Genomic DNA, 52,333 nt, shown 5'->3' with positions numbered 1-52,333 from the left:
ACAGGTTCGAATACCCTTTACCAAACAATGCTACGAACCAACGTAGCCCGTGGTTCTACCACGGGGGGCCCATGTAGCCCGTGGTTCTACCACGGGAAAAACAGGGTCACATCAAATAGAGTGGCATCTCTGTTACAATCAGCCGTTCATATTGGCTTTATCCCCTCAGGGATAGAGCAACCAGTTTTGCCTGGCGGCCATAGCGAAGTGGAACCACCTGATCCATTCCGAACTCAGTAGTGAAACGCTTCAGCGCCGATGGTAGTGTGGGGTCTCCCCATGTGAGAGTAGGACACCGCCAGGCTTCAAATAACGAAAGCCCCTGTCAGATGACAGGGGCTTTTTTTATGCCTTCCTTTTACCGTTCGATGGTATAGAAGATATCTCCGCCTTGGCCTTCACTACTGGTCGCTGACTCAATAAGCAGATGTTCAGTTAACTTGTAGCGAATAAAGAAGGTGTTGGTATCTTCAAACAGACCCACTCCGTATTTCACATAAAGCTTAGGCGACAGGTATTTGCCGATGTAAAACGAGGTTTCACGCGGGTTAGTCGTAGAATCCAGACCAAACTCATCAAGCCCGAAAGTTTCCTGTACCGAACCGCCAATAGCATCTGTGCCGCGCGAACTGAGCATAAGCAGCGCCTGCAATTGTAAATTGGGATCCGGAGCACCGGAACCTGAACCGCGGCCCAATACCAGATACGAAAGAATTTCAGATTCCGGAAGTGCGGGATTAGAAAACAATCTGAAGTCAGGTGCTAATAAGGTACCGCCAATCTGCGCACCTACAGTGACCTCATCTGCCGCGCCGACGCCGGACGACGTGCGGGCGACCCGCAGATCCAGACCGGGATTATCGAGCGTCCCACCGTTATAAATCAGCACCCCTCGCTGGATATCCAGGCTTTGCCCATAAATCGTATATTCGCCATCGATGACTTTAATACTACCGGTTACCGTCATGGCTTTTTGTGGCTGTTCCGATATCCGGACGCTGCCTGTGACATTCCCGGTAAAGCCATATGCCTCCACCAAAATATCGTCGCCCAGACTGATCCGAACTGAAGCGTGGACTGGATAGATGCCATCTTCAATAAGGGTCACCGGCTCTCCATTCCTGACTACCTGAACATCATTCGAGCGTTCTACTAGTTGATCACCAAGATCTGGTTGCTCAATTCGCGCGTATGGAATGTGAACTGAACCCTCAACATGAATCTGTTGTTCCCTTACTTTGATACGCAAGTCGGGGTTAACATCAACGCGTGCTGAAGGAAGTTGCACCGCCCTGAAGTCCTCACCTTTAACCTGTAGCTCGAGAACGCCGTTTAACGGTTCGACAAAGCCATCAATAGTTATCCAGCCATCGCCCGAACGCGCCTGGCCAGTTATTTCCAGCTGTTCTGCATTTTGGGCCCGATCGATGGCCGCAATTTTGACGTTAGTTAACAGCAGGCCGCTTTGCGCGAAACCGATCTCTTCCGCAGCAAGCTCCAGTGAACCCTGTATTTGTGGCTGCTTAAGCGTTCCGCTAACCGCAACAGAGCCAACCGCCGTAGCACCTTCGTAGCGTAAGTCAGGCAGAACCCATTGCAGCAACGTCAGATCATTAAGGGACATGTCCAGGGAGCCGCTGAGGCTCTGGTTAGTTGCTAAATCGCGGATACTGAAATCACCATAAGCCCGGCCTAAATCATCTTCCAGTTCAGCTAGAGCCGTAACCGTTACCAGGTCACTGTTGCCGTCCCATAATAATTCCCAGAAGGACAGGCGACTGCTGAGTTCTTCATCTAGGGCTACAAAGGTTGTATTTTCGCTGTACAGCCGCCCCGTGGTCGAATGAATTTGCATGGATTCAGGAACCAGCCGCGTGGTACTGCTTAGTTGTAATGTTCCGACTATACGTTCCGCTGCCGCCTCGGTCCGTAACCGGTTAAGTAGCCGTAGCGGCAGACGCTGACCCGCGACCTCTATCTCGAGTAACTGCTGCTGAGGTTTTGCATCGAGGCAGATCTGGGCAGGATTTTCCTGGCCCTGAAGAAGGCATAAGTTTCGAACAGTCAGTTGACCAAGCGGATTACGGGTATCCAGTTCGACCCGGGCGGGTTGTTGGTTGCTCCAGCGGCCAAATTCCTCGGTATCCAGGTCGAGCGTAGCGATCTCAATCGCCAGTTTTTCATTGTAGTTACCGCTAACCCGCGCTTTAAGAGTAGCGCTTGCCGCCACCAGCGGATTATCAACCCATTGCGATAACTCGGGGATTGTCAGTTCAATATCGAGCGTATCCTGATTGCTTATTACCCCGTTGGCAATAAGCCGGGTGTCGCCTGAAATGAGGCGCAGGCCATCGGCAGTCACTTTACCGTCGGCTATTGCTATCCGTCCTTCAGCAGAAATCGGATAACCACCGTCGGCCGCTGGAATAGCGGTGTTAGCTTCTTCGATATCTACCGTGATTGCCAGGGCGTTGCGCCAGTCAATCTCACTGCTCGCGGTCACATTGAAGTCATTATGGGTCGCCTTGAGTGTCGCCAGATCAAGGGAGGTGGTCGTTCCCTTGCCCGCCAGCTGCACAGCAATAGGTTTGTCGTCCAGTGCCAGTACGTCACTTCGTAGTTGTAACTGATAGTCATCAATATGGCCGCTTACGGACAGATTCAAATCGTTGATTGTCAGCGGTCGCTCGTTAATCTGGTAGGGTAATTGCAGATTTCCGGCATTTGCGGTTAATTCGAACTGTGCCTGCGCAGGGCTCTCTGCCAGCATCAGGTAATTGCAAATACGCCCGCTTAGTTCAACCACTCCTGCTGTTGGGCTTACCGGGTGCAGCCGGAACTGGTTGAGTTGCACCTGGTCTTGATCCAAATCCAAGGTTGCCGTTATCAGACTGTCGCCTAGCAGCTGCCGGATATCCTCTGGCTGATCGGCAAGTAACATCTCACTGAATAGTCTGGCTGGGAGGCCATTAATATTTAATTTTGCTTCCCAGGTCGGATCCGTCAGGAGATCATTTAACTGGGCACGCAAACTATTATCGCCGGAGCGCTCGTTAACCTGGAAGCTGCTCGTTAGAGTGAGCTGCTGCAAGTCGCCGCCAAGGTCAGCGGATCCAGTCAACTGCTGCACATCTACGGGCGCCTCAAAGTTGCTTAAGGTCCAGTCGGCATGCAAAGACAAGGCATAGTTCTCTGCCATATCGAGCTGACCGTCAGCCTGCAGTTGTAGCTGTCGGTGATCGAGTTCAAGGGATTGTATGGCGATTACGGTTTGCTGCCACCGCAGTTGAGCGTAAACCCGGTTGATCTGTTGGTGTTGATCGCCGCGGCGGTAATCAATACGGTTCATTTCAAGCTGGTTTACCGTAAGTAACCAGGGCAGTGATATAACCGGTAGCGCGGCGGGCTGTTCTGGCGCAGTTTCTGCAGTAGCCTGCTGAACAATCTCAATGCCACTGGCTTGTAGGCTGCGGACATTAATTTCTCGATCGAGCAGCGCTGTCGGAGTCCAGCGCAGAGTCACATCTTCAATAGTAACGTCCAGTTGCTCAGTGTTATAACGAACGCCACCGAGGGTCAGCTCGCCGAGCAGATTGCCTTCAAGACGCTCATAAGTGACTGGCACTGCGCCGTAAGAAATACCCTGATTGATTAAAAAACGGGAACCACTGGTGGTCGCCAGTAAAATACCGGCCAGGGTCGGTACGATAATAAAGAGCCCGATTACAATCCATGCTAACCACTTTATATACTTCATAGATCCGGCCCCAATGTCAGATGAATTCGCCAGGGATTGCCAGGCTCATCCACGGCTTGTGCTACATCTAAACGTACTGGTCCGATTGGTGATATCCACCGAACGCCAATGCCGTAGCTTTGTTTTATGGTTACCGGCCAGTCCATAAAGCTGTTACCAAAATCACTGAATACCGCTACTCGCCAGGAGTCCGCCACCTTATAATCAAATTCGACACTGCCTGTCACTAAGTAACGACCACCCGTTACGACCCCTTCTTCGTTTCGGGGACCCAGCTGTTCATATTCGTAACCGCGCACACTATAGTCGCCACCGGCAAAGAAGCGCAGTGAAGGCGATAACGAAGAAAAATTGCTTACCGCCATACCACCAGCTTCACCACGTAATAACATACGGAATTTTTCGGTATAGCTATGTACCCACTTTGCGGAAAGTCGTGCTGATACGAAACTGGTTTCCGATAGCAGCGAAGAACTGGCTCCCTGTAAGTTAGCGCTTACCCGATAACCATCTTCAACGAGATTTCGGTTATCAGCCACGCTGGTGCTTTCCACCAGGCTGACTTCGACCGAAGGTATCAGAAAGTTTGATGAACGCATGGGTTGGTCACCGAAGGCAAAATCTTCGCGTTGCCAACCGAGTTGGTAGGTTCGCTGCCAGTTATTAAAATGGCGGGTGTCGCGTGCGGTAAAGCGGTAAAGGGTGGAGCGCTGTTCCTGATAAGATCGGTCGGTAATTTCTCCGGTAAGACTATACTGGTCAGTGACAGGATCTGTGCCGGGTATGATGTAGCTGACAAAACCCGTATTTTGTACCTGAGATAACCGCAATATACTGTTCAGCTTATGACCGCGCGCGTTGACCCACCTACGATCGAAGCCCACAGTAGCCCGCGCCCCGGTATCGGTACCATAACCAAGACCAAACTGATAACGATCGCGCTTGTTGGCTTCTACATCAACAGTGATTGGTACGCTTCCGTCCTGCCGGTTTTCCCAGTCAGGGGCAACTTCAATAGAACTGAAATACTGACTGCCTGAAAGGGCAACCTGAAGATCCAATAACTCACGAGTCTGAAATGGGTCCCCGGCTTCATAATTCCGAAAGCGATGCAGGAAGTCATTATCAAGCTCGGTGCAGCAGAAGGTAGTTTCACCGAAAGCGTAGCGGACGGCGGTATCAAAGAATAAAGTGACGTCCGCCGAGAGGTCGGTCAGTTCCACCTTAACCTGCTGTTCTGTAAAGCGGGCATTATAATAGCCGCGTTCGGTGGCAAGATTACGAAGCTGACGTTTCAGGCTCTCATAAGCTTCATGATGCAACACATTGCCCGATACCAGGCGGTGTTGTTTTAACAGCTTTTGAAATTTGGGGTCTTCACGGCCATCACCAAGTATGCGGATATCAATCTCGTCTAACCGGACTGGCTCGCCCGGCGCGATTGAGTAATGCACCTGCCAGGTTGAACCGACCAGCTCAAGGGATGATTCAATGGTGGGTTGATAATAGCCAAACGGGGCCAGCGCCTGGCGGATCTGCTCTTCACCGCGACGTTGCAAAAATCGCAGGCGGAAGCGGGCGGGTGCCGCCTTGCCGTCAAGTTCCATAATACTCAGGTAGCCCTGGACATTGTCTTCCAGTTCGCCATCAACGCCTTCAATAGTGACGTTTACCGTCGCATCCGCGGGAGCCCTTTGCCGCTCTTCGGACTGTTGTGCGAAGCCTGCAGGACTATGAAAGATAAGTTGGCTTAACAACAACCAGCTACCAACCGTACCGAGTCGAACCATCAAGTCTCCCGACCAACCTATTGATTTATTACTGAGTATATCAGTTCGCCTTAAAAAAGCCGGTGAAAAAAACGGCAGTCAGGCGAACTAGCGGTAAAATCGCTTGCCTGGCAGGTATCTGCCAGTATAATTCGGAGTCTGTTTGCAGGGGTGTAGTTCCAATTGGTAGAACAGCGGTCTCCAAAACCGACGGTTGGGGGTTCGAATCCCTCCACCCCTGCCACTTTTCTGACAGCCGCCGATGCGCTAAGCTGGCATCTATGAAAGAATCTAGTACAACATCTCTTTTTTCACCAGCTCAGCAGCGCGCCATGGCAGCGTTGGGGCTACGTCTTTGGGTGCCCCGACTAGCCAATTCCACTGAACTGACTACTCATCCCAAGTACTACTACCGTCTGCATGACTGGCTGCTCATACTGCCTTCAGCTTTGCCGGTTACCGGCTTATCCTGGCTGGGCGATCTGTGCGTTGCACTAGCTCATGACGAGATATCAGTAAAGCCCGCTGAAGTTACCGCCGCAGTTCATCAGACGTGGGACCCCAACCGTATTATTGACTTAGGTGAGTGGCAGGGCGATCAGCTCAACGCGCTCCAGAAACGTAAAATATGGCAGCTGATCAGTCAGTAATCGGCCCGCTCGGGTGGTCCGCAGCGGTCTGTGAACTCGAGCAAAAGGCAAGCCCCCACCCCTGGTCCGAAGCGGCCTTATATTCTTGTTTTAATGATGATTATCAGAACTGGGCGCTGCGCACCTCAGACGGTGTGCTGGCCGGATATATCATCACACAGCAGGTTGCTGACGAACTGACCATTATGAATATTGCGGTGCATCCTGATTATCGTCGCCGTGGTTATGCCGGACAGCTGATAAACTGGGTGCAAGGGATGGCGGCTCGGGAGGGCTATACCTTATGGCTGGAAGTGCGCCGCTCAAATACGCCGGCGATTGCGCTTTATCAACGAACGGGATTCTCTGAAGTTGGTGTCAGGAAAGGCTATTACCCGACAGCGACCGGTGCCGAGGATGCTTTAGTCATGCGATGGTCGAGTAGTTCTGATAATCAGTGCAAAACTTGTCTTTGATCAACTCCAGAAATTTCCGGGTGTCAGGATCAGCGATAGAATAGTAAATCGTCTGGCCTTCTTTGCGAAAAATAAGCAGCCCTTGCTGACGGAGCACGGCAAGGTGCTGGGAGAATGCTGAAGCACTATGCGGGAAAAATTGATTGAGCTGGCTCACACTTTTCTCGCCGCTGGTTAAGTAACAGAGGATTTGTAAGCGGTGTTCACTAGCTAATGAACGTAAGAACCGGGCTGCATATCTGGCTTCATCTTGCGGCATGTGGCCAAGCGGCAATGTATCCATAATCATTCGTACTCATTTGTTTTAGTAATTCGAAGAGGTCGAACTGTGTAGTTTAAATTGTAGTTTAAAAAATATACAGCCAGATTAGCACTAACAGGTTGTCGGCTCCAGATGATCTTTGGCGTGTCTGCCGAAACTTGGTTTGAGATCTAGAAAAGAGTAAGCTGATAACCGACTAATAAAGTGAATCCACCTAATGACAAAAAAAACTGAAAATGACGTGCCTGCTCACCTTAAGCAGCAGGCTAAACTAGCCAGTACCCGGGCCTATGCACCCTTTAGTAACTTTCCGGTTGGCGCCGCGTTAGAACTAACCAACGGCGAGATAATCACTGGCTGTAACGTCGAAAATTCCTCGTACGGCTTGTCGAATTGCGCCGAACGGACCGCGATTTTCACGGCCATCGCGCAAGGGTATAAGGGCTCTGATATCCGCTCAGTGACTATTTATATCCCCGGATCCGAGGCCGTCGCGCCTTGCGGAGCCTGTCGTCAGGTTCTGGCGGAATTTCTGGCCAGCGACACACCAGTATTCTCGACCAGCGATGGGCAAGAGCGGCAATGGAGTATCGGCGAGCTGTTGCCGGATGCTTTTAGTTTTAACCTGGAAACCCACCGGAACTAAACGACTTATGGAACTCTATGACGTTGCCCGCCGCGCACTGCGGCTTATGGATCTGACCAGTCTCTCGACCACTGATTCCAGGCAAAGCATTACCGACCTATGTAGTCAGGCCAAAACCGAATTTGGTTCGCCAGCGGCGCTTTGTGTTTACCCTGAATGGGTGATCTGGACACGCCAGGAGCTCGACCGGTTGGCGTTGCCGCAGGTGCGTATTGCTACGGTAACTAACTTTCCCGACGGTGGTGACCAGGTCGGCCGGGCCCTGGCTGAAACGGAGCGGGCGGTGGGGGCCGGCGCCGATGAAGTTGATGTGGTATTCCCCTGGCGTGCCTTGCTGGCGGGCGATCGGCAAATCGGCGCTGAGTTGGTTCGGGTGTGTAAAAATGCTTGCGGTGAACGGGCTCAGTTGAAGGTGATTATTGAAAGTGGTGAACTGAAGCGCACCGATCACATCCGCGCCGCCAGCGAAATAGCAATTGGCTCCGGGGCTGATTTTATTAAAACATCCACTGGCAAAGTGCCGGTTAACGCGACGCCCGAAGCGGCAGCCGTTATGCTTGGGGCTATTAAAGAGTCGGGCCGTGACTGTGGCTTTAAAGCGGCAGGCGGAGTACGAACCGCTGCGGATGCCGCTATTTATTTGCAGTTGGCCAGTGACATTATGGGCAGCGACTGGCTTAGTCCGGAGCATTTTCGCTTCGGCGCAAGTGGCCTTCTGGATAATCTGACTGCTGTGCTGAGTGGAAACCAGGGCAATACACAACAAGGATATTAGATGTTTTTACCGCAGGAAATCATTCGCTGCAAACGAGATGGCGGCGAGCTGACTCGTGAGCAAATAGAGTTTTTTGTCGCGGGCCTTACCGCTGGCAGCATCTCCGAGAGCCAGATTTCAGCTCTGGCAATGGCGGTGTTCTTTCAGGGCATGAGTCCTGCTGAGCGTGTCGCATTGACCCTTGGTATGCGTGATTCAGGAACCGTTCTGAACTGGCAATCCTTAAACCTTGATGGTCCGGTACTGGACAAACACTCGACCGGCGGCGTTGGCGATGTGGTTAGTCTGATGCTGGGCCCTATTATCGCAGCGTGCGGCGGTTACGTTCCTATGATATCCGGGCGTGGTCTTGGGCATACTGGTGGCACGCTGGACAAGATGGAATCGATTCCCGGCTATCAGGCTAAGCCAGATCTGGAACGCTTTAAGAAAGTGGTAAAAGAGGTTGGGGTGGCGATTATCGGTCAGACGGGTGAGTTGGCCCCGGCTGATCAAAAGTTCTATGCGACCCGGGATATCACTGCGACGGTTGAGTCTATTCCGCTGATTACTGCATCAATCTTATCGAAAAAGCTGGCGGCTGGCCTTGACGGCCTCGTACTGGATGTTAAGACCGGTAATGGCGCGGTAATGAACCAGCATGAGCGGGCGTGTGAGCTTGCTCACAGTCTGGTTACCGTTGCCCGGGGAGCAGGTCTGAATACCAGTGCAATATTGACTGACATGAATCAGGTACTGGCAGCGTCAGCCGGTAATCGGATAGAAGTTCATGAAGCCATCCGCTATCTGCGTGGCGATTTCCGGGCCCCGCGTCTTCATGAGGTCACCCTGGAGCTGGCAGCAGAGATGCTGGTACTTGGCGGGCTTGCGGAAAGCCGTGATAAGGGGCGTGCAAAGGCGCAGGCTGCCCTTGATTCGGGCGCGGCGGCAGAATCCTTTGCAAAAATGATTACCGCCCTGGGTGGCCCGGCGGATTTACTGGATAACTACCGCCAGCATTTACCGCTGGCACCGGTCGGCAAGCCGGTATTTGCAACTGAAGCTGGCATCATTCAGCAGATAGATACACGCGCCGTGGGTTTGACTGTGGTAGCGCTGGGCGGTGGTCGTCAGCGTAGCAGCGATACCCTTGATTTTGATGTTGGCCTGGACCAGATTATGGAGATTGGCGAGTCAGCCGATAGTCAAACGCCGCTGGCGATGCTTTACGCCCGCGACGAAGCGCAATGGCAGCGCGCGGCCGGACAGCTGCAGCAGGCTTTTACCACAGGCAACACTGCGCCGGAATCGCAACCGGTCATTTATCAGCGTATTACCGGGTAGTCAGGGGGCATCACTATGGCCAGAGCGGTTATTGTTGTATTGGATTCGTTTGGTATTGGCGCAGCTGCTGATGCCGATCGCTTTGGCGATGAAGGGGCGGATACCTTTGGCCATATTGCCCAATACTGTGCTGCCGGAAAAGCAAACGAGCAGCGCTCGGGTCCGTTGTGTATCCCCAACCTGAGCGCACTTGGTCTCGCTGAAGCCAGTGAGGGAGCAACCGGACGCGCGCCGGCAGGTATTGCCAAACCCCAGGCGATACTTGGCTGTTACGGCTGGGCACAGGAGCTGTCATCCGGTAAGGATACGCCTTCAGGCCACTGGGAAATGGCGGGTGTGCCGGTTCTGTTCGAATGGGGGTACTTTACCCGCACTACGGATTCATTTCCTCAGGATCTGCTGGAAGCCATTGTTGAGCAGGGCGATTTGCCCGGTTATCTGGGAAACTGTCAGGCCTCGGGAACGGAGATCATTCAGCGCCTGGGGCAGGAGCATGCGCGCACCGGTAAGCCGATTTTCTATACCTCGGCGGACTCTGTTTTCCAGATCGCCGCTCATGAGCAGAGCTTTGGTCTTGAACGACTTTACCGGCTTTGTGAGCAGGTCCGCGAACTCCTTGAGCCCTATAATATCGGGCGCGTTATTGCCCGGCCTTTTGTGGGCTCTGGCCCTGCAGACTACAAACGTACCGGCAACCGCCGCGATTATGCGCTGCCGCCACCGGCACCAACGATTCTGGATAAACTGACAGCCAGCGGCGGGGAAGTAGTCAGTATTGGAAAAATTGCTGATATCTTTGCGCATCAGGGGATCACCTCAAAGTATAAGGCTACCGGTATTCCTGCGCTGGTTGAAACAACGCTGTCAGTAATGCGTGATGCGCCAGAGCAAAGTATCATTTTCACTAACCTGGTCGATTTTGATACGGATTATGGGCATCGCCGGGATGTCGCTGGCTACGCTCGTGCGCTTGAGCAGTTTGACCTGATGTTACCGCAGCTTATGAATGCACTGCGCCCTGATGACGTGCTTATTCTGACCGCCGATCATGGCTGCGATCCCACCTGGCCAGGTACCGATCACACCCGCGAATATGTACCGGTTCTGGTGTTTGGCCAGAAGGTTGCCCCCGGTTCGATGGGGCGTCGTGAAACGTTCGCGGATATTGGCCAAAGCATTGCCAGCTGGCTTGACCTCGAGCCGCTGGATTACGGCAAATCATTTCTGACCCGGGCATAAAAAAAGCCCGCTCAGCAGTTGCTCTGAGCGGGCTTCGTCAGTTCATATCGCCGGAGTTTATTTACTCATCAGCGGATGTAAACGGGTTACTGCCTTGGCAAGTTCTGCGCGGGTGAAATCTTCCGCTGGCGCAAAAGTTGCGGTTAGCTTCGGCTCCAGATCAAAAGGCCCTTGTACCACTTCGATGCGGGCATCCATTAGCCCCATGTGCAATGCCGCCTGCACATAACCACGAAGCTCTGGCGCGATGTCATCACTGTCACTGAGCGTGACAACCTGATCAAATACCACTACCTGAACATCCTGCTCCGGGTCAAAGTCACGCGCTACGGGTTCCAGACCCAGTGACTGTACCAGTGAGTAAGCCAGTTGCTGACGTGCCACCAGATCATCGCTGCCAAATATATCAGCGGAGTGAGCCGGGAGTACTGAAGCAAAGTCATACGCACGATCTTTCAGTGAGGCGCCTTGTTCACTGACAGCGTTCAGCATAGCGGCATTTTCTGATGTAGCATCCAGATACACCAGTTGGTTACCAGTCTGGGGCTGACGCACTGATCCGCTTAGCGTCAGCACATCGGCCAGGGTCTGCTTAATAACTGTCTGATCTGGATTGAAGCCACTGGATTCAGCGTCCATCAGGCGTTCACTGACCGCATACTCAATAAAACCACGACCAGGATGGTTAGCAGTATCGCTGATACCGTCGTAGCCGTTGGTTTCGAGCAAGCGAATGTTCACATCAACGGCACCTGGTAACCCGATCCCGTTCGTTAAACCAAGTGGGTCAACCGAAAGGCCGCTGACACTACCGATGCCACGTGCGTAGACTTTCCATGTACCCGCCATGCCTGGCGCTGAAGTTCCTACTGAGGAGCCAAGTACTGGCAGACCTATGCCTGAGCCGTAGGTGTTACCTGCCGGATCTTCAAGAACAAAGGCCGTGCCGGTTTCAATGTTGGCGCTTGCCATCACCAGCGATGTGGCTTCATTCACTTCAAAGGTTTCAAAGTCGCTTTCACCGGCAACCGTGTAGTTGACGGTACGGCTGAAGCTGGCGCCTTCGGTAACCTGTGCACTGGCGTTGAAATCACGGTTCAGTTTCACCGTGTCGCCGAAGCGATCATCCATTTCTACCGCGGCTTTTACTGCAGCGTGGGCATTCACATAACCGGCACCCACTTCCCAGGCTTCACGACCTGGCATCACGGTGGCGGTGTCCTGCAGAATTTGCTTCACCTGTTGCCATGTCAGATCAGGATTCGCTTCCAGCATCAAGGCGACAATGCCGGAGATATGCGGTGCTGACATTGAGGTGCCGCTTGAGGTGGTATAGAAAGCCAGGTGTTCAGGCGCGATAAGTTCGGAATCCTGGCTGGCGCTTAAACCGCCGAGACTTGATGTTGAGGCGCGGGCCGAAATGATATCGACACCCGGCGCTGTCACAGTCGGGCGATCTTCCCAGACATATTCCACTCCATCAACGGTGGCGGTACCGGACTTACCATCGACACCACGGGAACTAAAGTCCGCCAGGTTACCGTCTTTATCGCCGGCCGCCACGGTAACTACCCAGGGCGCTTTTTTAAAGTTACCGGTGATCGTTGATTCCCCTGAACCTGAGTTACCAGCTGAAAACACGGTAATAATACCGCGATCGGCCAGTGCTTTCGTTGCGACGTTGGTGGGATGATCGGGATTAAAGTCGGAACCCGTGTCAGCAGTGCTGCCGAAAGAATTCGAAATAACCCGGATGTTGTAATCAAACTGATGTGTCAGCGCATAATCAAAACCGCCCAGGGTATCAAGAATAAAGAGTCCGGCGCCTGAACCATAACCGATAATGTCAGCACCAGGCGCAACCCCGGCATGCAGGCCACTACTCATGGCACCATTACCACCAATGGTGCCGGCTACATGGGTACCATGACCACCGCCAATGTCGGTGTTGGCCACATTCTCCTGGTAAGTAATGGGTAGTAAATCACTGAAGCTGCGCAAATTAGTCTGCGCCAGTACGTTCTGCACCACGTGCTGCGGATACATCAGATCACTATGGGTACCATCAACACCAGAGTCATTGACGACGACGCCGATGCCGCGGCCCGAATAAGGAATACCGTTTTTTCGCAGGTTTTGGTCAGCGCGCAGTTGCTGTACGCCGGTGAGTTCTGTGGCACCGTTATTTTCATAGCTCAGGGTTTCGTTATTCCATACTGAGACGACGTCGTCGCGGGCGTAGATTGCCTCAATCTGCGAAGGCGTGGCCAGCGCACCAACCATAGGCAACTGGTTCAGACTGACACCATGTATGCCAAGGCTAGATAAAAAATTAAGCTGACTGGTGCTGGGGCTGCCAGTCTGATCAAAAGTTATAATGACCTGGTGCAAGGTTTCACTATCGCTAGCTGCGATAAGATCCTGCAAGTTGGGATCGAAAGTTTTTGCCCACAGAGATGCGGCGGGCAGTGAAAGTGCAATAGCCAGTGATACTGAAGTAAGTTTATGCGTTATTTTTGGTTTCATAAGTACACCTGTACGGGTTGGTTGAAATTCGTACTTTAGATTTACATGGGTGCGATCACCGGGCTATAGGGGATCTCCCTCATATTGCGAGCCGGGTAACTGGATAAATAAAGGAAAAAATGATGAGCACACCGCATATCAGTGCTGCCAGCGGCGACTTTGCTGAGATTTGTCTGTTCCCCGGCGATCCGCTTCGGGCAAAATATATTGCGGAGACGTTTTTCGGTCAGCCAAGGTTGGTCACTGCCGTACGTAATATGTTGGGTTATACCGGAACCTATCGTCAGCAGCCGGTCTCGGTAATGGGCAGTGGCATGGGGATTCCGTCGTGCTCCTTATATGCGACCGAGCTCATCCGCGATTTTGGCGTCCGCAAGCTGGTTCGGGTTGGTACCTGCGGTGCCGTGGCCGGACATGTGCAGCTCAGGGATATCATTATTTCGCAGGCCGCCTCGACCGATTCATCTTTTAACCGCAATAAGTTTGGCGGTTTTGATCTGGCTGCTATCAGTGACTTTGGCCTGTTGCAGCAAGTGGTAGCAGAGGCTGCAAAAAGAGACCAGGCCGTGCATGTAGGGAATATATTTTCTACCGATCGTTTCTATAATGAGCCGCAGTTGACTGTCCTGCTGCAGCGGTTTGGGATCCTGGGTATTGAAATGGAGGCGGCGGGGCTGTTTTCGGTGGCCGCAGAATATGGCGCTAAAGCACTGGCGGTGCTTAGCGTTGCTGACCATTTGTTACAGGATACCCATCTGGATGTGGCTACCAGGGAAACCGGCTTTAATGACATGATCGAGCTGACATTAAACGCACTCACTACCTGAACAAATCCTGTTGCGGCTGGCAAAATCCTATTCTTTGTTTGTTTATCCTGACAGGATCGGCGAAAATACGCTTATCAGATAAATGACCAGGAAGACAGAGATTAATGCCCAATAGTGCCCTGCAGAAAGAAGTAGCAAAACGCCGTACCTTCGCAATTATTTCGCACCCGGATGCTGGTAAAACCACCATCACCGAGAAAGTGCTGCTGCATGGTCAGAAATTGCTGAAAGCAGGAACCGTTAAAGGCAAGAAGTCCGGGCAGCATGCGAAATCCGACTGGATGGAAATGGAAAAAGAGCGGGGTATCTCGGTAACCACCTCGGTGATGCAGTTCCCCTACCAGAACGCGCTGGTCAACCTGCTCGATACCCCCGGTCACGAAGATTTCTCGGAAGATACGTACCGCACCCTGACCGCAGTGGATTCCTGCCTGATGGTTATCGACGGCGCCAAAGGCGTCGAGGATCGCACCATCAAGCTGATGGAAGTAACACGCCTGCGCGATACCCCTATTATTACTTTTATGAACAAGCTGGATCGGGATATCCGCGATCCTCTTGAGCTGCTTGATGAAGTTGAGCGCATTCTGAATATTATGTGCGCCCCTGTTACCTGGCCTATTGGCTCAGGAAAAAACTTCAAAGGCGTCTATCATCTCATCAGGGATCAGGTGATCTTTTACAAAACCGGGCAAGGTCATCGCATCCAGGAAATTGATGTGGTCGATGGGCTGGATAATCCGGTCTTGGATCAGCGGTTGGGTGAATATGCGCAAGAGCTTCGCGAGCAAATCGAACTGGTAAAGGGCGCTTCGAATGAGTTTGACAGTGAACTCTTTCTGGCTGGTGAACTGACTCCCGTTTATTTTGGTACTGCGCTGGGCAATTTCGGCGTTGATCATATGCTCGATGGTTTGGTGGAGTGGGCGCCACGGCCATTATCACGGGAAACTGACGATGGCCGCAAAATTGACGCGACCACACCGGGCTTCTCAGGTTTTATCTTCAAGATACAGGCGAACATGGATCCGCGTCATCGCGACCGTGTGGCATTTATGCGCATCGTGTCAGGTCAATATCAGCAAGGTATGAAGATGTACCAGACCCGGCTCGGGAAAGAGGTTCGGATTGCCGATGCGCTGACTTTTCTGGCCGGCGACCGTGAACACGTTGAAGAAGCTTTCCCAGGCGATATCATTGGGCTGCATAACCATGGCACTATTCAAATCGGCGATACCTTTACCTCCGGCGAACAATTTAAGTTCAGCGGCATCCCTAACTTTGCTCCGGAATTATTCCGCCGGATCCGCCTGAAAGATCCGCTAAAACAGAAACAACTACTTAAAGGCTTAGTACAGTTGTCTGAAGAAGGCGCAGTACAGGTATTCCGGCCGCTCGCCAACAATGATCTTATTGTTGGTGCCGTTGGTGTCCTGCAGTTCGATGTGGTTGTCCACCGGCTGCGCTCTGAATATAACGTCGATGCTGTATATGAAAATATCAATGTCGCCACTGCCCGTTGGGTTAGCGCGGAGAGTGAGCGCAAGCTGGATGAGTTTCAGCGCAAGGCGACCGCTAACCTGGCCCTTGATGGCGGCGACAACCTCACCTACATAGCACCAACCATGGTTAACCTGAACCTGGCGATAGAGCGCTATCCAGATATTACCTTTAGCCATACCCGGGAACATTAAAGCATGAGTTATCTGTTCGATACGCACTGTCATCTGGATTTTGAAGATTTTGATGCGGATCGGACAGAAGTGCTTGAGCGCGCCGCAGATGGCGGTATCCGCACCATCATGATTCCCGGCGTAAGCCGTGAACAAAGCCTGCGTGAGCAGGTCCATCATCATGATGTTTTGCTGTTGTATGGTTTTGGCTTGCACCCTTATTTTATCGGAAAACATAGTGCCGGTGATCTGGACTGGGTTGCTGAGCAGCTGGATGCACACCCCGGTGCACCCGTAGGTGAAATTGGTCTTGACGCAACCTGCGCTGATTATCAGCTGCAACAAAAACTGTTTCGCGCTCAGGTAGAATTCGCCGCAGAGTTTCAGCGTCCGCTCATTTTGCATCACCGCAATAGCCAGGCTGATTTACTGGAAGTGATCCGCCCCATGCGCGACCAGTTACCGGCCCTGGCCGGAGTGCTGCATGCCTTTAGTGGTAGCGCGGAACAAGCGCAGCAATGGCAGGACCTTGGCTTTAAGCTCGGCGTTGGTGGCACCATCACTTATGAGCGGGCGAAGAAAACCCGGGACGCTATTGCGCGCAGTGAGCTTGGCGGGTTGGTGCTTGAGACCGATGCACCTGATATGCCCGTATGTGGGCGCCAGGGCAAGCGTAATGAGCCGTTATGCTTACTGGAAGTACGCCAATCCTTACTCGGCCTGCGCAGTGAGTCTGAAGATGAGCTGGACGCAATCTTATGGAAGAGCAGTCAGGAAGTCTTTGCCGGGGCGTTTGCCGCTGCCGAGCGTTCGGGCCGGCGATAACGCCAGCGGTTAAAGGTAACAGCGATAAATACCCCTGCCAGCAGTGCGAAGCCAAGCAAAAACTGTCCGTAGTAACTTAAATAGGCGTGGGTTTTTATCGGCATCGCCAGCAACTGTCGTTCATCTACTGTCAGGTGCAGGTAGCCAAAAATCTGTGAACCGTCGCGGATCTCCTCAACCATGACCCAGGGACTGCTTTGCGGAGTTGCAGGAATCATTGCTGCCTGACTGGTCAGGCTCTGACCGTAACGGTTTTTTACGGAAGCTGCCAGGAACATGGGGCGCTGGCGGATATCATCAACGAGCTTCTGCAGCCGGTCGGTATCATCTTGCGTTAGCCAGTACTGGGCCTCGTGCGCCGCTTGTTGTGCGGTCAACCGCAATACTTGCTGACTGTGTTGCTGTAGTTCCTGCATACTCGTGGTCTGCATCGTGCTCCACAGATGTTCGATCAGCAGAATAAGCAACACAGCCAGGGCAAATCGGCGCAAGCGCCGATAGACAAGCTGCGTGATATTGATAACATGGCGTGAGGTACTGTTCATGCAGCAAATATACGCTGTCGCCTGCTATGCGGGCAACCCATTTAGCAGCAAATAACCGCAAACAAGGAATCTGCCCGCAATGATCGATTTATCCAGGCCCGGTCTTATTGTGTTTGATATGGACTCAACCTTAATCACTATTGAGTGTATCGACGAAATTGCCGGGTTAGCGGGGCGTAAAGCAGAAGTCAGTGCGGTTACCGAAGCGGCGATGCGCGGTCAGCTGGATTTTGCCGCCAGCCTACAGCAGCGGGTACAGGTGCTGGCCGGTATCTCAGAGCAACAACTGCGCACCTTGTTCGATCCGATCCCCGTTACCCCCGGCGCTGCAGAATTAGTGGGCTGGTTTAAACAACTTGGCTGGCGCACCGCGGTGGTGTCAGGCGGTTTCACCTGGTTTACCGGGCCGCTACGTGAAATGCTGCACTTAGACGCGGATATAGCTAATCAGCTGGAGTGGTATGAGCAACAACTAACCGGACGGGTCTCGCTGCCGATTGTGGACGCGCAGGTGAAGGCCGATAGCTTGCGGAAGCTGGCACAGCGCTGGCACATTGATGTAGCGAACACGATAGCAGTCGGCGATGGCGCCAATGATATTCCGATGCTTGAGGCCGCGGGTCTGGGCGTCGCTTTTTGTGCCAAACCGGCACTTAAGGCTATTGCGGATATTGTTATCGAATCGCCAGATCTAATGCTGCTGAAAACCCAACTGGAACAACGAGTGAATCAACATGGCAAAAGCTAAGACAGCCTACGTGTGTACCGACTGCGGCGCGGACTATATGCGCTGGCTGGGGCAATGCACCGAATGCAAAGCGTGGAATACCATCACCGAAGTGCGAATTACTCAGCCGAAGAGCAGCATTAGTGCTGACCGGCGTGGCTTTGCCGGGGCAACATCAGCGCAGGTACAGACGCTCAGCGATGTAAACCTGGATGATGTTCCGCGCTTCAGCAGTACCTATCAGGAGCTCGATCGGGTGCTTGGCGGCGGCATCGTGCCCGGCTCAGCGATACTTATCGGCGGTTCGCCGGGCGCTGGCAAAAGTACGTTGCTGTTGCAGGTTATGTGCAAGCTTGCTGAGCAGGTCACTGCGCTCTACGTAACCGGTGAAGAATCGTTGCAGCAGGTCGCTTTGCGGGCGCGCCGGCTTGGTCTTCCGGTTGATAAACTGAGGATGCTGGCGGAAACCTCAGTGGAAACGATTTGTAATCTGGCAGACCGGGAAAAGCCCCGGGTGATGGTGATTGATTCGATTCAGGTAATGCATCTGGCGGATATTCAGTCGGCGCCTGGCAGCGTCGCTCAGGTGCGTGAGTCCGCAGCCTTTCTGACCCGCTACGCAAAGCAAAACGGCGTGGCTATTTTTATGGTCGGCCACGTCACAAAAGAAGGCTCCCTGGCCGGGCCTAAGGTACTGGAACATTGTATCGACTGCTCGGTCATGCTTGAAGGCTCGGCGGATTCACGTTTTCGCACACTGCGGGGCAGTAAGAACCGCTTTGGACCGGCCAACGAACTTGGCGTATTCGCGATGACCGGGCAAGGGCTGAGAGAAGTCAGCAATCCCTCGGCCATCTTTCTGCAACGCGGCGAGGAACATGGCAGCGGCTCGGTCGTCATGGTGATCTGGGAAGGCACCCGGCCGCTGCTGGTTGAATTACAAGCACTGGTAGATGCCTCACAGCTAGCGAATCCACGCCGTGTAGCGGTGGGCACTGAAACCACGCGACTGGCGATGTTACTGGCGGTATTACATCGCCACGGTGGCTTGCATATGTCGGACCAGGATGTGTTCGTTAACGTCGTTGGTGGCGTGCGGGTAACCGAAACCGGCGCGGATCTGGCCTTGCTGCTGGCGATTGTATCGAGTTTCCGTGAAATACCTTTACCGCGCGACTTAATTGTTTTTGGTGAAGTCGGTTTGTCGGGTGAAATCCGCCCGGTTCAAAACGGTCTGGCGCGCCTTAACGAAGCGGCGAAACATGGCTTCACCCGCGCTATTGTTCCGGCGGGTAACCGTCCGAAAGAAGCCGTGCCTGGTATGACAGTGACCGTGGTTAAAAGTCTGCAGGAAGCCCTGGAAGCGTTATGAGGTTATTCAAGTGGGCCCTGATGGTGCTGGTGTGGCTCATTGCTGCGCCGGTACTGGCTCAGCAGCGCGTGATATCCCTTAACCCTTGTTACGATGACTGGCTACCGAAATGGCTGCCAGCAAGCTCAGAGGTGATTCCTTCCAGCGCGCATCAGAATCGCCTGGAAACCATTATCGCGCTGAAGCCTACCGTAGTGGTGGCCGGTAGCTTCACCGATCACCGGCTGCTTACGGCACTTCGGGAGTTCAGCCAAATTGTAGTCATTCAACAGCCCTCCGACTGGATTCAGTGGCATCAGGAAGTGCTCAGCGCCGGTGCCTTACTTGGTCAGCAGGGCGCTGCCCGGCAGTGGCTTGAACAGCAGCAACACGAATTACGCGAGGTAGCTGCAGGCAGCCGTGATTCGGTACTCTTTGTTATGCCCAACCAGTACACCTGGGGACCAGACAGTTGGGCCGCAAACCTGCTCAACGATTATCAGATCCCCTTTATCACGTCGTTAACCCATGGTCAGCTAGGGCAACTGAGGCTTGAACAGCTGCTGACGCTGGCGCCAGATCGCGTCGTACTTGAGGGGTTCTCAGATGATTATGCCCGCGCGCAGGATTGGCTCTGGCATAGCGCCGTATCGAGCTGGCTGGATGGGCGTCAGCGAAGCTTTGTAGAGCCTGAACTGGCTGGTTGTCCGGCCGTAAAAGCGGTCGACTATCTTGTGCAAATAATCGGAACCGAACAACGATGAAGTTTTTACTGCTGAGCCTGTTATTGCTGGTTATTGCCGTCGTTTACCTTGGTATGGGGCATTCGGGCTGGCAGGGCTGGCCGGGATCCGCGTTACAGCAGGATATCGTGCTACAAATCCGGTTACCACGGTTATTACTGGCGATGGCGAACGGTGTCGCCCTGGGACTTGCAGGTGCCACCTTACAAATTATTCTGCGTAATCCGCTGGCCGAGCCAGGTATTACTGGTGTGGCTGGCGGCGCTGCGCTGGCCACAGTGCTGGCCATGTATACCGGCTGGTTGCTACCGGTAAGCTGGTGGTTGCCGCTGGTGGGCATGTTCGGCGGCGCTGTTAGTCTGTTGTTGCTATGGCTTATTGCCGGTACAAACCCGTCAGGTACCCGCATTATTCTCGGCGGTGTGGCCATTGCCTCATTCAGCGGTGCGCTGATTGCGCTGGTACTGAATCTGGCGCCCAATCCATTTGCTTTTCAGGAGTGGAGCCTCTGGCTGATGGGCTCAGTCGCTAACCGGGGCTGGCCGCATTTGATCCTGATGATACCCTGCCTCGTGATCGGCGCCTTGCTGTTATTTAGTCAGCGGCAGTTTATCGGTGCCCACATTTTTGATCCGGCAACATTGCGCTCGCTCGGTTTTAACTCCGGCCGCGGCTCGTTATTTGTGCTGTTCGCGGTAACCTTACTGGTTTCAGCCTCGGTCATTACGGCTGGTGTGGTCAGCTTTATCGGGTTGCTGGCGCCGCACGCCGTGCGCCTGCTTGGTATTCAGCGACCTTATCCGCTAATGGTATGGAGCGCTGTCGCCGGGGCTTTGTTAATGGCTATCATCGATATGACCATCAGGTTAGTGCCGACGGCGGTCGAACTGCAGCTTGGCGTAGTGGCTGCATTTTTAGGCGCGCCGTTACTGGTATTTCTGTTGCGCCGCCCGTACGGAGATACGCATGCTTGAGCTCAGCGCGGTAAGTGTCAGAAAGCGTCTTGAAGGGGTGTCCTGGACGGCAGCTCCAGGTCAGCTCATCGGTGTTCTCGGCGCCAATGGTGCGGGCAAATCAACCTTGTTAGCGTGCATGGCGGGCCAGCTGTCTCCTGATTCTGGCGGCTGTTACTGGCAGCAACAGCAAGTTAGTCGCATGACGACGCAAGTCAGGCGGCAGGTTATTTCATATCTTCCTCAGCATCCTTCTGTCAGCGCTCCGGTATCGGTTGGTCATGTACTGGCGACCGGGCTGGTCAATTTGCGGTTGCCGGTGGCGCTGGCGGAGCGGGTTAGTCAGGTGGCGCGCGAGTTTAACCTGACTAACCTGCTTAACAGGCCGATGACGCAGCTCTCTGGTGGTGAACAACGCCGGGTGCATCTGGCCAGATCGCTGTCGTCAGATAGTGCGCTGGCGCTATGTGATGAGCCGGTGGCTGGCCTGGATCTCTATTACCAGTTGCGGGTAATGGAATTGCTGCAACAGCGCGCCCGCAGTGGCCAGCTGGTTTGCATTGCGTTGCATGATCTGGCTCTGGCTGCCCGCTATTGCGATAAACTGATATTGCTGCATCAGGGCCAGCTGCTGGCAAGCGGGCAACCTATGCAGGTACTGACAACGGACAATCTGCGTCGGGCCTACGGCATTGAAGCGCGCTGGTGGTGCGATGACGACGGTGTGGCTATGTTGCCAACCTTGTGCAAAGGAGAACACAGTGGCGACTTGTAGATGGATTGTACCCGTTATATTAAGTACGGCAATGACCGCCACTCAGGCTGCTGAAGTGATTGAAGTGCGGGGTATTCAGCCGAGTGCCTGGGATCGGTTAAACAGCTACTCGCTAACCAGTGACGAAATTGACGGCATTAATAGCGTGACGCTTACTGATTTACTGTTGCAGCTGCCCGGGGCTGACGGTAGTCCGACAGCGGCGGGTTCGCCGCCCCAGTTATTTATTCAGGGGCTGCCGATCAGCCGCTGGTTGATCATGCTCGACGGTGTGCCGCTACACAGCGCTACGCTTGGCAGTGCGGATCTGAGCTTCATTGAAACCGCAAACCTGGCGAGCGTCGAGATCCTCTCTGGCAGCCTGAGCTCGCTTTACGGCAGCCACGGCATGGCGGGCGTTATTTTGCTAACCACGCACAAAGAATCATCGCGACTGGCGCTACAGACTGGCTCCCATGGACTGGCTTCGGTCAGCGCCAATGTGGCGGCGCCTGTTAGTGAAAAAACAAGGGGCAGGTTCGGGTTCAGCGTACGTTCCTGGGATGGAATGGATCAGCAAGAACTGCCTGGTACCGAAGATAACGATGGTTTATTTCAGTACAGCCTTAGTGCCGGGGCGGATCATGAATTAAGCAATCAGTGGCGGTTGCAGTGGCAGGGACGGGCCGAGCGCCAGCGGCGTGAATATGACAACCGCTGTTATGACAGTGTGAGCTTTGCCACAGTGCCCTGCGAACCCGAACTCGAGCAACGGAGCGAACAACAGCAGCTATCCGCCAGTCGCCGCCAGGGTGGAGGCCTTGATCAGTTGCAGCTCAGCTATTGGTCAAACCGGGTGACCGACCGCGACAGCGCTTTGCCCGCCGATAGCTGGTCGGGGCAAAATGACAGTTTTGCTACCACCCGCTGGCAGCTTAGCGCACAACAGCAACGGCATTGGCAGATGGCTGGTGAGCGTGTTCTTGACGCTGGCTGGGGCCTATCACTGGTAGACGAAACTGCCGCTGGCTCTGCGGTGAATTATCAAAAGGATCAGCGCACCGTGGCCGGTATTTTCGGCCATATCGGGTTGCAGCATGAAGAAATCGGCACTCAGTTAAGCTGGCGCCTGGAAGATGCTACCGGGCAGTCGCTGCGGCATGCTGTCAGTTGGCGCACCTTGTGGAAGCCAGCGGCCTACGGGCATTGGTCAGTTGAACTGGGCACGGGTTTTCAGCGGCCTGGGTTTAATGATCTTTACTGGCCCCAGGGCGGCAATCCCGATCTCCAGGATGAAACCAGTTATGGTATCCAGTTGCAGTGGCAGCATATGATCAGAGATAACAAAGTAACGTTTTCGGGCTATGCTCGCAGGCTGGATAATTTAATTCAGTGGGTGCCGGACAGTACCGGCTGGTACTCAGCACAAAATACTGAAGAAGCTGAGTTACGCGGGCTTCGCCTGGAATGGCAGCGGCGTTTCGGCGACTTCGGCATCAGCACCAGTATCAACGTTACCGAGGCCAGCGATGGTGCGGGTGAGCCATTGCCATTCCGCGCTGAGGAGTTCGGCCAGCTGCTGCTGAACTACCAAACCGGAAACTGGAACTGGACCTGGGATATGCAGTACCGTGGCAGTCGCAGCGGTAATCAGCAATCGTTACCAGCTTATCTGCACCATGATCTGCGGCTGGACGGTCCGGTTTCACCAGCCAGCAGATTAGTTGTCAGTATCCATAACCTCTTCGACACTGATGTACAGTGGCAGCAAGGCTGGAGGGTTCCAGAGCGACAGTTGCGGCTGCAGTGGCTCTGGAACTGGTAGCATCAGTATTCACTGCGCCACTGATCGAGCAGGGTATAAGCATGGGGTGATTCTGGCTTACTCTGCTTCTGTGTCTGTTGTTGCGGATCCGGGCTACAACTGCCATTAGCTATATGATAGCCGGCCTCTGCCAGCAGCGGATCATCCAGATGGCCCCAGTCACCAACTAAAGTATCCGGCGCCGTGCACTGTGGCGCCAAACCATCAAAGTAGCGGCCGTTGTCGTTAGCGTTTAAGGTTTCAAAATTGACCACAAAGGTTCGTTTGTCACAAATGGAACGGGGCACTTGCCCGACAGGCTTACCGCAGGTGCGACCGCCTATTACCACAACCTCAACAAAGGGTTTCAGGGCATTGATAATAAGTTCAGACGAAGAGCAGCTGGCGGCAGTGGTCAGCACGTAAACCCGGTTCAGGTTGAACTGCCGGACGCCTTCATAAAGCTGAAACAGCTCGGTTTCATTATTTGCAGAATTCTTGTCGTTATAAATATACTGCGTAAAAATTTCACCTAAGACATTATTTCCGGCTGCCTGAGTTGCTGCCTGGTTCGCAAACCGGGTAAGTCCGCCACCGTTGTAGCGCACATCGATAACCAGTTCATCAATATCGGTAAATTGATTATAGGCGCCATTAAGATCCTGGCCGGTGCGCTGAATAAAGCTATTTAACACGTAGTAGCCAACCCGTCGGTTACTGAGATTAACCACTTCAGCAGCAAGTACGGTATTGGTGTCTACTACGGTTTTGGTAAGCACATCGGTAAATTCGGTGCCGTCCTGACGGCGCCAGGTTAGCTCCACCGCCACGCCTTCTTCCGACGCGCCCAGCGCGGCGTTATATTCGTTTTGTTGCAGTAGCGTTGAGACAGGCACCCCGTCAATTGCCAGCAGTTCATCGGAACGGCGCAGGCCAGCGTTATCTGCTGGTGACTCATCATAGACATAGTTGATGAATACCGCGGTATCGATGATTCTCGCGGAAAAACCAAACCCAATAAATTCCGCCTCAACAAAGCGGCTTTGATATTCTTCTTCGGTGAGGATGAAGCTATAGCGATCAACATTGCTACGGATACCCTCAAGCAGTTCATACACTGACGCGTAGTTATCCAGATTTACCGTGGAGGGGATATCTTCATACCAAAAATAGTCATCGCGCATGTAACTTAAAAACTGTTCTTTTTCATTAGTTACCGAGCAGAAATCACTAACGTTGTCGTTGCCGTCGCTCGGATCACTGCTGCCACCGCCGCAGCCAATCAGCACGGCGCTGGCGAGCATAGCGATGGCCAGCCTGCTTGGTCGGAGTCGTGTGCTAGTTTGCTTTTGCATGATGGTCACCAGAGAGGTTAGCGTAATGAAAGAATCTCTATCTTTTATAAGATGCTGCCAGTCCGAAGTCCAGTCTAATTTTGCCTAGTGACGGCTGTCACGAAATTTGGCACACTGCTGGCAGCGCAATCAATGAGTGGTATCTATGACAGCTGTAATGATTGATCTTGAGGGCCCCGAACTAACTGCAGAAGAAAGGGAATTGCTCGCGCATCCCGCAATCGGTGGGGTGATATATTTTAGCCGGAATTATGTTGATCCCGGGCAAATTCAGGAATTGGTGCGGCAGACGCGTGCCGCGGCACGTAATCCGCTGATTCTTGCGGTCGATCACGAAGGCGGCAGGGTCCAGCGCTTCCGCGAGGGCTTTTCAGCAATTCCGGCGATGGCCAATATCGGCCGCTACGCGCGGGATACCAGCGAAGCTCAGCAATGGGCGCAGGAACTCGGCTGGCTGATGGCCAGCGAAGTGCTGGCAGTTGATATTGATATCAGCTTTGCGCCGGTTCTCGACCTTAATGGTATTAGCGAAGTTATCGGCGATCGCGCCTTCGCTGAACAGCCTCAGGCAATAATTCCGATTGCCCGCGCGTTCATTAAAGGTATGCATCAGGCTGGTATGAAAGCCACGGGGAAACACTTCCCGGGACATGGTTCGGTCGCCGCTGACTCACACATCGCGATTCCGGTCGATAACCGCTTATGGGACGAGATTGTTGCCACCGACCTGCCCCCCTTTATGGAGCTGGCGTCCTGTCTGGATGCGATTATGCCAGCCCATGTGATCTATCCTGATGTTTGCAAGCACCCCGCAGGCTTCTCCGAGCGCTGGTTGCAGGACGTACTGCGGGCTCAGCTTGAGTTCCATGGAGTGATTTTTAGTGATGATCTGGCGATGGCTGGCGCCACGGTCGCCGGTAGTATGGCGGATCGGGCTAAGGCGGCTTTGCGGGCCGGTTGTGACATGGTGCTGGCCTGTAATGACAGAGCCGGCGCGATAACGGTTATTGAAACGGTTGCGCCGCTGGTTAATAAAGACCCGCGACGTTATGCCCGCAGCTATGAGCTACTGGCGAAGTCGGCATCGATGAATCTGAATACGCTACGTAACCATCCGCGCTGGCATAGTGCCCAGCAGGTACTGCAGAAGGTTACCGCAGGTTAGTCGCTTACTCGTAGGCTAGGGGGTCGGTCTGATTGTTAGCGGCAAAAGCTTCTAACCGTTCGATACAGGCCCCGCACTTACCACAGGCAAGTTCCCGGCCATTATAGCAAGTCCAGGTTTGGCCGTAGTCCAGTCCCATGGCCAGTCCCGCGGCCAGAATCTCGGCTTTATTATTCTGCAGAAACGGAACGTCGATGGTCACCGGCTGATAATTGGCAATCTGGCTGACATCGTTCATTTTCAGGACAAACTCTGGCCGGCAGTCCGGATAGATTGCATGATCACCCGAATGCGCGCCGTAGCAGACGGCCTCGGCTTCGATAGATACCGCATAGCCGATTGCCAGCGACAGCAGAATCATATTGCGATTTGGCACCACAGTTGACTGCATCGAAACCGACTCATAGTGACCTTCCGGAATATCAATGTCATCAGTCAGGGAACTGCCGGCAAGCAACTGATTGATCGCGGTAATATCGACAATTTTATGGGGTATGTTGGCTTGCTTACAGACGGCTGCGGCGCTGTCCAGTTCGCGCACATGGCGCTGACCGTAGTTAAAGGACAATGCGTAGACCTCGTGGCCTTGTTGCAGCGCGTGGTGCAGCACAGTAAATGAATCCATGCCGCCGGAATAAATCACAACAACTTTTGCCATGTCAGGCGTCCCTTTTGCTTGGTTGATCAGGTACAATTCAGAAAGACCAGCGTATTTTACCGGAATTGGCGGAGAATCCTATCAGCACAGCTTACCCAATTAATGAAATCTTCGAAACCATCCAGGGTGAAGGGCAGTTCACCGGGGTTCCGTCGATTTTTGTGCGTCTGCAGGGTTGCCCTGTGGGGTGCCCGTGGTGTGATACCCAGCACACCTGGGAGCTGAAAGAAGCGGCCCGGGTCGGTGCCTCCGGGGTAGTTAATAAAGCCGGCCCGAGTGAGCAATGGGCTGAACTGAGCGCTGCCGATATAGTGGCACTATTTCGTGAGCAGGGTTACCAGGCGAAACATGTGGTTATTACCGGTGGCGAGCCCGCCATGTATGATTTGCGACCGCTGGCGGCAGAACTGGAACCCCTGGGCTATCGACTGCAAATTGAAACCAGTGGTACTTTTACGCTGCTGGTTAGCGCTGACACCTGGGTCACGGTTTCGCCAAAACTGGATATGCCCGGCGGCTATCTGGTGCGACCCGACTGTATGCAAAGAGCCGACGAAATCAAATACCCGGTAGCAATGCAAAAGCATATTGATGCGCTGGATAATCTCTTATCCCGCTGTCCGCCGCGTCCCGAAGTAAGCATCTCGCTGCAGCCTATCAGCCAGCGTCCGCGGGCAACTGAGCTCGCCATCAAAACCTGTATCGCCCGGAACTGGCGCCTGTCAGTGCAACTGCATAAGTACCTTAATATTGAGTAAGCCCTCCACCTAAGCTGCTCACCATCAAAAATAAGCCTCTTATACTTTAGTCCTCAGGTTACTGAAGCTATCGGAGGGTTGTATGCGCTTACTATCTCGTTTTAAAGCTCAGCTTGGTCAGGGCATGACCGAGTACATCATCATCGTGGCACTGATTGCGGTTGCAGCAATCGGGGTCTATTCCCTGTTGGGTAAAACGGTTCGCAATCAGGTTGCCGGCATCGCTCAGGAAGTTAGCGGTCAAAGCGCTGCCCAGCAAATTAATACCGCGAGATCCGCCGCCCGGCGTTCATCAACGGTCGCCCGCCAGGATGTTAATCTCGGTAATTATGACGAAAGCACTGAGTCCGGGGGCAACTGATGTACCGGCAGCGCGGATATCTTTCGGTACTTTTGTTGCCGTTGCTCACTGCTCTGTTATTGCTGGCGCTGGGGATGATCAGCCAGAGCAGCGATAACCGTGAGCGATGGCTGCGGCAAACTGTTGCTGACAATATGGCAGGCTCTGCCGCTGTTTTGCTTGCTCGAGAGCTGAATCTGCTGGCGATACTGAACCGCGCGTTACTTGGTAATCAGTTAGTGCTAGCGCAATTGGTTGGTATCGCAAGCTGGTACGCCATGATGCAGGATACCGCCGCCAGAGCGGCAAAGATCACGGCCTGGATTCCTTACCTGAATGCAGTTACCCGGCAAATCCAGGTCATGACGGACACCGTCGGGCAGCCACTCAATTATATTCTGCGGCTCGGTATCGCGGTACAGCAGGGGTTGACCACCGCCATTCAGCTTGCACAAGGGCTGATCCGCCTGTCTTTTGCCACACTGATTCCGGCAACACTGACTACAATCGCTGCCCGGCATGGCTTTGAGGAGGAATCCTTTGATCTATTTCATGCGCCGGGCCTGTTGCCGTTGCAATGGCGTTGGTGGGCGTACCTGCCACTGCAAACCACCGCGACTGATGATGATGTCCTTAAAGAACTGATGAGCCACAGCCTTGATCCTTTTAGTCAGGAGCGTAGCTACAGTTGGTTTAACCTGTCCTTTTTTAAAATTCGTAAAGCCGGGGGCGCCCGTCTGCAGATCGACAATGCTGGCAACTGGAGCTGGCAGGCAATGGATACCGTATCGGTGCATACGCGGATTCTATTTAGTCGCGTTGAAGTACCCTGGGGCGACGGTGCAGGCTATCTCGGGCAACCAGTTTCTGCAGCGGCGGCCGATGATTTCGGCGGCAGTCCCCGGATTAACTCGCGTGCTTCGCGCTGGGCGCTGGCGGCGCAAGGTTCGATGGGCCGTCAGGCGACACCGCTGAAATATTTTAACCGGCGACGCTTTGATGTCACTAATCTTCCCGCCGCTATTATTCGCTTTGGCGATGTACTGGCAAGGGCGGGCGTGCGATTCAGCCGGCCGCGTTCGTTGTTTCCCCGCGCGGACGACCGTACTGAGCAGCCAAACCTCTTTAATGCACTTTGGGAGGGCGAGCTGCAGTCGTTAACTATGCAGGACAAACTTGTTCTGGCGGCCACGGGGGAGCCGTCATGAAGTGCCGGATAACGGGTCAGGCGATGCTCGAGGCAATGGGCTTCCTTAGTATAATAGCTGTATTGCTCGGTTACGCCATGCTGGAGCTGCATCGCGCCAGTCACACGGCACAACAGCGCATTGATCGCAGCCGCTCAATTATCTGGCAGGTGACGCCGGATGAGCGGATCCGCGCCGAATCGGACTATCCTTTTGCGGAAAGGACACAGCACGTGTTGGAGCCATTGAGTCGTCTGAGCCAGTTCGAACTCCCACAGGATAATCTGTGGCTGCTCGCTCGCAGTGATGACACCCTTGCTATGGCGCGGCTGACTGACAGCTGGAGTCCGCAGCAAAGTGTGCAGCTCAGTGAACGGCCAGCGCAGCTGACCCCCTCTTATTACATTAGCGAACTGGGCCTTAATTCCGTCTTAAAAATACTGAGCTGGTTGCCGGTTACCCGTGAGTTTGCCCCTGACAGTTTGCGACTGGGGTTCATTAATACCGATGCGACGCCGGCGGAAATTATCTGTGACAGGGAGCCATGCTAAGTGATAGCGGTGGATATGGCCATACCAGGTTGGGAATTCAGACTGATGGGCGAAAATCATAGCCGCACCATCTGGCAAATTACTGCTCCTTCAGTGCCTCAGATTGCGCCCTTAACTGAGTATCTGGATTGTGTACTGCAACAACAGATGGGGGCTATCTGGATCTGTGCTGCCGGTGATGATTTGTGGCTGTTTCAGCGGGATGATACCGGCTACTGGCTTACCCGAACCAAAGTCCGACCGCCTGCCGCTTCAGGGAACCATTATCCCGACTGGCTCGGTCAGTTGCTTTATGACACCGCGAGCGACGGGTTTGGGCTTGCCATTTTTCTAAGTTCACGCAGCGCCACCCAGGTATGGCAGTTTTTAAAGCTCCGTTTTGCTTATCGGGAGCCCAGGCTAAAAGAGGTACAACATGGACAGTTTCATATATTACTGCAAGCTCCCCGACAAGACATTCTGGTGCTCAGGCAGGCGGCTGACTATATCGTGGTGTTGCTCAGCAACCAGCCGTCAGCTGAATAATTTTAGGGGGCAGGCAGCGATTGAAGGACTATTGGCCGCCTTGATGCTGGCGCTAATACTCATAATACCGGTAACGTCGCAAGGTGAGAACTTACCGGAACTTATGGAACGATTGGTCGTGAGCTGGCGATTGTTTAATAGCTGGCTCTGGCAGAATATTTTGCTCCATCCGGTGGTGCAGTGATGAGCGGTAGCACCGTTAAAATAGGTTTGCGCTGGAAGCTCGTGGTGCTGCTGGTGCTCACTTTAGGGGCGGCATTGACCAGCTATCAGGCTATTCAACGCTATATTGCTGAACAAGCGCTGACGCGACAACAGGAACAACAACGCTATATGCAGGATATTCTGGTGCTCAGTACGGATTTGGATGCAGACACACGGGTTGAGCTTGCGCATTTGCAGCAGCGAAAATTTCCACCCAAATATGTTCAGGATAACTGGTTGCAGCCGCAGGATGCGACCAGCCTGATAGGACTCAGAACCAGTCGTTTTCTGGCGCGCGGCGAGCCCCTGACACTGGACAGTTTTAGTCACGATTACAGCAGGTTTTTTAGCCAGCGGCTGGCCCCCGGGCAATACGCAATAACGGCCAGTATCTCGGTTGAAAATTTACATCATGGCATGCTGGCAGTGGGCGATAAAGTCGCCATAGTGTCACCCAACTCAGTCAGTGCCGGGGACAAGCTGCTCGTTGTTACCGATGTGCCGGTGCTGGCACTGGACAATCTTCAGCATAGCCAGCCTGGTCAGAGCGCACTGGCAACTACCATTACTTTCAGTATGAGTGCAGAGCAAGCGATCCAATTTGAAAGCATCCGCGGCAGCGGTTTTCAAATTTGGCTGCAACATCCGCAACACGCTTACAGCAGCCTGACGATGCCGGTTCCGGCTCGTATTCATCAGATGCAACCGGTGAGGGATCAGGGATGAGATTTACCTCGACTTTACTGCTATTTCTTATCACTGCAGTCGCCAGGGCGGAGGCAACCGATTCACATACGCTGGTAACTGGTGATACTCAGGTACTCCGGCTGGAGTCGGTTGTTGATGTAGTGGTTGGCAATCCTGAAGTGATTGATGTGCGCTTGATTGAACCCAATCATCTGGCCATTTCGGCGTTACGTGAAGGGCAGAGCAAATTGGTACTAATTACTGACCAGGGTGAGCAAGTCAGTCGTGAAGTCAGGGTCCGCAATCAGCCTGACGTCGAACTCGAACTGACCATGGCTGCCCTGCAGCAAAGGATGCCCGCATTGCAGGTGATCGCTGAGCAAGGCTTTTATCTGCTGCAGGGCGAGGCCAGTAGCCGCTACCGTGATGAACTGCAGTCGCTCACGCAACGCTTTCCGCGGGTGCTACTGCAGGTGAACTTTACCGAAACCTATGACAGTCCGATGATTGAGCTCGAGGTGCGTATTGCTGAGATAAAACGTCAGCAAACCCGACACCTTGGTGTGCGCTGGCCACAACAGATTGGCGGGCCGCTGTTTTCCAGTGAGGCGGCCAGCGCTGTCAGCTTTCCGGTAGATGTTGCAACCACTATCGAATTGCTGGAGCGGGATGGCCACGCACGGCTGCTGGCGCAACCAACGCTGGCGGCTCATAGCGGTGGCAGCGCAGAATTTTTAGTTGGTGGAGAATTTCCGGTACCTCAGGTTCTGGCGCAGGGTCTGCAGGATGTCAGTTTTCGCGATTATGGTATTGCCTTAACCATGGCGCCGCATCTGCTGCCCAATAATCAGATTAAGACTGAGTTGACTGCAGAAATTAGTTCCATAGATCCGGCGACGTCGGTAAATGGCATCCCCGGGATACTGACGCGGCGGGTATCCTCAATGATTTCGGTAATGGCCGGCGAGTCTATTGTGTTGTCTGGCCTTATCAACCATGAGCAGTCCTGGCAGGCAGATCAATTTCCTGTCCTCCATCAGTTGCCCATACTAGGCCAGCTATTTTCATCATCGCAGTTTCGCGAAGCCGAGACCGAACTGGTGGTTATTGTTACTCCCACCTTGGCAAGTATGACCAAAAAGAAACGCAATCTTCAGCATCAGGCCAGTGAGTGGCGGGATGAATTTCGCTACGCAGTGGGCTGCGTAGGCCTTGTCGATGATGTTGCGCTGGGGGAGCAATAATATGAGTTCGGACAGCAAAGAAGAGCTTAAACATTATCTGCGCGCCCAACTGCAAAGAGCTGCCCATCATCAGCAGTTAAGCAACGCCGAGTTAGCGACTTATGCAAGTCAGCTATTGGCCAATTTTGTGACGGCCAAAGGCCAGGTAGTAACCGCGGAGCAAGAGCGAGAGATCCAGGAAGTCATTGATGACTGTCTGGGCCTTGGGCCTCTTGAAAAGCTGCTGGCTGATCCATCGGTCAGCGAAATAATGGTCAACGATTTTGCCACGGTCTTCGTTGAACGTGAGGGATGTCTGCAACGGAGCAGTACCTGTTTCACTGACGAAGCAAATTTACTGCGGGTTATCGATCGTATTGTATTGCCGCTAGGGCGGCGGCTGGACAGCGCTCAGCCGATGGTTGATGCGCGGCTACCGGACGGTTCGCGGGTAAATGCGGTGCTGGGGCCGCTGGCCACGCGCGGAACTTGCCTGACCATCCGCAAATTCAGTGTCAAAAATTTCCGAATCGGCGACCTGGTCGCTGCCGGGTCATTGAGCGCGGAGGCGGCTGATTACCTGGTAAAAGCAGTGGCTGCGCGGCGCAATATTTTGATTGCCGGAGGCACTGGTACCGGTAAAACAACCTTACTGAATGTATTAGCTACAGAGGTTCCGGCGGGACAACGGATAGTGACTATTGAGGATGCCGCTGAACTGCGATTGCAGCACGACAATTTAATCAGCCTTGAAGCTCGACCGGCCAATGCCGAAGGCAAAGGGCGGATAACCATTCGGGAGCTACTGGTTAACGCACTGCGGATGAGGCCTGATCGGATCATCATCGGCGAGTGCCGGGGTGCTGAAGCCATTGATATGCTGCAGGCCATGAATACCGGGCATGATGGCTCGCTGACCACCCTGCATGCCAATAGTCCGCGGGAAGCACTACAACGGCTGGAAGTTATGGTCATGATGTCAGGTATGGATATGCCACTACTGGCTATCCGCCAGCAAGTGGTATCGGCCATTCAGGTTGTTGTCCAAATTGTAAGGCGAGCCGACGGTAGTCGTGGCGTGGCAGAGATTTCCGAAGTGACTGGTATCGATGGCGGCAGCTACCAGCTCGCATCACTATTTAGCAGTTCCGCCGATAGGATCACGCCAACAGGCATTCCTTCCGAATGGATGGTACGGCGATGAACACCAGCTTACTGATTGTTTGCGGCCTGATTGCGCTGACAACCTTCCTGGTCGGGATGCTGATATTGTTGCTAAACCGTCATCAGGTCAGGCAGTTGCACGACGAACTTCGTGACGAAACGGAACAGACCCTGGCAGAGTTTCTGATCTATATGTCAGCTGGGCGCTTGTGGTTGATATCTGCGCTTATGCTGATGCCGCCAGCGCTGTTCATTGGCGTATGGTGGGATTTATCCGCAGCTTTAATGGGTTTAATGGCCTTTGCTGTTGCCATTCCCTGGCTGCGCCGTTGGCTGCTGATAAAACGTTATCAGCGGATTGGTGTTCAGCTTCCCGACTGTCTGCATATGGTTAGTAGTGCCATGGCCTCCGGCCTCAGCCTGCTACCAGCACTGGAACTGACAAGCAGTCAACTGCAGCGCCCGCTGCGCTCTGAGTTTATCTTACTGGTCCATCGCCTGAAACTTGGCGACGCGCTATCGCAGGCGCTCGATGATTTTTACCGACGCGTACCTACCGAGGCTGTACAGTTTTTTTGTCTCACGCTTACCTTGGGCATGCAGCATGGTGGGCAGCAGGTCGCTGTCTTACAACGTATGGCCACGGCGCTGCAGCAGCAACTTTATGCACGGGAACGATTACAAAGCCTGTCTGCGCAGGCGAGGATGCAGGGCAAGGTCATGTTCCTGTTGCCGATTGGTTTATTTTTTATTTTGCAGCGGCTGCACCCGGCTAATACCGACTTACTTACCGGCACCCGGCACGGCCAGATCATATTGGGTATTTGTCTGGTGCTTATGCTGATAGGGCATTTGCTGATCCGCAGGATCATGGGTAGTGGTCGTTATGAATGAACTGGTAATTCTAATTTGTACAGCGCTTGCGGGTGCGTTATGCATCTGGATGGCGATAGAAATTTACGGCTGGCTAACCGCTAGCGCCCGGCTGCTGAATTTCAGCGCGCGTATCTGTCAACGGCTGCCAGCGCCAGTACAAAAAATTATCCGTTATCAGTTAAACCGTAATATGACTGAGATGACGGCTGCCCAGTGGTTGCTGCAAAAAGCTTTCCAGTTGTTGGTGCTTATCCTGATTCTGCTGATCCCTTTTCACTGGTGGTTTCGCGGGTTATTGATCGGAGTACTCCTGGTCTATCTGCTTTATCAGTATCAGCAGCGGCGCGAATACAGACAAAAGTTATTAAAACAATGGCCCGCTACGCTGGATATGATAGCGATGTTGATCCATGCCGGGCTGTCATTTCGGGCAGTATTGCATACCATCGCTTCGCTGAGCGGCAATTCCGTAGCATTAGCGGAGATCGCCAGGGTCAATCGTCAGCAGCAAGCTGGCTTTAGTATTGAAGAAACCCTCGACGACTTATACAGCCGTATTCGGCATCCCTGGATACATCTGTTTACTGCCGCAGTAATACAGGCCCGGGCGGCTGGCGGTTCGTTAGCTGATACCCTGGAACAGCAAGCCAAGCAGGCACGTAATGCCCAGCTACTGGCGGCAGAAAAAAAAGCGCAGGAAGCCGCGGTGAAGCTATTGCTGCCCCTGTTGGTGTGTTTCTTCCCGGTCACATTTTTGTTAATTCTGGGCCCGGTTTTTTTGGGATTTCTACAAGGAGGTTAATCATGAAACAAGGACGTTTCATTCTTTACCATAACAATCACTGTTTATGGAACGATGTTTTGGTTATGGAATCGTTTCCCCAACGTTTGCTCGGTATGCTTCATCAATCAGGGATTCCGCGACAACGAGCCTATTGGTTCCCTCGCTGTTCCGCTATTCATAGCTGGGGTATGCGCTTTGCCATTGATGTTGTTGGCTTGAATAAGCAACAACAGATTGTCGCTGTTCACCGAAATATACAGCCTGGCCGGGTAATACATATCCCGGCCGCTGCTTCGGTTATTGAATGTGAGGCCGGCTATCCGTTACCGCTGGAAAGCTGGCAGGGTTTTAATCTGCAATTTATTCAGAAGGAAGTTACTTATGGGTAGGGTGCTGATGCTACTACTAATGGTAGCTGCTGGAGGCTGTGCGACTACCGGCTCGCCTGGCCAGGATCCCACCAACCAGAGCTCACTGAAAGCCGCAGAACTGGCTTATCGTCAGGGCGATTTGCACCTGGCGGAGGGCTTGTGGCGCGAAATTGTCGGCGACGAGGATGATCTGTCGCCGGGCTGGTGCTATCTGGGGCACATCAGCTTTCGTCAACATCGCTATGAAGAAGCGCTTAGCTCCTATCAACAGTGCCTTGATTTTCGTCAGCAGCAACCGGCTATCTGGCGGAATATGGCGGCCTTGCGTTTAAGGCAGGCCACCGAGCTACTGCTTACGGGCACCGCTTACCTGTCTGACAGCGGGGACACTGGTGAACAGCAACGGTTTAACCGGGAATACCGTAAGCTATTGCAACAGCTGATGGTGCTACAACAAGTCGATTCCAGGCTATTGCAGGACCTTGCTCATGTACCGGAGTAATGGTTTCGCGTTACCACTAGTTACTGCGCTCTTGGTCGTATTCTCCGGTGCCTGGCTTAATTATCACCCTGAAGGGCAGACTTTACGGGACTTGCGTAAAGCACAGCAGATACATCAGGAGCTGCTGTTCTGGCATCAGGGGGTATTGGCATACCGGAAAGATTATGGCTACTGGCCAGCGACCCTGACGAGTCTGTCAGGCGCTTATTCGCTTCCGCCTATACCTGCCTGGCTGCAAGGTTATCAGCAGCTGGGAAATTTCAGGTTTGTTATTCGTAATCTTACAGAAGATCAGCTGGCACACTTTTATGAACCGCTGGAACAAGTTGCTGAATATGATAATGGCGAATTAGTTATTAGTTTGCCGGCCCCCGGGACTGGTGCTGCCTCATCAAAAAAAGTTATGAGGGTAAGTACGCAACCGCCGGTAATGGAGGTGGCGCTGTCGTTAAATAATCAGATACTATTTAATATTCGCACGCTGGATAGCGATAGCCTCGGCGCAAACGAGATTAAAATTACGAACATAGTGAGCGACACTGCTATCGTCGATAATCTGGCTGTTGCCGATATCTATGGGCAGGACGTAGTAGCAAATGGTTTCTCACTGAACCAGCTCAGTGCCGATACGGCTGCACTGTATCAGGCACTGTGGAACTGTATGTACGTATCAGGCCATTGTTTGAAAGCGCGCAGTACCTTTTAGTCGGCTTCCCGGTCGGCATATTGCTCAGGTTTCTTTCTTAAATCCTGCGTGTTCGAAATCAACTTCAGGTGCAGGTGTAAGCCTGCTTTGGCCAGCAGGTGAGCACTAATAGGCGCCGTGAGAAACAGGAAAATAGCAATGAGCAGCTCATGGGCGCTGAAGTGGGTGGTAACCGAAAAATAAAGGCTGGAGCCGATAATGATCCCGCCCACGCCTAAGGTGGTGCTTTTAGTGGGAGCATGCAGGCGCGACATGAAGTCGGGTAAACGCACCAGACCGACCGAGCCGACAAAGGCAAAGCCCGCACCCAGTAATACAAAAAATGAAATCAGCCAGTCAGCCCAAACAGGTAGGGTAGCCATTAAGTTCTCCTCATTCGATGATGTCGCCGCGCAATAAGAACTTAGCTGCGGCCACCGTACCAATAAAGCCCAGCATCGCAATCAGCACGGCTGCTTCGAAATAGAACATGGTGTGATGCCAGATACCAAAGAGTATCAGCAACGCGAGCGAGTTAATGTAGATGGTATCAAGCGCCAGAATCCGGTCCGGTAAATCAGGGCCGCGGAACAGGCGCCAGATATTCAGCATCAGCGACAGTGCCATCAATAAAAACGCGATCTGTAAGGCATAAATTAACATTGGAAAATCTCCTTCAGCCGACGCTCATAGCGGTTTTTTATCTGTTCAATCATGGCTTCCGGATCCTGCACGTTAAGGCCGTGAATGAGCAGGGAGCGTCCGTCCCGGCTTACTTCCGCAGTAATAGTGCCCGGCGTCAGACTGATAGTACTCGCCAGAATAGTGGTCGGGATTTCGCCGGTGATATCCAGTGGGTATTCGATCAGCGCCGGTTTTACCTTGCGCTGGGGCAGCAGGATAATAGCGGCGATATTAAAGTTAGACAGAATAATATCGATGATTAATAACACGATATATTGTAAGGCTTTGAGCGGCCGGTGAAGCGTTAGCCGGAAGTCCCGTGCACGGTTGGTATACAAGGGAATCAGTAACGCAAACACTGCTCCCAGTACGATCAGGCCAGGCGTTATCGAGTTCTGCAACAACAACCAGAACACCAGCAGAAACAGGCTTAACCAGGGTGCCGGAATAAATTTACTCATGAGCCCCTCCCGATTGGTGTAATACCGTCGAAATATAAGACTGCGGATGCATCAGATCATGGGCAATAGCATCAGTATAGGCGCTGATGGGGCGTGCGAACAATGTCATCAGGACGGCGCCGCTGAGCAATAACGCCACCGCAACCAACTGGCCTGCGGGGCTCTTATCCTCTGCAGCTTTCCCTTCAAAGGTATGCCAGAACATCCGGCTGCCAGCGCGGGCCAGAGCAACCATCACCAGGAAGCTACTGAACAGCACCAGCGGCCATAAAAGAGCGACCTGTGCGCCGGTGCGGGCCGCTTCCAGAATAAATAACTTGCCGATAAATCCTGACAATGGCGGCATACCAATGACCGTAACGGCGGATATCAGGAATAACACACCCAGTAGCGCGTGTTGCGCCAGTTTACGTCCTTTAATTATGCGCGAAGCCGTTTTGCCACGTTGTTTGGCCATGATGTCCACCAACAGAAACAGCGCACCGGTAACCAGCGTGGAATGAAACAGATAGTACACGACCGCGCTGATAGCCCGCTCATTGCCCATACTAAAAGTTGTCAGCATAGTGCCTACTGATATTACCACCAGGTAGGAAATAACAAGTCGCAGGTCCCGGCTGCCGATAACGCCTATGCCGCCTATCGCCAGGGTTGCCAGGCCAAGCCACCACAGCCAGTCATAGCCCAGCATCGCCGCTTCGCCGGCACCGGCGCCGAATATCAGCGTAAATACCCGCAGAATGCCGTAAATACCAACTTTGGTCATAATAGCGAACAAGGCCGCCACGGTGCCGGTGGTCATGGCATAGGCCTGAGGAAGCCAGAAGTACAGTGGCAGAAGGGCTGCCTTAAGACCAAAAACTACCAGCAATAAGATACCGCCGGCGCGCGCTATAGTGGCATCGTCGCCAGTAAGGGCAGCCACTTTAACGGCCATGTCGGCCATGTTCAGGGTGCCGGTAATACCGTACAGCACGCCCAGGCTGATCAGGAAGATAGCCGAGCCGGTGAGATTAAGCAGGACATAATGCAAACAGGCCCGAAGCTTAAGTTTACCACCACCATGCATCAACAGGGCGTAACTGGAAATCAGCAGAATCTCGAAAAATACAAAGAGGTTGAATAAGTCGCCGGTCAGAAACGCGCCGATAATACCCACCAACTGAAACTGAAATAACGCCTGAAAATGGGAACCCAGATTATCTTCACCATGACAGGCGTAGATCAGCACAGGTAGCGCCAGTACAGCGGTAAGCAAAACCATCAGGGCCGACAGGCGGTCAGCGACCAGCACGATGCCGTAGGGAGCTTGCCAGCTACCGAGCGCATAAACCTGGGCGCCTTCGGTGCTGGTGATCAGTAGTAAGGCACTGACAACAAGCAGTACGCTGCATGACACCAAACCAATAATCCGGCGATAAAACTGCGGATTAGCGCCCCAGGGCAGCAGTTGCAACAACGCTGCCAGTAACGGAATCAGTATGGGTAAAATAACCAGATGTTGACTCAGCATTAACGGCTACCTTCTGAATCAGGATGGTTGGGTTCATTGACTTCATCGGAGCCTATCTCACCCCGCACCCGGACGGCCAGAATAATAGCGTAGGCAGTCATCGCGAAACCGATAACAATAGCGGTTAGCACCAGTGCCTGAGGCAAGGGGTCGGTATAAGTTTCACTCTTACCAATCAATGGCAGCTGATCTATCGCCAGGCGGCCACTGGAAAACAAAAACAGGTTAACCGCGTAGGACAGCATGGTGATGCCGATTACGATCGGAAACGACCGGCCCCGTAGTATAAGAAACACGCTGCAAGCGGTCAGAACGCCAACAGTGACTGCGTACAAAGTTTCCATTAATGTCCCTCCTGACGGGGTCTGTGGCGGGTGGTCATCTGGCCAAAGTTAGCCAGAATCATCAGTGTCGCACCAATAACTGTTAGATATACGCCTAAATCAAATAAAATAGCGGTAGCCAGCTCGAATTTGCCAACGATAGGCCACTCGACATAAGTAAAGGCTGAAGTCAGATAATTATGACCAAATACCCAGCTACCAAGACCAGTTAAGAAAGCAATCATCACGCCAACAGAGGTCAGCGTCTGATAGTTGTAATCAAAGCGGCTTTTCACCCAGTCCACACCATTTGCCATGTACTGCAGAATCATGGCCGCCGCAGTGACCAGGCCAGCGATAAAGCCGCCACCCGGCAAGTTGTGACCGCGCAGGAAGATATAAACCGAGACCATCAGTGCCAGCGACAAGATGGTTTGCGCGACGACCTGGACTAACAAAGGATGAGTGGTGCTATGCCAGGGACGTCCGTCGACATCGCTGGATGGCATAAAGGGCCGTAAATTATTAAGCAGTTTGTGAATGCCGGCCGCGGCAATTGCTAAGACCGTAATTTCGCCAAGGGTATCAAAACCACGGAAGTCGACCAGAATCACGTTGACTACGTTCGTACCGCCGCCTCCGGGTACTGAGTTTGCCAGGAAGAAGTCGGAAATGGTATTCGCTGGCCGGGTTAGCAACGCGTAGTTCAGGGTACCAACAACGCCCCCAACAAAACCTGCCAGTAGTACGTCACGCGCTACCCGGCGTCCACTCGAGGCCCGCGGGATCCGCTGCGGCATAAAAAACAACGCCAGAATCATCAGCAGAATACTAACCACTTCAACCACGAGCTGGGTCATTGCCAGGTCGGCGGCTGAGAAGCGAATGAATACCAGACTGACCAGCAAGCCCACTACTGACAACATCATCAGTGAGGTAAGCCGCTGGCGATGGAATATCGCTGTACCAAAAGCGGCGAGTATCAGCGCGATGGAGCCAATCATACTGATAAAGTCTACTGGCAGCTGCGGACGATCGCCGGTGAGCGCCTTAATTTTAAACAGTTCAGGGATAACAAAAACCAGGCAGATAACCAGTAGCGCGGCGATATAACGCTGCAGTGAGCCGGTTTCGATACGCTGCATGAACGCATCGCTTAAAGTCGTAGTGCGTTTTACCAGGCGAGCAAAGATCTCTTTGGCATCGTGGTGATCAAACTGCCGGTTAAAAGTAAATAGCTCGTCCCGGCCAATATAGATGCCGATACCACCGGCAATTGCAAAAGCGCTCATGAGCAAGGGGATATTGAAGCCGTGCCAGATCGCAATGTCAATCTCGCCAACAGTTCCCGACACTGCGGCCAGCGCCGGCTCCAGCAAGCCTGATACCATCAGCATCGGCGCCACGCCAACCAGTATACACAGCGCCGCCAGGATAATGACCGGCGCTCGCATCATCAGCGGCGGCTCATGCGGATCTTTAGGTAAATCTTTGGCCGGCTCCTGGAAAAACACGTCATGCACGAAGCGGATTGAGTAGGCGACGGATAACATCCCGCCTAAGGTCGCTAACACCGGCACCAGCCAGGACAAACCGCCAAAAAGATCCTGTTGATAGCTTTCGGTAAAGAACATCTCCTTCGACAGAAAACCGTTGAATAAGGGCAGGCCAGCCATTGCCGCCGAGGTGATAACTGCCAGTACCATAGTAAATGGCATGGCTTTGCGCAGGCCGCTGAGCTTACGCATATCCCGGCTGCCGGTTTCATGGTCAATAATACCTGAGATCATGAACAGACCGGCTTTAAAAGTCGCGTGGTTAAGTATGTGGAACAGCGCGGCTAGCAGAGCACCGCGACTACCGAGCCCAAGCAGCATCGTGATTAAGCCCAGATGGCTGATGGTAGAGAATGCCAGCAATCCTTTCAGGTCGGTCTTTAACAGCGCAAAATAAGCGCCAAATAGCAGGGTCGCCAGACCAGTAAGCGTCACTATGATGAACCATTCCGGCGTGCCACCCAGTACCGGGAACAGCCGGGCCATCAGGAAGATACCGGCTTTTACCATGGTGGCTGAGTGCAGGTAGGCACTGACCGGGGTTGGCGCCGCCATCGCATGGGGCAGCCAGAACTGGAAAGGGAACTGGGCAGACTTGGTAAAAGCCCCCAGTAATACCAGTAACAGGGCTGGCAGGTAAAGCTCGTGTTCGCGAATTTGGTCGGCAGCGGCGAATACCGCATCCAGCTGATAACTGCCGGCAATGTTACCGATTAATAAGATGCCGGCCAGTAGCGCCAGACCACCGCCGCCAGTAACCGCCAGCGCCATGCGCGCGCCACGGCGGGCATTGCTTTGATGAAACCAGTAACCAATAAGTAAGAACGACGAAATACTGGTCAGCTCCCAGAACAGCCACATCAGGATCAGGTTGTCAGCCGTGACAATACCCAGCATGGATCCCATAAATAGCAGTAAATAGGCGAAAAACCGGGGGCTGTCGTCGCGGCTACTCAGATAATAGTGAGCATAAATCACAATCAATATACCGATGCCCAGTATCAGACCGGCAAACAGCAGTGATAAGCCATCTAAGCGGATGGCAAAGTGCAGGCCGAGGTCAGGTAGCCATGGCACCATCAACTGCGGCACCTCGCCGTTTAAAGTCGCTGGCGCGGCAAGTAACAGTATGGTCAGGCTGGCTAAAGTTACTAACGCTGCACTGCTGGTAATCCATATTCTGGTTTTATGCCGCAATAAGAGCGGTAACAGAGCACCGAAAAACGGTAACAAAACAATAGCTGCTAGATTCATGAGAACCCTTATGTCGGTATCTGATACGAATCATTCAAAAGTTGATGGATTTGAATTTACCATTTAGCTCTGCCGCTTGCCAACTGAATCGGTCGCAGCCCGCACGGTGTCTGACGTATCAGCCAGTGGATCAGCGACTATATAAATAAGTAGAGGGAAGGGGCTTTAGACTGGTCGCGAATGATGTATAATTGACCACCTGCGATTAAGTCCTGCACGGTGGATCCGGATGAATCCGATGCTGCCGCAATTATTTCCTTCTCGCACTACCATCGCCAAAATATATCTGTTACAATTCGCCGCCCTTTTATATGGGGAAAGTCTTGTAAAAAGACACATCGACTCGAGAGAGTCTTGTTTTTATTAATTAAGCGGAGCACTGCAATGATCCAAATGCAAACTACACTGGAAGTGGCCGATAACTCGGGCGCCCGCAGCGTACAATGTATTAAGGTTCTGGGTGGGTCGCACCGCCGTTACGCGAATATCGGCGACATCATCAAAGTTTCTGTTAAAGAAGCGATTCCTCGCGGAAAAGTGAAGAAAGGTGATGTTGTTAACGCGGTGGTCGTTCGCACCAGGAAAGGTGTCCGTCGTCAAGACGGGTCAGTCATTCGTTTTGACCGCAACGCGGCTGTTTTGTTGAACAATAACAAACAACCCATTGGCACTCGTATCTTTGGACCGGTGACTCGTGAATTGCGCTCTGAGCAATTTATGAAGATTGTTTCGCTGGCACCAGAAGTACTGTAAGGAGTCAGTTATGGCGGCAAAAATTAAACGTGATGACGAAGTAGTAGTCCTGGCAGGTAAAGACAAAGGTAAGCGCGGTAAAGTGCTGAAAGTCGATACCACCTCAAACCGTGCTTTCGTTGAAGGCGTTAATATCGTGAAGAAACATCAGAAGCCAAATCCGGCCCTTGGTGTAGCTGGCGGTATTATTGAGCAGGAAGCTCCTGTTCACGCATCCAACCTGGCGGTTTATAACCCAGAGACTGGTAAAGCAGATCGTGTTGGTTTCCGAATTGAAGATGGCAAGAAAGTTCGCGTCTTCAAATCTAACAACGCAATCATTTAATTTTAATTTGGAGTTTTACGATGGCGAAACTGCATGATTTTTACAAAGAATCAGTAGTTCCTGAACTGGTTAAACAGTTCGGCTACAACAGCGTCATGCAAGTCCCTCGGATTGAAAAAATCACCCTGAATATGGGTGTTGGTGAAGCACTGGCTGACAAAAAGATTCTCGACAACGCGGCAGCAGACCTGGAAGCAATTGCAGGTCAGCGTCCAGTTAAAACCGTTGCTCGTAAATCTGTCGCTGGCTTCAAGATCCGTGAAGGCTACCCGATTGGCTGTAAAGTGACTCTGCGTGGCGAGCGCATGTGGGACTTCCTGCAACGTCTCGTTTCGATCGCAATCCCGCGGGTTCGTGATTTCCGTGGGTTGAATCCGAAATCTTTCGATGGTCGTGGAAACTACAGTATGGGCGTACGTGAGCAGATTATCTTTCCCGAAATCGACTATGACAAAGTCGACAAGATTCGTGGTCTGGACATCACTATCACCACTACTGCTGGCACTGATGACGAAGCTCGCGCTTTGCTCGCTGCCTTTAGCTTCCCGTTCAAGAAGTAAGGTGTAGAGTTATGGCAAAAGAGTCAATGAAAATGCGTGAGCATAAGCGTACCAAGCTTGTGGAAAAGTACGCAGAGAAACGCATCGCACTGAAAAAAGTGATCAGTGATCCGACGACGTCGGATGAAGATCGTTGGGAAGCTGTGCTCAAATTACAGAGCCTGCCCCGCGATTCGAGCCCTGTTCGTCAGCGTAACCGCTGTCGTGTAACGGGCCGCCCTCACGGTTTTCTCCGTAAATTTGGCATGAGCCGGATTAAAGTACGTGAGAAAGCGATGCGCGGTGAAATTCCTGGCTTGAAAAAAGCTAGCTGGTAAGCCACGGGAGAAAGCTAATATGAGCATGCAAGATCCAATTGCGGATATGTTTACTCGCATCCGTAACGCTCAGGGTGCAAACAAAGTGACCGTGCGCATGCCTGCTTCTAAGAAAAAACTGGCTATTGCTCAGGTTTTGAAAGAAGAAGGTTACATCGCGGATTTCAGTGTTTCTGGTGAAGTGAAAGCTGAACTGGAAGTCGTGCTGAAGTACTTTGAAGGTAGTCCTGTTATAGAATCAATTGAGCGCGTCAGTCGCCCGGGTTTGCGTATCTATAAGAAACGCAACGAACTGCCTACAGTTATGGGTGGTTTAGGTGTGGCTGTTGTCTCAACTTCCAAAGGGCTGATGACCGACCGTGCCGCTCGCAAAGCGGGTCTTGGCGGTGAAGTCATTGGCTATGTCGCGTAACCAGGAGGTAGGAAATGTCACGTGTTGCTAAAGCACCCATTACCATTCCTGCTGGCGTTGAAATTACGCTGAACGGTCAGGAAGTTACAATTAAAGGTGCCAAAGGCTCGTTGAGCCTTGTAGTTAACGATGCAGTTGAACTCGTAAAAGAAGACAACGAACTGCGTACCCATGCCCGCGAAGGAGTTGCTAACTCTTCTGCTCAGGCTGGTACCGCGCGCTCGTTACTACAAAACATGGTGGTTGGTGTTGCTCAGGGTTATGAGCGTAAGTTACAGCTGGTTGGTGTTGGTTACCGTGCAAATACTGCGGGCCAGAAACTAAACCTGACGCTGGGCTTCTCTCATCCTGTTGAATTCGATATCCCGCAGGGAATCACTATCGAAGTTCCAACACAAACTGAAGTTGTCGTTAAAGGTGTAGACAAGCAATTAGTCGGTCAAGTTGCCGCTAATATTCGCGCATACCGTAAGCCAGAGCCTTATAAAGGCAAGGGCGTTCGTTATGCCGATGAGCAAGTGCGCCGTAAAGAAGCCAAGAAAAAGTAAGGTAGGACGATGGACAAGAAAACAGCTCGCTTACGTCGCTCAACTCGCAGCCGTAAGAAAATGCAAGAGTTGGGTGCAAACCGCCTGGTCGTTCACCGTACACCACGGCATATTTACGCCCAGCTGATTGCACCGAACGGTTCTGAAGTACTGGCAGCTGCCTCAACTGCAGAAAAAGCTATTCGTGACCAGGTTAAAGGTACTGGTAACGTCGATGCTGCAAAAGTAGTTGGTAAGCTGATTGCTGAACGGTCGATTGAAAAAGGCGTTAACAGCGTCGCTTTTGATCGGAGTGGTTTTAGATACCACGGTCGCGTAGCCGCTTTAGCTGACGCAGCTCGTGAAGCTGGACTTCAGTTCTAGGAGACGAACATGGCAAATGCAAATGTAGAAGCTCAAAACAGTGACCTGCAAGAAAAGCTGATCACAGTGAACCGTGTAGCAAAAGTAGTTAAAGGTGGTCGTATCTTTAGCTTCACTGCACTCACTGTTGTTGGTGATGGTCAGGGTAAAGTAGGGTTTGGTTACGGTAAAGCACGCGAAGTTCCGGCTGCTATTCAAAAAGCAATGGAAAAAGCGCGTCGCAATATGGTGACCGTTGAGCTGAAAGGCGACACCCTGCAGCATCCTGTAAAAGGCCGTCATTCAGGCTCACAGGTTTTTATGCAGCCAGCTTCTGAAGGTACAGGTATCATCGCCGGTGGCGCGATGCGTGCAGTACTGGAAGTTGCCGGTGTACACAACGTGCTTTCAAAAGCATATGGTTCAACCAACCCAATCAACGTTGTCCGGGCGACCATTAAGGCGCTTAACAACATGAAGTCGCCTGAGCAAGTGGCGGCGAAGCGTGGATTGCGCGTTGAAGAAATTTTGGGGTAGTGAACAATGGCGAAAAAGACAATCAAAGTAACACAGACGCGTAGCTCAATCGGCCGTTTGCCGAAGCATAAGGCTACTCTACGTGGTTTGGGTCTGCGCCGTATTGGTCACATGGTCGAGCTGGAAGATACCCCAGCCGTCCGTGGCATGGTGAACCAAGTCACTTACATGGTAAAGGTGGAGGATTAAGCAATGTTTTTAAACACTATCTCCCCTGCGCCTGGTGCTAAGACCAACAAAAAGCGTCTCGGACGTGGTATTGGTTCAGGCCTGGGTAAAACTGGTGGACGCGGTCATAAAGGTCAGACATCACGTTCTGGCGGTACCGTGAAGCCAGGTTTCGAAGGCGGCCAAATGCCAATCCAACGGCGTCTGCCGAAGTTTGGTTTTACTTCACGCAAGTCACTTGTGACTGGCGAAGTAAACCTGGCTGAGATTGCAAAAGTTGCTGGTGATACCGTAACTTTGGCTGCTTTGAAAGAAGCAGGTTTGATTCGTAACGACATTCTGAACGTAAAAGTCATTAAGTCGGGCGAAATCAACCGAGCCGTTACAGTTCAAGGCATCAAGGTCACCAAAGGCGCCCGCGAAGCTATTGAAGCTGCTGGCGGCAAAATCGAAGGATAGAGCAAATGGCTAAACCAGGATTGGAATCTAATAGAGCTCAAGGTGGCACGTCGGAACTTAAACGTCGACTGCTGTTTGTACTCGGCGCGTTAATCGTGTTCCGCGCGGGCTCCTTTGTGCCGATTCCTGGTATAGATGCCGCTGTACTGGCGCAATTATTCGATCAGCAAAGAGACACCATCGTTGCCATGTTTAACATGTTCAGCGGTGGCGCACTCGAGCGTGCTTCGGTATTTGCGTTAGGTATTATGCCGTACATTTCGGCCTCGATTATCATGCAGCTGGCGTCGGTGGTTCACCCACGCTTAGCAGAACTGAAGAAAGAGGGCGAAGCAGGCCGGCGTAAGATCGCACAGTACACGCGTTGGGGTACGCTGATACTCGCAACGTTCCAATCTATTGGTATAGCTACTGGCTTGCCAAATCTAATGCCGGGTCTGGTTATTGATCCGAGCTTTGGATTTTACTTCACAGCGATAGTTAGTTTGGTCACTGGTACCATGTTCTTGATGTGGTTAGGTGAGCAGATTACTGAGCGTGGGATTGGTAACGGTATCTCTATTCTCATATTCACCGGTATTGTTGCGGGCTTACCGTCGGCCATTGGTCAGACGGCGGAGCAAGCGCGGCAAGGTGATTTACATTTATTACTGTTATTGCTGATTGGTGTGATTGTGTTAGCAGTGACCTACTTTGTGGTGTTTGTCGAACGTGGCCAACGTCGCATTGTAGTGAACTACGCGAAACGCCAGCAGGGCCGTAAGGTTTTTGCTGCACAGAGTACGCACCTGCCATTGAAAGTGAATATGGCTGGTGTTATTCCTCCAATCTTTGCATCGAGCATTATTTTGTTCCCGGGCACTATGGCAACCTGGTTCGGCCAGGGCGAAGGTGCGGTAGCAAACTTCCTGCAGGAGCTGGCACTGACGTTATCGCCAGGCCAACCTCTGTATGTGATGCTTTATGCAGCGGCAATTATATTCTTCTGTTTCTTCTATACCGCGTTGGTATTTAACCCACGCGAGACAGCAGATAACCTGAAGAAGTCAGGCGCGTTCATTCCGGGTATTCGCCCAGGTGAACAAACCTCACGATACATTGATAAAGTAATGACCCGGCTAACGCTTGCAGGCGCGCTATACATTACCTTTGTCTGTTTAGTTCCTGAGTTCATGATGATTGCCTGGAACGTACAATTCTATTTTGGTGGTACGTCCCTGTTGATTATTGTTGTAGTTATTATGGACTTTATGGCGCAGGTCCAGACGCATCTGATGTCACATCAGTATGATTCGGTCCTGAAAAAAGCTAACCTGAAAGGCTACGGCCGCTAAGGTTGGATAATTACGGAGTGTTGCAATGAAAGTTCGTGCTTCCGTGAAGAAAATCTGCCGTAACTGTAAAGTTATCAAGCGCAACGGTGTTGTGCGTGTAATTTGCAGTGACCCTAAGCACAAACAGCGGCAAGGTTAATTCGATGAAGAAGTCCGCGGCCAAAAAATATTTTGGCTGCGGCTTTGATATGTTTGCAATCAGGCGACCGGTTGAGTATCCTAACGGGCTTTTCAGCTGGTGACCCATAAACTAAAGGAGACGTGTTAGTGGCCCGTATCGCTGGCATTAACGTTCCTGACAATAAGCATGCAGTCATTGCCCTGACTGCGATCTATGGTATCGGGCGTACTCGTTCACAGCATATTTTAGCTGCGACCGGTATCCCAGAAGATACTAAGATCGGCTCTTTGTCAGAAGAAAAATTAGACGAGCTTCGTGAAGCAGTAGGTAAATTTGCTGTGGAAGGCGATCTTCGCCGCGAAGTTTCAATGAACATCAAACGCTTGATGGACCTCGGATGTTACCGTGGCCTTCGTCATCGTCGTGGCTTGCCTCTACGTGGACAGCGCACTAAAACAAATGCGCGCACCCGTAAAGGTCCGCGTAAACCTATTCGTAAATAAGGGGGGAGTGAGATATGGCTAAAACACCAACTCGTTCTCGTAAACGCGTTAAAAAGCAAGTCGCAGATGGCATGGCTCATATCCATGCGTCTTTTAATAACACCATTGTGACTATCACCGATCGGCAGGGTAATGCTCTGTCATGGGCGACAGCTGGTGGTTCTGGTTTCCGTGGTTCACGTAAATCAACCCCGTTTGCAGCCCAGGTTGCAGCTGAGCGTGCAGGTGAAATGGCAAAGGAATACGGTTTGAAAAACCTTGAAGTGTTCGTTAAGGGCCCAGGCCCTGGCCGCGAATCATCAATTCGTGCGTTGAACGCGGTAGGTTATCGCATCACTAATATTACTGATGTGACACCGATTCCTCACAACGGATGTCGTCCGCCTAAGAAACGTCGCGTTTAATAGGCGTCATACGATAGTTGGAGAAAGATCATGGCTAGATATTTGGGTCCAAAACTCAAACTGAGTCGTCGCGAAGGAACAGACTTGTTCCTCAAGAGCGGCGTCCGTGCAATCGAGACAAAATGTAAGCTCGAGAGCGCACCGGGTCAGCATGGCGCACGTCGTGGCCGTCTGTCTGACTACGGTTTACAGTTACGTGAAAAGCAAAAAGTTCGTCGTATGTACGGCGTATTGGAAAAGCAATTCCGTAACTATTACAAAGAAGCTGCCCGTATTAAAGGCAACACTGGTGAGAATTTGCTGCAACTGCTTGAGCAACGCCTGGATAACGTCGTATACCGTATGGGATTCGCGTCTACCCGTGCAGAAGCTCGTCAGCTGGTCAGCCACAAAGCAGTGGTAGTGAACGGCCAGGTAGTCAACATTCCGTCGTTCAAAGTTCGTCCTGAAGATGTTGTGTCTGTTCGTGAAAAAGCGAAGAAGCAGGCGCGTATCGCAGCAGCACTGGAACTCGCTGATCAGCGTGAAAAGCCAGTGTGGATAGAAGTAGACGGTAGCAAACTGGAAGGCCAATTCAAACGCTTGCCAGAGCGCACAGACTTGTCTGCTGAAATTAACGAACAGTTGATCGTAGAGCTTTACTCTAAGTAAAGCTTAAGCATAAAGAGAGGACACAATGCAGGGTTCTGTTACCGAATTCCTAAAGCCAAGGCTAGTCGATATTGAACAAATCAGCCCGACTCACGCAAAGGTGACGTTGGAGCCTCTTGAGCGTGGCTTTGGTCACACGCTGGGCAATGCTCTGCGCCGTATCTTACTTTCGTCAATGCCAGGTTGTGCAGTGACTGAAGTAGAGATCAACGGAGTACAGCACGAGTACAGCAGTAAAGAGGGCGTTCAGGAAGATATCATCGAAATACTGTTGAACCTGAAAGGTTTGGCGGTACGCATGGAAGGCAAAGATGAAGCTAAACTGACCTTGAAAAAATCCGGAGCAGGCCCTGTCTTGGCTGGCGACATTACCCATGATGGTGATGTTGAAATCGTCAACCCGGACCACCTCATTTGCACCTTAACAGGTGATACTGAAATCGAAATGATGATTTTGGTAGAGCGTGGTCGTGGTTACGTTCCAGCTACGGCACGTCAGTCTGCTGACGATGAAGAACGTCCAATCGGTCGTTTACTTGTAGACGCTTCGTTCAGTCCGGTCGAGCGTATTGCTTACAACGTAGATTCTGCGCGTGTAGAGCAACGTACTGACCTGGATAAACTGGTTATCGACATGGAAACCAATGGCACTTTGGATCCCGAAGAAGCCATTCGCCGTGCAGCAACGATTCTGGCTGAACAGCTGGAAGCCTTTGTTGAACTGCGTGATATGAGCGAGCCGGAAGAGAAAGAAGAAAAACCAGAATTCGATCCGATTCTGTTACGTCCGGTAGACGATTTGGAATTAACTGTGCGTTCTGCGAACTGTTTAAAAGCAGAAGCTATTCAGTACATTGGTGACTTAGTGCAGCGTACTGAGGTTGAGTTGTTAAAGACTCCTAACCTTGGTAAAAAGTCGCTGACCGAAATCAAGGATGTGCTTGCATCACGTGGTTTGTCTCTGGGCATGCGCCTGGAGAACTGGCCGCCAGCAAGCCTTGCTGATCGCGACTAAGTTCATCTTTTACAGAGAATTACTGAGAAGGGTATAGGTATGCGCCATCGTAAGAGTGGTCGTCAACTCAACCGCAACAGCAGTCATCGCAAAGCGATGTTCAGCAATATGGCAAGCTCACTGGTTCGTCACGAAGTGATTAAAACCACGCTGCCAAAAGCGAAAGAACTGCGTCGCGTCGTCGAGCCGCTAATCACATTAGCGAAGCAAGATAGCGTAGCTAACCGCCGTTTGGCGTTTGCTCGCACTCGCGATAAAGATGTTGTCGGTAAACTGTTCAGCGAGCTTGGCCCGCGTTATCAAGAACGCCCAGGTGGTTACACTCGAATTCTGAAGTGTGGCTTCCGGAGCGGAGACAACGCGCCAATGGCTTATGTTGAATTGGTTGATCGTCCAGATGTAGATGCTACTGAAACTGAAGAAGTGGCAGTAGAGGAATAAGTTAAGGTGCAGCTTCGGCTGCGCTGAGACAAAATAAAAAGCCGGCCTGCTTATGCAGTGCCGGCTTTTTTAATGCTTGCCTGTAGCGGTATCAGTTGATGAGTTGATTCAGTTCCTGATCAGAGATGCCGTAGTTTTGTGCGACAGCTTGCAGGCGGTCGTAGCTGATACCGGCGCGATGAGCACCCCGCAGGGTTTGTTCGATACGCTGACGGCGACTGGTATTTTCAGTTAGTGTGCTGTCAGTAGTTTCTTTGCCAACCAGATCACCCACCAGGGTAGTAATATAATTGCCAAGAGCTGGTGCGGCTTCAAGTATAGTCTGAACGATCAATTCTAACTGACCTGGCTGCTCGTTGCTGACTTTGGTCAGAATGCTCTGTGCCATCTGAGGCTCAGCACGGACTGCTACGCGGATCAAGTTTTCCAGATGCGTATCGTTCTGTTCGCTGACCGTAGCAACAATATCATCGGCATAGCTGGGTTCAGCTTCAACGGCTACCCGTACGATATCCGCAGGATCGGCAACGCCCATATTCAGTGCCATGGTGACGATATCGCGGGTGAACGCCGGTTCGGCATCAATAGCCGCGCGAATCAGGTGCTGATAACTACTTGGGTAACGATCGAAAGCGGTATACATAATGGCTTCGACATGTTGCGGGTAGTTACTTAAAAGGACGCGCACTGTGCGGGTGTGTGAAAAGTTACGCTTAGCATAATAGCGGAACATCCTCTCGTATGTTTGCGACAGGCGCTTATTCCGCTCGTCCAGTTGATAGTTTTCTGGCGATACGGGTTTTACTAAAGGGGGCTCTTTCGCACTAACAGACGTGCTTACTAGTAATGCTGTTGCCAGCACTCCGGCAATAATCTTCATTGGCGCACCATTTATAGTTAGTCTTTAACAAAGTTGGTAAGGACTGTTTTCCTGACCTTATCAGGGTTTATAGACCATAGATAGGTAAAGATCGTTCAATTTGATTACAAAATAAGCAAACGATCAGTTTAGG

60 protein-coding genes, 1 tRNA gene and 1 rRNA gene are annotated in these 52,333 nt (G+C 52.4%); 48 read left to right on the top strand and 14 right to left on the bottom strand.

Annotation, left to right across the window (positions count from 1 at the left end; translation table 11 throughout):
* The first annotated feature begins 189 nt into the window (after positions 1-189).
* Positions 190-304, top strand: a 5S ribosomal RNA gene (rrf, locus tag IDSA_RS11405).
* A gap of 54 nt (positions 305-358) precedes the next feature.
* Here rrf and IDSA_RS11400 read toward each other — a convergent pair.
* The gene (locus IDSA_RS11400) at positions 359-3,757 is read right to left on the bottom strand and encodes a translocation/assembly module TamB domain-containing protein (RefSeq protein ID WP_034777131.1); all 3,399 of its coding nucleotides are present in this window, start codon (positions 3,755-3,757) and stop codon (positions 359-361) included.
* Positions 3,754-5,547, bottom strand: a complete 1,794-nt coding sequence (locus IDSA_RS11395; protein WP_034777129.1) for an autotransporter assembly complex protein TamA — start codon at positions 5,545-5,547, stop codon at positions 3,754-3,756. The genes IDSA_RS11400 and IDSA_RS11395 overlap by 4 nt, the downstream gene beginning before the upstream one ends.
* Positions 5,548-5,693: 146 nt before the next feature.
* Between IDSA_RS11395 and IDSA_RS11390 the strand changes: the two genes are divergently transcribed.
* The 3 genes from IDSA_RS11390 (at position 5,694) to rimI (ending at position 6,631) form a co-directional block, all read left to right on the top strand.
* Positions 5,694-5,770 (top strand) — tRNA-Trp (locus IDSA_RS11390).
* 37 nt (positions 5,771-5,807) lie between these two features.
* The gene (locus tag IDSA_RS11385; protein WP_126760597.1) at positions 5,808-6,176 is read left to right on the top strand and encodes a hypothetical protein; all 369 of its coding nucleotides are present in this window, start codon (positions 5,808-5,810) and stop codon (positions 6,174-6,176) included.
* Positions 6,155-6,631, top strand: coding sequence for a ribosomal protein S18-alanine N-acetyltransferase (gene rimI / locus IDSA_RS11380; RefSeq protein WP_051986251.1), 477 nt, complete (start codon positions 6,155-6,157; stop codon positions 6,629-6,631). The genes IDSA_RS11385 and rimI overlap by 22 nt, the downstream gene beginning before the upstream one ends.
* Here the strand turns inward: rimI and IDSA_RS11375 are convergent.
* Positions 6,582-6,920, bottom strand: coding sequence for an ArsR/SmtB family transcription factor (locus IDSA_RS11375; protein WP_232221308.1), 339 nt, complete (start codon positions 6,918-6,920; stop codon positions 6,582-6,584). The genes rimI and IDSA_RS11375 overlap by 50 nt on opposite strands.
* A gap of 190 nt (positions 6,921-7,110) precedes the next feature.
* On the opposite strand from IDSA_RS11375, the gene IDSA_RS11370 reads away from it, so the two are divergent.
* Genes IDSA_RS11370 through IDSA_RS11355 form a run of 4 tightly spaced genes read left to right on the top strand, consistent with a single transcriptional unit; the run spans position 7,111 to position 10,876 of the window.
* Positions 7,111-7,539: a cytidine deaminase gene (locus IDSA_RS11370; protein WP_034777122.1), complete on the top strand. Its 429-nt coding sequence runs from the start codon at positions 7,111-7,113 to the stop codon at positions 7,537-7,539.
* 7 nt (positions 7,540-7,546) lie between these two features.
* On the top strand, positions 7,547-8,314 hold the full coding sequence (deoC, locus tag IDSA_RS11365; protein ID WP_034777120.1) for a deoxyribose-phosphate aldolase: 768 nt from the start codon (positions 7,547-7,549) through the stop codon (positions 8,312-8,314).
* A complete protein-coding gene (gene deoA / locus IDSA_RS11360) occupies positions 8,315-9,637 on the top strand; it encodes a thymidine phosphorylase (RefSeq protein ID WP_034777118.1) in 1,323 nt (440 codons plus the stop codon).
* A 15-nt stretch (positions 9,638-9,652) separates the two neighbouring features.
* Positions 9,653-10,876 carry a phosphopentomutase gene (locus tag IDSA_RS11355; protein WP_034777116.1) on the top strand — a complete coding sequence of 408 codons (1,224 nt, stop codon included), beginning with the start codon at positions 9,653-9,655 and terminating at the stop codon, positions 10,874-10,876.
* A 57-nt stretch (positions 10,877-10,933) separates the two neighbouring features.
* Here IDSA_RS11355 and IDSA_RS11350 read toward each other — a convergent pair whose 3' ends face one another.
* Positions 10,934-13,402, bottom strand: coding sequence for a S8 family serine peptidase (locus tag IDSA_RS11350; protein WP_034777113.1), 2,469 nt, complete (start codon positions 13,400-13,402; stop codon positions 10,934-10,936).
* 122 nt (positions 13,403-13,524) lie between these two features.
* Here IDSA_RS11350 and deoD point away from each other — a divergent pair, with 122 nt between their 5' ends.
* The 3 genes from deoD to IDSA_RS11335 all read left to right on the top strand — a co-directional run bounded on the left by deoD (position 13,525) and on the right by IDSA_RS11335 (position 16,727).
* Complete coding sequence (gene deoD / locus IDSA_RS11345) at positions 13,525-14,229, top strand: purine-nucleoside phosphorylase (protein ID WP_034777111.1); 705 nt, start codon at positions 13,525-13,527, stop codon at positions 14,227-14,229.
* Between the two features lie 104 nt (positions 14,230-14,333).
* Positions 14,334-15,923 (top strand): peptide chain release factor 3, encoded by a 1,590-nt coding sequence (prfC, locus tag IDSA_RS11340; RefSeq protein ID WP_034777109.1) that lies wholly within the window; start codon positions 14,334-14,336, stop codon positions 15,921-15,923.
* Positions 15,924-15,926: 3 nt separating this feature from the next.
* Positions 15,927-16,727, top strand: a complete 801-nt coding sequence (locus IDSA_RS11335) for a TatD family hydrolase (protein WP_034777107.1) — start codon at positions 15,927-15,929, stop codon at positions 16,725-16,727.
* On the opposite strand, the gene IDSA_RS11330 is transcribed toward IDSA_RS11335, so the two are convergent.
* Positions 16,673-17,272 carry a hypothetical protein gene (locus IDSA_RS11330; RefSeq protein WP_034777105.1) on the bottom strand — a complete coding sequence of 200 codons (600 nt, stop codon included), beginning with the start codon at positions 17,270-17,272 and terminating at the stop codon, positions 16,673-16,675. The two genes, IDSA_RS11335 and IDSA_RS11330, sit on opposite strands and share 55 nt — an antisense overlap.
* A gap of 79 nt (positions 17,273-17,351) precedes the next feature.
* Between IDSA_RS11330 and serB the strand changes: the two genes are divergently transcribed.
* Genes serB through IDSA_RS11300 form a run of 6 tightly spaced genes read left to right on the top strand, consistent with a single transcriptional unit; the run spans position 17,352 to position 23,625 of the window.
* The gene (gene serB / locus IDSA_RS11325; RefSeq protein WP_034777103.1) at positions 17,352-18,020 is read left to right on the top strand and encodes a phosphoserine phosphatase SerB; all 669 of its coding nucleotides are present in this window, start codon (positions 17,352-17,354) and stop codon (positions 18,018-18,020) included.
* Positions 18,007-19,371: a DNA repair protein RadA gene (gene radA / locus IDSA_RS11320; RefSeq protein WP_034777101.1), complete on the top strand. Its 1,365-nt coding sequence runs from the start codon at positions 18,007-18,009 to the stop codon at positions 19,369-19,371. The genes serB and radA overlap by 14 nt, the downstream gene beginning before the upstream one ends.
* A complete protein-coding gene (locus tag IDSA_RS11315; protein WP_034777099.1) occupies positions 19,368-20,114 on the top strand; it encodes an ABC transporter substrate-binding protein in 747 nt (248 codons plus the stop codon). Before radA ends, IDSA_RS11315 begins: the two co-directional genes overlap by 4 nt.
* Entirely contained in the window at positions 20,111-21,067 is a 957-nt protein-coding gene (locus IDSA_RS11310; protein ID WP_034777097.1) for a FecCD family ABC transporter permease, read from the top strand. The genes IDSA_RS11315 and IDSA_RS11310 overlap by 4 nt, the downstream gene beginning before the upstream one ends.
* Complete coding sequence (locus IDSA_RS11305) at positions 21,060-21,821, top strand: ABC transporter ATP-binding protein (RefSeq protein WP_034777095.1); 762 nt, start codon at positions 21,060-21,062, stop codon at positions 21,819-21,821. The genes IDSA_RS11310 and IDSA_RS11305 overlap by 8 nt, the downstream gene beginning before the upstream one ends.
* Complete coding sequence (locus IDSA_RS11300) at positions 21,808-23,625, top strand: TonB-dependent receptor plug domain-containing protein (protein WP_198024072.1); 1,818 nt, start codon at positions 21,808-21,810, stop codon at positions 23,623-23,625. Before IDSA_RS11305 ends, IDSA_RS11300 begins: the two co-directional genes overlap by 14 nt.
* A 2-nt stretch (positions 23,626-23,627) precedes the next feature.
* On the opposite strand, the gene IDSA_RS11295 is transcribed toward IDSA_RS11300, so the two are convergent.
* Positions 23,628-24,959, bottom strand: a complete 1,332-nt coding sequence (locus IDSA_RS11295) for a S41 family peptidase (RefSeq protein ID WP_084694124.1) — start codon at positions 24,957-24,959, stop codon at positions 23,628-23,630.
* Positions 24,960-25,104: 145 nt separating this feature from the next.
* Between IDSA_RS11295 and nagZ the strand changes: the two genes are divergently transcribed.
* On the top strand, positions 25,105-26,124 hold the full coding sequence (gene nagZ, locus IDSA_RS11290) for a beta-N-acetylhexosaminidase (protein WP_034777089.1): 1,020 nt from the start codon (positions 25,105-25,107) through the stop codon (positions 26,122-26,124).
* 4 nt (positions 26,125-26,128) lie between these two features.
* On the opposite strand, the gene queC is transcribed toward nagZ, so the two are convergent.
* Positions 26,129-26,782 (bottom strand): 7-cyano-7-deazaguanine synthase QueC, encoded by a 654-nt coding sequence (gene queC / locus IDSA_RS11285; protein WP_034777087.1) that lies wholly within the window; start codon positions 26,780-26,782, stop codon positions 26,129-26,131.
* Positions 26,783-26,847: 65 nt separating this feature from the next.
* Here queC and queE point away from each other — a divergent pair, with 65 nt between their 5' ends.
* From queE to IDSA_RS11220, 13 genes are all read left to right on the top strand, one after another.
* Positions 26,848-27,540, top strand: a complete 693-nt coding sequence (queE, locus tag IDSA_RS11280) for a 7-carboxy-7-deazaguanine synthase QueE (protein ID WP_232221307.1) — start codon at positions 26,848-26,850, stop codon at positions 27,538-27,540.
* 82 nt (positions 27,541-27,622) lie between these two features.
* Entirely contained in the window at positions 27,623-27,901 is a 279-nt protein-coding gene (locus IDSA_RS11275; protein ID WP_034777086.1) for a Flp family type IVb pilin, read from the top strand.
* On the top strand, positions 27,901-29,088 hold the full coding sequence (locus IDSA_RS11270) for a hypothetical protein (protein ID WP_034777084.1): 1,188 nt from the start codon (positions 27,901-27,903) through the stop codon (positions 29,086-29,088). Before IDSA_RS11275 ends, IDSA_RS11270 begins: the two co-directional genes overlap by 1 nt.
* Positions 29,085-29,618 (top strand): hypothetical protein, encoded by a 534-nt coding sequence (locus IDSA_RS11265; RefSeq protein WP_126760596.1) that lies wholly within the window; start codon positions 29,085-29,087, stop codon positions 29,616-29,618. Before IDSA_RS11270 ends, IDSA_RS11265 begins: the two co-directional genes overlap by 4 nt.
* Positions 29,619-29,633: 15 nt before the next feature.
* Positions 29,634-30,143 (top strand): hypothetical protein, encoded by a 510-nt coding sequence (locus IDSA_RS11260; protein ID WP_126760595.1) that lies wholly within the window; start codon positions 29,634-29,636, stop codon positions 30,141-30,143.
* Between the two features lie 183 nt (positions 30,144-30,326).
* Positions 30,327-31,073 carry a CpaB family protein gene (locus IDSA_RS11255; protein ID WP_034777077.1) on the top strand — a complete coding sequence of 249 codons (747 nt, stop codon included), beginning with the start codon at positions 30,327-30,329 and terminating at the stop codon, positions 31,071-31,073.
* A complete protein-coding gene (locus IDSA_RS11925; RefSeq protein WP_051986250.1) occupies positions 31,070-32,278 on the top strand; it encodes a type II and III secretion system protein family protein in 1,209 nt (402 codons plus the stop codon). Before IDSA_RS11255 ends, IDSA_RS11925 begins: the two co-directional genes overlap by 4 nt.
* 1 nt (position 32,279) lies before the next feature.
* Positions 32,280-33,461 carry a CpaF family protein gene (locus tag IDSA_RS11245; RefSeq protein WP_051986249.1) on the top strand — a complete coding sequence of 394 codons (1,182 nt, stop codon included), beginning with the start codon at positions 32,280-32,282 and terminating at the stop codon, positions 33,459-33,461.
* On the top strand, positions 33,458-34,315 hold the full coding sequence (locus tag IDSA_RS11240; RefSeq protein WP_157980785.1) for a type II secretion system F family protein: 858 nt from the start codon (positions 33,458-33,460) through the stop codon (positions 34,313-34,315). The genes IDSA_RS11245 and IDSA_RS11240 overlap by 4 nt, the downstream gene beginning before the upstream one ends.
* 49 nt (positions 34,316-34,364) lie before the next feature.
* Positions 34,365-35,099: a type II secretion system F family protein gene (locus tag IDSA_RS11920; RefSeq protein ID WP_157980784.1), complete on the top strand. Its 735-nt coding sequence runs from the start codon at positions 34,365-34,367 to the stop codon at positions 35,097-35,099.
* A 2-nt stretch (positions 35,100-35,101) separates the two neighbouring features.
* Entirely contained in the window at positions 35,102-35,470 is a 369-nt protein-coding gene (locus IDSA_RS11230; RefSeq protein ID WP_051986246.1) for a DUF192 domain-containing protein, read from the top strand.
* Positions 35,463-35,954, top strand: coding sequence for a tetratricopeptide repeat protein (locus IDSA_RS11225; protein ID WP_034777073.1), 492 nt, complete (start codon positions 35,463-35,465; stop codon positions 35,952-35,954). Before IDSA_RS11230 ends, IDSA_RS11225 begins: the two co-directional genes overlap by 8 nt.
* A complete protein-coding gene (locus IDSA_RS11220; protein ID WP_034777071.1) occupies positions 35,941-36,660 on the top strand; it encodes a hypothetical protein in 720 nt (239 codons plus the stop codon). The genes IDSA_RS11225 and IDSA_RS11220 overlap by 14 nt, the downstream gene beginning before the upstream one ends.
* Here the strand turns inward: IDSA_RS11220 and IDSA_RS11215 are convergent.
* From IDSA_RS11215 to IDSA_RS11190, 6 genes are read right to left on the bottom strand one after another with little or no spacing between them, the layout of a single operon-like run.
* On the bottom strand, positions 36,657-37,022 hold the full coding sequence (locus tag IDSA_RS11215) for a Na+/H+ antiporter subunit G (RefSeq protein WP_034777069.1): 366 nt from the start codon (positions 37,020-37,022) through the stop codon (positions 36,657-36,659). The two genes, IDSA_RS11220 and IDSA_RS11215, sit on opposite strands and share 4 nt — an antisense overlap.
* Before the next feature lie 10 nt (positions 37,023-37,032).
* Entirely contained in the window at positions 37,033-37,302 is a 270-nt protein-coding gene (locus IDSA_RS11210) for a K+/H+ antiporter subunit F (RefSeq protein ID WP_034777058.1), read from the bottom strand.
* Positions 37,296-37,784, bottom strand: a complete 489-nt coding sequence (locus tag IDSA_RS11205) for a Na+/H+ antiporter subunit E (RefSeq protein ID WP_034777056.1) — start codon at positions 37,782-37,784, stop codon at positions 37,296-37,298. Before IDSA_RS11205 ends, IDSA_RS11210 begins: the two co-directional genes overlap by 7 nt.
* Positions 37,777-39,297, bottom strand: a complete 1,521-nt coding sequence (locus IDSA_RS11200) for a monovalent cation/H+ antiporter subunit D (protein WP_034777054.1) — start codon at positions 39,295-39,297, stop codon at positions 37,777-37,779. Before IDSA_RS11200 ends, IDSA_RS11205 begins: the two co-directional genes overlap by 8 nt.
* Positions 39,297-39,641 (bottom strand): Na+/H+ antiporter subunit C, encoded by a 345-nt coding sequence (locus tag IDSA_RS11195; RefSeq protein ID WP_034777052.1) that lies wholly within the window; start codon positions 39,639-39,641, stop codon positions 39,297-39,299. Before IDSA_RS11195 ends, IDSA_RS11200 begins: the two co-directional genes overlap by 1 nt.
* Positions 39,641-42,430 (bottom strand): monovalent cation/H+ antiporter subunit A, encoded by a 2,790-nt coding sequence (locus IDSA_RS11190; protein ID WP_034777050.1) that lies wholly within the window; start codon positions 42,428-42,430, stop codon positions 39,641-39,643. The genes IDSA_RS11195 and IDSA_RS11190 overlap by 1 nt, the downstream gene beginning before the upstream one ends.
* A gap of 384 nt (positions 42,431-42,814) precedes the next feature.
* On the opposite strand from IDSA_RS11190, the gene rplN reads away from it, so the two are divergent.
* The 17 genes from rplN to rplQ all read left to right on the top strand — a co-directional run bounded on the left by rplN (position 42,815) and on the right by rplQ (position 51,320).
* Positions 42,815-43,183 carry a 50S ribosomal protein L14 gene (rplN, locus tag IDSA_RS11185; RefSeq protein ID WP_034777048.1) on the top strand — a complete coding sequence of 123 codons (369 nt, stop codon included), beginning with the start codon at positions 42,815-42,817 and terminating at the stop codon, positions 43,181-43,183.
* A 10-nt stretch (positions 43,184-43,193) separates the two neighbouring features.
* Positions 43,194-43,508, top strand: a complete 315-nt coding sequence (gene rplX, locus IDSA_RS11180; protein WP_034777046.1) for a 50S ribosomal protein L24 — start codon at positions 43,194-43,196, stop codon at positions 43,506-43,508.
* A gap of 20 nt (positions 43,509-43,528) precedes the next feature.
* Positions 43,529-44,068, top strand: coding sequence for a 50S ribosomal protein L5 (gene rplE / locus IDSA_RS11175; protein ID WP_034777036.1), 540 nt, complete (start codon positions 43,529-43,531; stop codon positions 44,066-44,068).
* 11 nt (positions 44,069-44,079) lie between these two features.
* Positions 44,080-44,385, top strand: coding sequence for a 30S ribosomal protein S14 (rpsN, locus tag IDSA_RS11170; RefSeq protein WP_034777034.1), 306 nt, complete (start codon positions 44,080-44,082; stop codon positions 44,383-44,385).
* Between the two features lie 19 nt (positions 44,386-44,404).
* On the top strand, positions 44,405-44,797 hold the full coding sequence (gene rpsH, locus IDSA_RS11165) for a 30S ribosomal protein S8 (protein ID WP_034777032.1): 393 nt from the start codon (positions 44,405-44,407) through the stop codon (positions 44,795-44,797).
* A gap of 14 nt (positions 44,798-44,811) precedes the next feature.
* Positions 44,812-45,345 (top strand): 50S ribosomal protein L6, encoded by a 534-nt coding sequence (gene rplF, locus IDSA_RS11160; protein ID WP_034777030.1) that lies wholly within the window; start codon positions 44,812-44,814, stop codon positions 45,343-45,345.
* A gap of 9 nt (positions 45,346-45,354) precedes the next feature.
* A complete protein-coding gene (gene rplR, locus IDSA_RS11155) occupies positions 45,355-45,708 on the top strand; it encodes a 50S ribosomal protein L18 (protein WP_034777029.1) in 354 nt (117 codons plus the stop codon).
* A gap of 9 nt (positions 45,709-45,717) precedes the next feature.
* Complete coding sequence (gene rpsE / locus IDSA_RS11150) at positions 45,718-46,224, top strand: 30S ribosomal protein S5 (RefSeq protein WP_034777026.1); 507 nt, start codon at positions 45,718-45,720, stop codon at positions 46,222-46,224.
* A 6-nt stretch (positions 46,225-46,230) separates the two neighbouring features.
* Positions 46,231-46,413, top strand: a complete 183-nt coding sequence (rpmD, locus tag IDSA_RS11145; RefSeq protein ID WP_034777024.1) for a 50S ribosomal protein L30 — start codon at positions 46,231-46,233, stop codon at positions 46,411-46,413.
* 3 nt (positions 46,414-46,416) lie between these two features.
* The gene (rplO, locus tag IDSA_RS11140; protein WP_034777022.1) at positions 46,417-46,851 is read left to right on the top strand and encodes a 50S ribosomal protein L15; all 435 of its coding nucleotides are present in this window, start codon (positions 46,417-46,419) and stop codon (positions 46,849-46,851) included.
* 5 nt (positions 46,852-46,856) lie between these two features.
* A complete protein-coding gene (gene secY / locus IDSA_RS11135; RefSeq protein ID WP_034777020.1) occupies positions 46,857-48,185 on the top strand; it encodes a preprotein translocase subunit SecY in 1,329 nt (442 codons plus the stop codon).
* Between the two features lie 25 nt (positions 48,186-48,210).
* The gene (gene rpmJ, locus IDSA_RS12060; protein WP_055439830.1) at positions 48,211-48,324 is read left to right on the top strand and encodes a 50S ribosomal protein L36; all 114 of its coding nucleotides are present in this window, start codon (positions 48,211-48,213) and stop codon (positions 48,322-48,324) included.
* 128 nt (positions 48,325-48,452) lie between these two features.
* Positions 48,453-48,809 (top strand): 30S ribosomal protein S13, encoded by a 357-nt coding sequence (gene rpsM / locus IDSA_RS11130; RefSeq protein WP_034777018.1) that lies wholly within the window; start codon positions 48,453-48,455, stop codon positions 48,807-48,809.
* 14 nt (positions 48,810-48,823) lie between these two features.
* A complete protein-coding gene (gene rpsK / locus IDSA_RS11125; protein ID WP_034777015.1) occupies positions 48,824-49,213 on the top strand; it encodes a 30S ribosomal protein S11 in 390 nt (129 codons plus the stop codon).
* Between the two features lie 30 nt (positions 49,214-49,243).
* Positions 49,244-49,864, top strand: coding sequence for a 30S ribosomal protein S4 (gene rpsD, locus IDSA_RS11120; protein ID WP_034777013.1), 621 nt, complete (start codon positions 49,244-49,246; stop codon positions 49,862-49,864).
* Between the two features lie 25 nt (positions 49,865-49,889).
* Positions 49,890-50,879, top strand: coding sequence for a DNA-directed RNA polymerase subunit alpha (locus IDSA_RS11115; protein WP_034777011.1), 990 nt, complete (start codon positions 49,890-49,892; stop codon positions 50,877-50,879).
* A 39-nt stretch (positions 50,880-50,918) separates the two neighbouring features.
* Positions 50,919-51,320 carry a 50S ribosomal protein L17 gene (gene rplQ / locus IDSA_RS11110; RefSeq protein WP_034777008.1) on the top strand — a complete coding sequence of 134 codons (402 nt, stop codon included), beginning with the start codon at positions 50,919-50,921 and terminating at the stop codon, positions 51,318-51,320.
* A gap of 91 nt (positions 51,321-51,411) precedes the next feature.
* Here rplQ and IDSA_RS11105 read toward each other — a convergent pair whose 3' ends face one another.
* Positions 51,412-52,200: a hypothetical protein gene (locus IDSA_RS11105; protein WP_126760593.1), complete on the bottom strand. Its 789-nt coding sequence runs from the start codon at positions 52,198-52,200 to the stop codon at positions 51,412-51,414.
* Positions 52,201-52,333: the final 133 nt, after the last annotated feature.

It is taken from the genome of Pseudidiomarina salinarum, assembly GCF_000753715.1.
In the GTDB taxonomy this organism is placed as follows: Bacteria; Pseudomonadota; Gammaproteobacteria; order Enterobacterales; family Alteromonadaceae; genus Pseudidiomarina; species Pseudidiomarina salinarum.
Note: the sequence above shows the minus strand (reverse complement) of the source record. Positions and strands in the feature narration are given on the sequence as shown.

Excerpts from the sequence above, each read along its gene's own strand:
- IDSA_RS11400 (WP_034777131.1), bottom strand. The coding sequence starts at position 3,757 with ATGAAGTATATAAAGTGGTTAGCATGGATTGTAATCGGGCTCTTTATT.
- IDSA_RS11395 (WP_034777129.1), bottom strand. The coding sequence starts at position 5,547 with ATGGTTCGACTCGGTACGGTTGGTAGCTGGTTGTTGTTAAGCCAACTT.
- IDSA_RS11385 (WP_126760597.1), top strand. The coding sequence starts at position 5,808 with ATGAAAGAATCTAGTACAACATCTCTTTTTTCACCAGCTCAGCAGCGC.
- rimI (WP_051986251.1), top strand. The coding sequence starts at position 6,155 with ATGGCAGCTGATCAGTCAGTAATCGGCCCGCTCGGGTGGTCCGCAGCG.
- IDSA_RS11375 (WP_232221308.1), bottom strand. The coding sequence starts at position 6,920 with ATGATTATGGATACATTGCCGCTTGGCCACATGCCGCAAGATGAAGCC.
- IDSA_RS11370 (WP_034777122.1), top strand. The coding sequence starts at position 7,111 with ATGACAAAAAAAACTGAAAATGACGTGCCTGCTCACCTTAAGCAGCAG.
- deoC (WP_034777120.1), top strand. The coding sequence starts at position 7,547 with ATGGAACTCTATGACGTTGCCCGCCGCGCACTGCGGCTTATGGATCTG.
- deoA (WP_034777118.1), top strand. The coding sequence starts at position 8,315 with ATGTTTTTACCGCAGGAAATCATTCGCTGCAAACGAGATGGCGGCGAG.
- IDSA_RS11355 (WP_034777116.1), top strand. The coding sequence starts at position 9,653 with ATGGCCAGAGCGGTTATTGTTGTATTGGATTCGTTTGGTATTGGCGCA.
- IDSA_RS11350 (WP_034777113.1), bottom strand. The coding sequence starts at position 13,402 with ATGAAACCAAAAATAACGCATAAACTTACTTCAGTATCACTGGCTATT.
- deoD (WP_034777111.1), top strand. The coding sequence starts at position 13,525 with ATGAGCACACCGCATATCAGTGCTGCCAGCGGCGACTTTGCTGAGATT.
- prfC (WP_034777109.1), top strand. The coding sequence starts at position 14,334 with ATGCCCAATAGTGCCCTGCAGAAAGAAGTAGCAAAACGCCGTACCTTC.
- IDSA_RS11335 (WP_034777107.1), top strand. The coding sequence starts at position 15,927 with ATGAGTTATCTGTTCGATACGCACTGTCATCTGGATTTTGAAGATTTT.
- IDSA_RS11330 (WP_034777105.1), bottom strand. The coding sequence starts at position 17,272 with ATGAACAGTACCTCACGCCATGTTATCAATATCACGCAGCTTGTCTAT.
- serB (WP_034777103.1), top strand. The coding sequence starts at position 17,352 with ATGATCGATTTATCCAGGCCCGGTCTTATTGTGTTTGATATGGACTCA.
- radA (WP_034777101.1), top strand. The coding sequence starts at position 18,007 with ATGGCAAAAGCTAAGACAGCCTACGTGTGTACCGACTGCGGCGCGGAC.
- IDSA_RS11315 (WP_034777099.1), top strand. The coding sequence starts at position 19,368 with ATGAGGTTATTCAAGTGGGCCCTGATGGTGCTGGTGTGGCTCATTGCT.
- IDSA_RS11310 (WP_034777097.1), top strand. The coding sequence starts at position 20,111 with ATGAAGTTTTTACTGCTGAGCCTGTTATTGCTGGTTATTGCCGTCGTT.
- IDSA_RS11305 (WP_034777095.1), top strand. The coding sequence starts at position 21,060 with ATGCTTGAGCTCAGCGCGGTAAGTGTCAGAAAGCGTCTTGAAGGGGTG.
- IDSA_RS11295 (WP_084694124.1), bottom strand. The coding sequence starts at position 24,959 with ATGCAAAAGCAAACTAGCACACGACTCCGACCAAGCAGGCTGGCCATC.
- nagZ (WP_034777089.1), top strand. The coding sequence starts at position 25,105 with ATGACAGCTGTAATGATTGATCTTGAGGGCCCCGAACTAACTGCAGAA.
- queC (WP_034777087.1), bottom strand. The coding sequence starts at position 26,782 with ATGGCAAAAGTTGTTGTGATTTATTCCGGCGGCATGGATTCATTTACT.
- IDSA_RS11275 (WP_034777086.1), top strand. The coding sequence starts at position 27,623 with ATGCGCTTACTATCTCGTTTTAAAGCTCAGCTTGGTCAGGGCATGACC.
- IDSA_RS11270 (WP_034777084.1), top strand. The coding sequence starts at position 27,901 with ATGTACCGGCAGCGCGGATATCTTTCGGTACTTTTGTTGCCGTTGCTC.
- IDSA_RS11265 (WP_126760596.1), top strand. The coding sequence starts at position 29,085 with ATGAAGTGCCGGATAACGGGTCAGGCGATGCTCGAGGCAATGGGCTTC.
- IDSA_RS11260 (WP_126760595.1), top strand. The coding sequence starts at position 29,634 with ATGGCCATACCAGGTTGGGAATTCAGACTGATGGGCGAAAATCATAGC.
- IDSA_RS11255 (WP_034777077.1), top strand. The coding sequence starts at position 30,327 with ATGAGCGGTAGCACCGTTAAAATAGGTTTGCGCTGGAAGCTCGTGGTG.
- IDSA_RS11925 (WP_051986250.1), top strand. The coding sequence starts at position 31,070 with ATGAGATTTACCTCGACTTTACTGCTATTTCTTATCACTGCAGTCGCC.
- IDSA_RS11245 (WP_051986249.1), top strand. The coding sequence starts at position 32,280 with ATGAGTTCGGACAGCAAAGAAGAGCTTAAACATTATCTGCGCGCCCAA.
- IDSA_RS11240 (WP_157980785.1), top strand. The coding sequence starts at position 33,458 with ATGAACACCAGCTTACTGATTGTTTGCGGCCTGATTGCGCTGACAACC.
- IDSA_RS11920 (WP_157980784.1), top strand. The coding sequence starts at position 34,365 with ATGGCGATAGAAATTTACGGCTGGCTAACCGCTAGCGCCCGGCTGCTG.
- IDSA_RS11230 (WP_051986246.1), top strand. The coding sequence starts at position 35,102 with ATGAAACAAGGACGTTTCATTCTTTACCATAACAATCACTGTTTATGG.
- IDSA_RS11225 (WP_034777073.1), top strand. The coding sequence starts at position 35,463 with ATGGGTAGGGTGCTGATGCTACTACTAATGGTAGCTGCTGGAGGCTGT.
- IDSA_RS11220 (WP_034777071.1), top strand. The coding sequence starts at position 35,941 with ATGTACCGGAGTAATGGTTTCGCGTTACCACTAGTTACTGCGCTCTTG.
- IDSA_RS11215 (WP_034777069.1), bottom strand. The coding sequence starts at position 37,022 with ATGGCTACCCTACCTGTTTGGGCTGACTGGCTGATTTCATTTTTTGTA.
- IDSA_RS11210 (WP_034777058.1), bottom strand. The coding sequence starts at position 37,302 with ATGTTAATTTATGCCTTACAGATCGCGTTTTTATTGATGGCACTGTCG.
- IDSA_RS11205 (WP_034777056.1), bottom strand. The coding sequence starts at position 37,784 with ATGAGTAAATTTATTCCGGCACCCTGGTTAAGCCTGTTTCTGCTGGTG.
- IDSA_RS11200 (WP_034777054.1), bottom strand. The coding sequence starts at position 39,297 with ATGCTGAGTCAACATCTGGTTATTTTACCCATACTGATTCCGTTACTG.
- IDSA_RS11195 (WP_034777052.1), bottom strand. The coding sequence starts at position 39,641 with ATGGAAACTTTGTACGCAGTCACTGTTGGCGTTCTGACCGCTTGCAGC.
- IDSA_RS11190 (WP_034777050.1), bottom strand. The coding sequence starts at position 42,430 with ATGAATCTAGCAGCTATTGTTTTGTTACCGTTTTTCGGTGCTCTGTTA.
- rplN (WP_034777048.1), top strand. The coding sequence starts at position 42,815 with ATGATCCAAATGCAAACTACACTGGAAGTGGCCGATAACTCGGGCGCC.
- rplX (WP_034777046.1), top strand. The coding sequence starts at position 43,194 with ATGGCGGCAAAAATTAAACGTGATGACGAAGTAGTAGTCCTGGCAGGT.
- rplE (WP_034777036.1), top strand. The coding sequence starts at position 43,529 with ATGGCGAAACTGCATGATTTTTACAAAGAATCAGTAGTTCCTGAACTG.
- rpsN (WP_034777034.1), top strand. The coding sequence starts at position 44,080 with ATGGCAAAAGAGTCAATGAAAATGCGTGAGCATAAGCGTACCAAGCTT.
- rpsH (WP_034777032.1), top strand. The coding sequence starts at position 44,405 with ATGAGCATGCAAGATCCAATTGCGGATATGTTTACTCGCATCCGTAAC.
- rplF (WP_034777030.1), top strand. The coding sequence starts at position 44,812 with ATGTCACGTGTTGCTAAAGCACCCATTACCATTCCTGCTGGCGTTGAA.
- rplR (WP_034777029.1), top strand. The coding sequence starts at position 45,355 with ATGGACAAGAAAACAGCTCGCTTACGTCGCTCAACTCGCAGCCGTAAG.
- rpsE (WP_034777026.1), top strand. The coding sequence starts at position 45,718 with ATGGCAAATGCAAATGTAGAAGCTCAAAACAGTGACCTGCAAGAAAAG.
- rpmD (WP_034777024.1), top strand. The coding sequence starts at position 46,231 with ATGGCGAAAAAGACAATCAAAGTAACACAGACGCGTAGCTCAATCGGC.
- rplO (WP_034777022.1), top strand. The coding sequence starts at position 46,417 with ATGTTTTTAAACACTATCTCCCCTGCGCCTGGTGCTAAGACCAACAAA.
- secY (WP_034777020.1), top strand. The coding sequence starts at position 46,857 with ATGGCTAAACCAGGATTGGAATCTAATAGAGCTCAAGGTGGCACGTCG.
- rpmJ (WP_055439830.1), top strand. The coding sequence starts at position 48,211 with ATGAAAGTTCGTGCTTCCGTGAAGAAAATCTGCCGTAACTGTAAAGTT.
- rpsK (WP_034777015.1), top strand. The coding sequence starts at position 48,824 with ATGGCTAAAACACCAACTCGTTCTCGTAAACGCGTTAAAAAGCAAGTC.
- rpsD (WP_034777013.1), top strand. The coding sequence starts at position 49,244 with ATGGCTAGATATTTGGGTCCAAAACTCAAACTGAGTCGTCGCGAAGGA.
- IDSA_RS11115 (WP_034777011.1), top strand. The coding sequence starts at position 49,890 with ATGCAGGGTTCTGTTACCGAATTCCTAAAGCCAAGGCTAGTCGATATT.
- rplQ (WP_034777008.1), top strand. The coding sequence starts at position 50,919 with ATGCGCCATCGTAAGAGTGGTCGTCAACTCAACCGCAACAGCAGTCAT.
- IDSA_RS11105 (WP_126760593.1), bottom strand. The coding sequence starts at position 52,200 with ATGAAGATTATTGCCGGAGTGCTGGCAACAGCATTACTAGTAAGCACG.